Origin of the sequence: Marinobacterium alkalitolerans (genome assembly GCF_017776525.1) — a bacterium.
In the GTDB taxonomy this organism is placed as follows: Bacteria; Pseudomonadota; Gammaproteobacteria; order Pseudomonadales; family Balneatricaceae; genus Marinobacterium; species Marinobacterium alkalitolerans.
In genome coordinates, this window is record NZ_JACVEW010000009.1 from 57,672 (window position 1) to 114,676 (window position 57,005).

Sequence of the window (57,005 nt, forward strand, 5' to 3'; positions counted from 1 at the left end):
GCTAAGCTCCTGCCCCAGTACCGTCGGTGCCTGAATGGCCACACTGGTGCTCTTGTCGGTTTCCACTGAGGAGCTTTTCGACGACTGAGTACGCTCGGTCAGGACCACGGTAATGATATCCCCGATCCGGCTGGCCCGGCCATCACCGTACAGATCCATGCCAGCCCCTGCCTGATAGATGGCACCATCAACCGGCTTGGGCTGCTGCATCTGCGCCGGCTGTATGGGGGCATAGTAGGGATTATCCGGCTTGGGGGCCTTGTTCACGCACCCAACCAGTCCCAGTATGCTCATCAGTAATCCGACTTTCGCCAAGGCTCGCATGATCATCTTTCCACATTCATTCAATTAGAGCTGCTGGCTGACATAACCCAGCATTTCATCCGCTGTTGAGATCACTTTTGAGTTCATCTCATAGGCCCGCTGAGTGGTAATCATATCCACCAGCTCTTCAACCGCATTCACATTGGAGCCTTCCAGCATACCCTGTTTCAGAATGCCACGCCCTTCTTCACCCGGAACCCCCACCAGAGGCGCTCCACTGGCCGCGGTCTCGGTGAACAGATTCTGACCGATCGCCTGCAGCCCCTGAGGGTTCACGAAGTCCGCCAGTTCCAGCTGCCCGAGCTCGACCGGGTTGGGGTCACCGGCAACGGTCACGCTCACGGTTCCATCGCCCCCGACGGAGAAGTTGGTGACTTCACCGGGCAGCGTGATGGCCGGCTCAACCGGGTATCCTTCTGCAGTCACCAGGCGATTTTCGCCGTCCAGGTGCAACTCACCGTTACGGGTGTAACCGATCTCGCCATTGGGCATCTGAATCTGCAAGAAGCCCCGGCCGTTGATCGCCAGATCAAACGGCTGGTCGGTGATCTGCATGTCACCGGTAAAAAACAGCTTCTGCGTGCCGACCGTCCGTACCCCGCTGCCCAATTGAAGGCCTGATGGCAGCTGAGAGTCTTCTCCCGTGGCCGCGCCCGGCTGGCGACGCACCTGATACAGCAGGTCTTCAAATTCCAGTCGGTCTTTCTTGAACCCGACCGTACTCACGTTGGCCAGGTTGTTGGAAATAACCTTGAGCTGAGTATCCTGCGCACTCAGGCCTGTTTTCGCGACGTGCAATGCACCATGCATGGTTCAAACTCCTTAATGCCTATCAGCTCATTCTCAGAATTTCAGCAGCCTTGGATGAATTTTCTTCGGCGGTTTTCATCATCTTGACCTGCATCTCGAACTGCCGTGACAAACTGATCATGGAGGTCAGGTCGTCAATGGCGTTCACGTTACTGGCTTCCAGATAGCCTGCGCGCACCTGAACATCCAGTGCAGGCGGCAGCGGCACATCGTTGTCCGTGTGCATGAAACCATCCTGACCTTTGAACAGGGCGCCCTCTTCAGGCCGCACCAGCTTGATCTGGTCGACCAGCGCAATTTCCACCGCATTTTCACCCAGCGGTCGAATGGTAATCGTGCCATCGGTCGCAATGTCGATCTTCTCGGCCGGCGGAATTACAATCGGAATACCGCCGTTGCCCATCACCGGCAAACCGCTGCCTGTCACCAGCTGGTTGGCGGCATTGATCTGCAGCGAACCGTTACGGGTATAGACTTCGTTACCATCCGGCCCGGTTACGGCAATCCAGCCTTCACCATCAACGGCGATATCCAGATCGCGCCCTGTCTGCATCAGCGTGCCGCTTTCCAGGTTGGTACCCGGCCGCTCGCTCATGGAGTAGACACGTGACTCATATCCATCGCCCAGTACACGCATGGAGCGCGCCTGCTCGAGATCGCTCTTGAAGGCGGTCGTGGTCGCGTTGGCCAAATTGTTTGCATGTGCCTGCTGGGCCCGCATGTTCTCGCGGGCTCCGGTCATGGCAACGTAAAGAACCTTGTCCATTAGCTGCTCCGGTAAAGAGTTGCCGCTTTAATGGCGTTTCCTGTAACGAAGCAAAAAACGTGCCACAAACGAAAAAACCGGGCCAGGGCCCGGTTTTCGTCTACTGTTTGAGCAGCTGTTAGATCTGCAGGATTGCCTGAGTCACGGTGTTCAGGGTTTCCAGTGTCTTGGAGTTCGCCTGGAAGTTACGCTGACCTTCGATCAGCTTCACCAGCTCTGCCGACAGATCCACGTTGGACTGTTCCAGCGCCGCTGAGCGCAGAGTACCGTTAAGGCCGGTTCCCGGCGGGTTCAGAATCGCGTTACCGGAGGAGAGCGTAGATATCCACTCGGTATTACCGCTGGGCTGCAGCCCATCCTGGTTTTCAAAGGTTGCAATGGCAACCAGACCCAGGTTGGCACGCTGACCATTACTGTAACTGGCCACCATCTCACCGGTTTCAGCAAAACTTACACCGATCAAATCACCCTTGGTGTAACCATCCTGCTGCTGACCCTTCACGATAGACTCGGACGCGAACTGGCTGGAGCCCGTTATATCCAACTGTATCCCGCGCAAGGAGTCCGTATCGTTATCCAACAGGTTATCCTGCGGGTTGGCTGGGTCCGCACCAAAAATTGTCAGTTTAGGCGCTACTCCACTCGTTGGTACCGACCCTCCATTGACTGTTTCCAAAACACCGTTGGTCGGATCAAAGGTTACCATCACCGGCCCCACCTCTGTTTGGGTACCGGCCCCGGGATCTTGCAACTTGCCAATATCAAGCTGCGCAGTATCGTTCAAAAAAGCATACATTCGATAAGCGCCAAGGAAGCTGTTATCCCCCTCCTCGTCAATACTTAGAGTCACATCACCATTACTAGCATCGGTGTTACTCAATACAGACTCAGGCGCGGCAGGCGGGCCTGCGGAAAGGGTCACATCCGATATTGTAATCGGCAGTGGATTCACGTTACCCGCATCGGCTTTCCAACGCACTTGCAGCTCTGGAACCCCATCTGAGTTCAAGGGAACATAGGAAATGGACTCAACATCCGGATTTGCATCCAGAATATCCTGCTCTGCAGCAGAGATAGCGGCACCGACGTCATTACGAGTCATCGCCGTTGTCAAAGGAATTGACACCCCTCCAATCACAATATTTTGTGCATTCAAAAGCTCACCTGTTGTTGCATCAAACGCACTTGCCTGAAAGGTAGCAGACTGTATTTCGTTAGCATCTCTGACATCTACAGGCTCAGAAGAAAGCTCCTGAGTACCCAGTTCAACCGCCATATCCCCGTACTCGGTGAACTCAGACTTGAACTCAAAAGACAAATCCCAGCCGGTACCACCTGACGCCGTCGCATTGTCCACCACTCGAAAACTGTCTACATCTATTCTCGGATCAACATCCGCCAGCTTAGCTTTTTCCTCATCGGATAAAATGTAAACCCCTGTACCCACTCCTCCATCTAATATCTCAGTGAGACCGAGTTCACCATCAGGAGAAGGGACGGTGGTCGAAAGCGCTAGACCCGAAACTTTAATTGGATCAGAGCCACCAGCAGTGTCAAAATCACTTGTGCTGATATCATAGCGATAAACTTCTTTTACGGGTCGCTGCTCTGCAAAGTAAAAGCGAATACTGTTTTCGTTACCCAAGCTATCAAAGGTTCCCACAGTGGTTGACCAGCTGTATGAGTTAGGCTCATTTTTATCAAAAACCCCCTCTAACTGAGTCGCATCATTATTGGAGTTGATATTGAATGCCAAATCAACTTGTTCGGTCGCCTTGGGCGGGCTTTCCTTCTCTGTTACGGACAGATTCTGCACCGGCAGCTGGTTGCCTTGAGCATCCAGACCATACCCCTGCAGATACTTGCCGTTCTTGCTGACGATGTTGCCATCCTTATCCAGCTCAAAGGCACCTGCACGTGTATAGGTGACGTTGCCCTGACCGTCATCCAGCTGGAAGAAGCCGGAACCGTTGATCGCCAAATCCAGGTTGCTGTTGGTAAATTCGATGGTACCGCCACTGAAGTCCTGAGCGATATCACTGACGGTGACACCGGAGCCCGGAGTGTTGGACGAGCCCGCACCCACAACCGCAGTTGCATAGATATCAGCGAACTCGGTACGCGACGACTTGAAGCCAACCGTACTGGAGTTGGCGATGTTGTTACCCGCCACATCCAGCAGGCTCGTGGATGCCTTAAGGCCTGTTACGGCTGTATTGAAACCTGCCATGTCTGTTTACCTCACTTAACCCAGCTGCTTGACGTCACTCATGTCGATGGAACCGATATTGGTATTCACCTTCATGCCAATACCATTCTGTCCAAGCGTCACGCTGTTAATGTTAAAGCCCATGTAAGTGGCCACCTCTTCATAGCCGCCATCGGCGCCAGAAGCCGCTTCCGCCACTATGCGATAGTTGCCGGCCGGCAGGTTCTCGTTCGCCTGCCACACAAAGTTGTGATCTCCCGGCGGCATGGCGCCCATGCTGACCTGGTCGACCTTGTTACCCGCACCATCATAGATGGAGACACGGATATCACTTGCGCTGACGTCCGTTGACACAACACCGTCAACTGCGCCGCCTTGCTGTGTCAGCTGAGCAATATTGGTGTTCACATACGCCCGCTGGCCGACCATGGAAGATGCCTGCAGAGCCGCCTGACTGCTCACCAGCGTGTTGCTCATGGTCTCCATGGTGGTCGCCAGGTTCTGAATGCTTTCAACGTTACTCATGGTCGACATCTGTTGCATGAAGTCCGAGGTATCCGCCGGGCTGGTCGGATCCTGGTTCTGCAACTGAGCAATCAGCAGTTTCATGAACATCTGGCGGTCTTCTGACATGCCATCCGTCTGGGTAGACTGTTCACGGTTCTGCTGATTGATCTGCTCGAAAACGTTATTGCTGCCGACGCCGTTTACATTACTCATGGCGCTATCCTCTTACCGACCTTACTGCCCCAGCGTCAGCGTACGCTGAAGCATCTGTTTGGCCGTATTCATGATATCGGCGTTGATCTGAAAGGAGCGGGACGCCGATATCATGTCCGCCATCTCCTCTACCACGTTTACGTTGGGGTAATACACATAGCCGTTATCGTCGGCCATCGGGTGATTGGGCTCGTAAGCCATGCGCAGCGGCGCTTCACTTTCGACAATGTCATCTACCTGTACGCCCTGCCCCGGCACCAGAGACTGGTAGTCTTCCGGCATCTGCTCAGGCTCAATGGCCTTGAGGGCGAAAACCGGTTTGCGAGCACGATAGGTTTCCGCCTCGCTGGAACTGACGCTCTCGGCATTGGCCATGTTGCTGGCAGTGGTATTCAGGCGCACGGTCTGCGCCGTCATGGCAGAACCGGCAATATCGAACACATTACTCAGTGACATCGTTATTCACCCTTGATCGCGCTGGTCAGTCCTGTGAACTTGCTGTTCAGGAACTGGAAAGAAGCCTGGTAACGAATGGCGTTATCGGTATAACGCGACATTTCTTCCTGCAGCTCGACAGTATTACCGTCGACAGAAGGCTGGGTCGGCGTGCGGAACATCAGATCTGCCGCCGTATCGGGTGACAGAAACGCATCCTGGTGACCGGACGATGTCTGCTCCATGGGCAGCTCGAACGTGTCACTGACGCCGGCAAGCACCGATGCAAAATCAATATCCCGCGCCTTGTAGTTGGGGGTATCCGCATTGGCAATGTTGTTGGCCAATACTTCAGCACGCCGCGCACGCAGTGCCAGCGCGTCATCATGTATACCCAGAGCTGAATCAAAATTGATCGCCATGCAAACCCCACTGCAAGATTGCCGTTTTCGTTTCAAGCAATAATTAGCAATTGCCATGCCAACAAAGGTCAACTGGCTCTACTGGCGGCTTTGAGGGAAGTGGAAGGTCCGGGTATGACGAACAGAAGGGGAAAAAGCGGCAAGGCACTACCGGCAAGCGGCAAACACACTGCTGTATTTGCCGCCCGGCAATTTAAATGGCCTGGTAGATAATCCCGGGCCGGCAGTGGATCATTTTGTACAGATCCTGCAGGCCGGACAGGGACTCGGAAGCCCCCAGCAGCAGATAGCCGCCCGGGCGCAACTGCTTGTGCATCTTGCGCAGGATCTCAAGCTTCACGTCGGACGAGAAGTAGATCAGAACATTGCGGCAAAAGATCAGGTCAAACTGGCCCAATGTACTGTAGTTGCCCAGCAGATTAAGGCTTTGGAACCGGACCCGACTCTTGATATTGGGCTTGATGGTCCAGCTGCCCTGAGGTGAAGACTGGAAATACTTGTGCAGCCGGTCCTGAGACAGGCCGCGCCCCAGCGCCAGCATTTCATATTCGCCACGTCGCGCCTGCTCCAGCACGGTCGAGGAGATATCCGTTGCCAGAATCTCTTCACCGGAGGAAAAGGCGCCCGGATGCGCGTGCTTGAACTCATCAATCACCATACTGATTGAGTAGGGCTCCTGACCGGTCGAACACGCTGCCGACCAGACACGCAGCTTCTGGAAGCGCTTGGCCTCTTTCAGCTCAGGCAAAAGCTTGTTGCGCAATATTTCGTAGGGGTGAATATCACGAAACCAGAGGGTCTCGTTGGTGGTCATCGCATCGATGACCTGCTCCTTGAGCGTATTGCCTCCGGGGCGATTGAGGCGACCGACCAGATCAGTGAGGCTGGAACACCCCTGCTGCTGCATGATCTTGCTGAGGCGGCTTTGCACCAGGTACTGCTTGTGCTCAGCCAACAGAATTCCGCAGCTTTTCTCAAGAAAAGTGCTGAACTCCTTGAACTCTGTCGGCGTAATACTGAAGCCGCTGCTCACAGGGCATATTCCTTACTGTGCTGATTCGACCTGACGAATACGATTTACAACGACACCTGCCAGATCATTCGGGTTGAACTTGGCCAGGAAGCCATCTGCTCCGACCTTCTTCACCATGGATACGTTGAAACCACCGCTCAGGGAGGTATGCAATACAATATGTAACCCGGACATGCGTGCGTCTTCACGAATCATGGAAGTCAGCGTGTAGCCATCCATTTCCGGCATCTCGATGTCGGAAATGACCATTAGGAACAGTTTTTCCACATCAACATTGCGATCCAGCAATTCCTGTAGCATCTGCAGTGCCTGACGGCCATTATTGGCAGCTGAGACCTTCACGCCCAGATCTTCCAGGCTGCGCTGCATCTGGTTACGTGCAACAGCCGAGTCGTCCACGATCAGCACATGGTGTTCACGCGCACGCTGTCTGACATCATTGGTTGCCACATCTTCGCTGACATCTGTCGACATGGGGTACAGGTCCGCCAGTATCTGTTCCACGTCGAGAATTTCAACCAGCTTGCCTTCATATTCGAACACGGCCGTCAGGTAGTTTTCGTTTCCGATCTCCTTGGGCGGGGCCATGATCTGATCCCACTGGGTATTCAGAATACGGTCTACCTTGCGCACCATGAACGCCAGCGTGCGGCGGTTATACTCAGCAACAATCAAAAAGGTTTTGGTCAAATCCTCGGGAGGAATGGGCTGACGACCGATAGCCTCAGACAGGTCAAGAACCGGGATGGTTTCACCACGAATGTGGGCCATGCCTTTAATCGCCGATGTTTGGCGAGGGACTTCTGTCAGCTCCGGGCATTGCAGCACTTCACGCACTTTAAATACATTAATGCCGTATCTCTGACTGGTTTCCAGACCGAAGAGCAGCAGCTCCAGACGGTTCTGCCCCACCATCTGCGTGCGCAGGTTTACAGTATCCAGGATCCCTGACATGATCTATTCAACCCCGAGGTCGTTGACGATGAGTTTATGCCCGGCTTCGCAAAGCCAGGACACCCACGTGAATATATTCAATTTAACACCAGTTACCGCTACTTTGGCCATAGTCAGCTGTTTACTCTCGGCCTCAACTGCGTGTGCGAATACTATCTCAGAACAGATCGACGCACAGGTGTCTGAAGCCATTAAACAACACTTTCTTACCAAAGTACCAGACAGCAGACTGGAGATACGGCTCAACCCGGTTGATTCCCGGTTGAAACTTTCCCCTTGCAGCACCCCTTTACGTGTCAAACTGCCCTTTCAGAGCGGACAGCGTATCACCGCCAAGGTCAGCTGCCCACAGCCCCGGTGGAGCCTGTTTGTTACCGGGCAGGTACAACAGTATAAAACGATTGTGGTCGCCACAACGCCGATCGTCAAAGGCTCCCGAGTCTCCGCCCGCCACCTCGACCTGAGGGAGCGCGAGATTACCACCCTTTCAGGTGACTATTACCAGCGCCAGCATGACGTGGTCGGGCGCGTTGCCAGAATCAACATCAGCGCGGAAACCGCAATCACCCCTCGCATGCTGGCTGTGGCCAAGGCAGTCAAACGTGGCGATCCCGTTGTCATTGAGGCACGCCGCGGCAGTGTCAGCATCCGAACCGACGGAGTTGCACAGGAGGATGGCAAGGCTGGCGAGACCATCACGGTGATTAACTCACGCTCAGGCATGGAAATTCGCGCCCGGGTTATCGCGCCCGGCAAGGTTCAGGTTCCCTGAGACAGGTTCGCGTGAGCCAGGAGATTCCGCTACACTTGACCCTTATTACGTGTGTGTTGTCTTTCAAGGCAAACACTTGTTTGATCGAACACAAAAAAGATTAAAGTTTTCTACAGGGCGACCGATACCCTTGCACAGAACTGATTGCGAGGATTTATAAAATGGCTATCGATTTTCCCGGACTGTCCCCGACCCAGTCGGCTGGCAACCGCGGCAAAGTCAGCGACCAGCAGAACAATGCGCCCTCCGGGGCTGCAGGGCAGCCTGCGGCTTCTGCCGATCGCGCCGAGCGGCCCGACACTGTGAAGATCAGTGATACGGCGCAGGCTTTGCAGCGCTCCGTTGACAGCTCTGACAACAGCAGCGGTGTCGACAGTGATCGTGTTGCTCGCATCAAGGCAGCTATTGAAGACGGCTCGTACCAGATCAACAACGAGCGTATCGCTGACCGCATGCTGCAGCTCGACGATCTCATGAGTAACTGACACCATGTCTGTTGACGCACCCACGCCTGAATACAGTGCCCAGCTTGGCAGCTTGATCGACAAGAGCCGCCAGCTGCTGGAGCAACTGGTCCCGCTGTTGGACAAGGAACTGGATGCGCTCAAGACACGTGACATCGACGCTCTGACCGAAAACAACGAGCTCAAGCAGAAAATACTGCTTGAGCTTGATGGTGTCACTCGTGCTCTCAATGAACAACTTCAGCAGTTTTCCGTCGCCCCGGACACCGATTCCGTACTGGCATTTTTTGCTCGCCTCCCCGGCCCGGCAAACAAGCTGCTGACGCGCGCCTGGCAGTCTCTCGAATCCCAACTGGATCACGTGAAGCAACTGAACCTGCGCAACGAACAGGTGATTCTGCGCAGCAAGCAGAACACCGATCAGCTGCTGGCCATTCTTCAGGGCCATGCGCGCAGCAATACCGTTTATAACCCCCAAGGGGGTGAAGGGCGTTACGAAGGCCAGCGCAGTCTGGGCAAAGCCTAGAAAAAACATTCCCTTAGCGTTAGAATTCCGGCCGTGCCTCAGTAGCTCAGTTGTATAGAGCAGCCCCCTCCTAAGGGGCAGGTCGCAGGTTAGAGTCCTGCCTGGGGCGCCATTTCTTTCAAAGACTTACGTGACACACGTTCTCTCAGACAGCTCGAAATTCGCACAAATACCCAGCGGCCCACCATGTTGAAAGCGCCCATGAGAGCTCAGAGTCAGTACAGCGAGTGAAGCAGGCTCTGGCGTTGCGCCGAGAGTCATAGGCGTGAAAGAGGTTTAGTGAACCGGCCCAACCAGTGTGGTCAGCACTGTGGTGATAGCCAGGATGGAACCACCCACAACTTTTTCCATGAACAGCGAACGCTTAAGTTCATGCCCCCGGCAATTTTCGCTGGCCAAAGAGGGTACCAACCTCAGCTTATGATAGGCCGCCAGGCCCAGGATCACACAAACCAGTGCCAGTTTAACAAGCAGCCAGAGGCCATAATCCGTACCGAGCAGATTCTGCCAACCAGTTAACTGATAAACCAACAGACCACCGGCTGCCAGCAGTATTAGAACTGCAACGACGGCAATCTCACCAAAGCGGACCATCAATGTACGCGACTGAGCCGTCGTTAGGCGCCGCATGGCCAGCCACAACGGTACCAGTGACCCCATCCACCAGGCGGCCACTATGACATGGCCGACCAACAGTGCCGCCGCCCAGCTTTCCAGTGTGACGGCGTGGCCCGCGCTACTGAACGAAAGGCCAATCAACAGGCTACCCAGCAATGAGAGCGCTATCTCCAGAATATGCCGACCTGGCACCGGCGCAGGCAAAAGAGCAACGAATATGAGTCCAAAGCCCAGCACCCGCTCCCACAGCGCATCGCCCACCGGAGACTGCCAGAGAATCTGCAGTATGACCGGGTCGAACATGCCCGCCAGCCCCTGCTCAGCAAATGCACCAACCCGAACCAGAAAATGGATCCCAGCACCGGTCAGACCGATAACAACGCCAAGCAGGGCGTAGCGACGCAGGGTACGATGGATTTCAGGCAGACCGCCCGCCAACCAGTAGGACGCCATACCACCGATGGCCGCAGACATTCCGATATACAGCCACCACCGGGTTACAACGGTCAGCCACTCCCACTCGGTCACTACACTCTCCTCACTTGCTAAAACGCTCGGTAGGCACCGGGTATTACCATGCCCACCAAGATGCGTTCACTAAGCCAAAGCAACATGCTTGTGCACATGACTTAAATATCGAAAGACACTTACTTACGTGGCACCTTATTACAACAGTGCGGTTCATGGCTGGCGTTATCACGCATATTCTCGTCAACAAACCGGTAGTAGTTACGTTTGACCCGGTTCCACCAACCGTCAGCGAAGGCAGCGCCCTTCTCACGTACCAGTGCTTCGACAATATCAAGATTACAGTGGGTCGCATCATACGCAAAACGTAACACGGACTTGTCAGGCTCCCAAGATACGCTATCGACTCCATAGAGCTGGTCGATTTCATTCGCCAGACTCGCCATATCGGCGTTACCGGTTACCACCTTCAGGTTACGGTTTACCAGGTTGTTCTCTTTGACACCGGGCTTGTGATCCAGGTCGCTCATAATCTTCTCCTGTCTACTTAACCGATTAAATGGAACACGCTTCTACGATGAGCCCTTGCCGCTATCACCGCCATGACGCCCATGGGAACGGTGCATAAACAGGTGCATCAGCGGGCAAAGCAGAAAGATCATATAGGGTAGCCAGCCGGCCAGTTGATCACTGTAATTGCGCAGCGCGAAAAAAACGCCCATCACCAGGATACCCAACGTGAGCACCCCCTTAGGTGTGCAACAAAACGACAAAAAACGGGTTTTCATGATGCACTCCTTCAACTCTTTTCTTCGACAATCAGTTCACCCCGATACATCTGCATCTGGCAGGTAAAGGGGTAGCGGCCCGGCTTCATGGGCTCAAGCTCCAGTGTCTTGGATTTGCCCAGTGGAAGCTCCTCGCTGACGTCAAAGTCTTCGAACACCACCACACTGGCACAGGGCGAAGGATCCCTGCGGACAAAATTGAGCCTTGTACTCTGTCCCGCCGGCACGCGGATATGAGACGGCTGGTAAACGCCATCGTCCACGTTGATGGTGATTTCACCGGACTCGAGGTTGGCTGTCGGCCCCTTGTAGAGCCAGAACCACCAGACTATCAGGCCAATCAGGAGCAGCCCCAGCAGATTGATAATGATCATGACGAACTCCTCCCGATCAGTGTTCCTGCGGTTTAAACAGGCGCAGACGGTTGGCGTTAGTCACCACCGTCAGCGACGAGAACGCCATCGCGGCGCCAGCGATCACCGGGCTCAGCAGCATGCCGAAGAACGGATACAGCAAGCCAGCAGCCACCGGTACGCCTGCAGCGTTATAAATAAAGGCGCCAAACAGGTTCTGACGGATGTTTCTGAGCGTCGCCCGACTGATGGCGATCGCATCGGCCAGGCCGTGCAGCGAACCGCGCATCAACGTCACATCCGCGCTTTCGATCGCCACGTCGGTGCCGGTACCGATGGCAAACCCGACATTAGCTAACGCAAGTGCCGGCGCATCGTTGATGCCGTCGCCGGTCATGCCCACGGTTTCACCCTGCTGCTGAAGTTCGGCGACCTTGTCCGATTTCTGCTCCGGCAGCACCTCCGCGAAAAACTCTTTGATACCAACCTGCTCGGCCACGGCCTTCGCCGTATCGCGGTTATCCCCGGTGAGCATCACGACGCGAATGCCGTCTTTCTGTAACCGCTTGATGGCCGCCACAGAGTCCTGCTTGATTGGATCGGACACTGCAATCAGCGCAACCAACCGGCCATTCACGGCCAGGTACATGGGCGTCTGTGCCTTCGCGGCCATCGCCTGTGCCTGACCGATCTGAGCGTCAATCGTCACATCGCGATCGCGCATCAGCTTCTCGTTACCGAACAGTAGTGCCTGGCCATCAACATTTCCCTCGACACCGTGCCCGGCGATCGCGTTGAAGCCTTCCGCCTTGCCGAGCTCGAGCCCCTGTTTTTTCGCCGATTCGACGATCGACACCGCCAGCGGGTGTTCCGACCCCTGCTCCAGCGAGGCGGCCAGCGCGAGAACATCAGATTCACTGCGTTCACCGACGACCAGGATATCGGTCACCTGGGGCGCGCCCTCGGTAATGGTGCCGGTCTTGTCGAGAATCATCGCCGTGATCTTCGAGGCGCTCTGCAGTGCCTCGCCATTGCGGATCAAGACACCAGCTTCTGCTGCCTTACCAACACCAACCATCACTGACATCGGTGTCGCCAGCCCCAGCGCGCAGGGGCAGGCGATGATCAGTACGGTTGTGGCCGACACGATCGCAAAGGCGATAGCTGGTTCGGGACCAAAGTTGAGCCATGCCAGTGCACTGATCACGGCGATGATCATGATCGCCGGCACGAAGTACGCCGAGATCACATCCGCCAGACGACCGATCGGCGGCTTGGAGTTCTGCGCCTGCTTGACCATCGAAATAATCCGCGCCAGTGCCGTGTCCTTGCCCACTCGCGTGGCACGGAACAGCACCGAGCCAGACTTGTTGATAGTGCCACCGACCAAAGTATCCCCTTCAGCCTTTTCCACCGGCATTGGCTCACCAGTCAGCATCGATTCATCAACGGTGGAATGCCCCTCGACGACAACCCCGTCCACAGGGATCTTCTCGCCAGGCCGCACCCGTACCCGATCGCCCTCAAGTACCTCCTCGATCGGAATATCCACTTCCTGATCATCACGTTCGACCCGGGCCGTTTTCGCCTGCAGACCGATTAACCGTTTGATCGCCTCTGAAGTGCGGCCACGGGCCCGGATCTCGAGCGCCAACCCCAGGTTGATCAGACCGATAATCATCGCCGTCGCTTCAAAGTAGACATGGCGCGCCATCAGCGGCACCGCCTCGGGCGCCAACACAACCACCATCGAGTAGAGCCATGCGGTACCGGTCCCGAGTGCGATCAGCGTATCCATGTTTGCACTGTGGTTGATGAACGACTTCCAGGCGCCGATGTAAAAATGACGACCGGCAAACAACATCACCCCCAGCGTCAGCAGTCCGACCACAAGCCAGGCCACACGCTCGAAAGTCGTCGTTACCGTCATCTCACCGACCACCAGGCTGTATAGCATCAGTGGCACACCAAGTCCGAGCGCGACCATCATCTCTCGCATCAGGCGCTTGTAATACGCTTCGTCCGCTTTCTCTTTTTCACTGAGCAAATCACCGTTGTCCTTACTACTGGTGACTCTGGCGCCGTAACCAGCAGCCTCGACAGCTTCCACCAATGCCTGATCCGAGACCTCGCCGCTGACATTCACCGTGCGCTGAGCGAAGTTCATTGACGCTCGCTCCACACCCGGAACCTGCTGCAACGCCGTTTCAATCTTGCCAACGCAACTGGCACAGCCGGCACCCTCGATCAGTAACTCACGGCTAGCAATACGGCTCTCTTGTTTGTTCATGGCCTTTGTCTCCGCTGACGGAAAAACCCTTTTCTACCAACCAGTATGGCGCAACGACACCAACACGAACCTTACCCACCCATTACATTTTCGTAAGGAAAGCCCGCCCCACCGATTTGCTGGCAAACTAGAGATCGCAGGAGGGCTGTAACAATGCGGATACTAATAGTCGAAGACGAAGAAAAAACAGGCGTCTATCTACGCAAGGGATTGACTGAATCCGGCTACATCACCGATCTGGCAATGACCGGCTACGATGGCCTCCACCTGGCCATGACCGAAAGCTATGACCTGATTCTGCTCGATGTCATGCTGCCGGAGCTCAGTGGCTGGCAAGTATTGGAAAAACTGCGCGAGGAAAACCGCCATACTACAGTGATTTTTCTGACTGCCCGAGATCAGGTCGACGACCGGGTACGCGGCCTGGAGATGGGGGCGGATGATTATCTGGTCAAGCCTTTCGCATTTTCAGAGCTATTGGCACGAATCCGAACCCAACTCAGACGCGGCATGCAGGGTGCGGAACCGACCTCGCTGAGCCTGGCCGACCTGGAGATCGACCTGCTGCGCCGGCGTGTCACCCGAGGCAGCCAGCGCATCAGTTTGACTGCCAAGGAATATACTTTGCTGGAGTTCCTCATGCGACGTCGGGGCGAGGTGCTCTCGCGTTCGTTGATAGCCTCCCAAGTGTGGGACATGAACTTCGACAGTGATACCAATATCATCGAGGTAGCAATTCGCCGTTTGCGCAGTAAAGTGGACGACCCTTTCCAAATAAAACTGATCCACACCATTCGTGGAATGGGATATCTGATGGATGAAGCTGAATGCCCATAGTGTCATTGACCACCCGACTCACGCTGCTGTTTGCATTGGTCTCAGTTGCCGTTTTTGCATCACTTGGATTCTTGATCAAGCACTCGATGGAGGAGCATTTTGTAGCACAGGATTTTGCCGAGCTCGATGACAAGATACGCACAACGGCAAACCTGCTTAACAGTCTGAAAACGGGCGAAAGCCCACCGTCGATCCATGAAGTGATGAAAAATACGGTGGTGGACCATGACAGCATTATTATCAAGATAGATACCTCCAGCGGGGGGCAGCTCTTTGCTTCCGGTCCCATCGCCTTTCCGTTCGACAAAACTCAGTTGCTTAACAAACCGGGTCAGATACAACGTGCTGCCTGGAACGAGGGTGATATCCGATACCGCGGCGCCGCCATGGCCCTGGAAGGGAGGGACAGCTCCCGCCATCTGATTCTGTCGGCAGCCATCGAGACAACACGTCACCGCGTGTTCATGCAGCAGTTCGCCAAAGAGCTCAGTGGTCTGATGCTGACCGCCACCCTGTTCAGTGCACTGCTGGGTTGGCTGGTTGCTCGTCAAGGGCTAGCACCATTGCGGCTTATGCGCGCGAAGGCCAAGTCGGTTACTGCCACGCGCCTGGACCAACGCCTGCCAGTGGATACCATCCCTGTGGAGCTGGCTTCCCTGGCGCAGGAGCTCAACCGGATGTTTGACCGACTTGAAGAATCCTTTACACGATTAACCCATTTTTCCTCTGATATTGCACATGAGTTGCGCACACCTATCAGCAACTTGATGACCCAAACCCAGGTCTCACTATCGCGAGCACGCTCAGCCGAAGAATACCAGGACATACTCGCCTCCAACGTCGAGGAACTCGAGAAACTGTCCAGAATGATCTCTGACATGCTGTTTCTCGCAAAAGCCGAACATGGACTGCAACTGCCTTCGCGCCAACGCTTTCCACTTGAAGTTGAAGTCGCCAAGCTGCTCGAATTTTACGAAGCGCTCGCGGACGAAAAACAGGTTCACATGCAGCTGCAGGGGAGTGGTGAGCTGTCCGGCGATCGTCTTATGATTGACCGGGCAATCAGCAACCTGCTCTCTAACGCGCTCCGGCATACTCCAGAGGGCGGACTGGTTGACCTTTATATTGAGAGAGGAATCGATGCACTGACGCTAACCATCTGCAACGATGGCAATACCATCCCGGCTCAAGACTTGCCCTACCTGTTTGATCGTTTTTACCGGTGCGACCAGGCCCGTGGCCATAACGAATCCGAAGGAACCGGCCTGGGCCTGTCGATTACCCGCGCCATAGTACATGCTCATGGGGGGAAAGTTACGGTTAAATCAGCAAACAACCGTACCTGCTTCACGCTCTCATTCCCTCACTGACATGCACGGTAACTTGCTCCGTATTTACCAACGTGTTAACACAACGGCGAGAACCAACGACAGAGGCCGGGCCGTGAAATTACTGATCGTCGAGGATGAAGTAAAAACCGGGGATTATCTCAAGCAAGGACTGGGCGAAGCCGGTTTCAACACCGACTTGGCACGCACCGGACTGGACGGCTTGAATCTGGCCATAAACCAGCCATATGACCTGATCATACTGGACGTCATGCTGCCCGAACTCGACGGTTGGCAGCTTCTACAGACGCTCCGTAAACAGGGTTATGAAGTACCGGTGCTGTTTTTGACCGCCCGCGATGAGGTTGACGACCGGGTACGGGGCCTGGAGTTGGGTGCCGACGATTACCTTATCAAGCCTTTCGCCTTCTCCGAATTGCTGGCCCGCATTCGCAGCCTGCTCAGACGTGGTCGAAGCAGTCAGGAGCCAACCCTGTTACAGGTTTCCGATCTGGAGCTGGACCTGGTAAAACGACGGGCTGTACGAATGGGTGAAAGGATCAACTTGACCGCCAAGGAGTTCTCCCTGCTGGAACTGATGATACGCCGTGAAGGAGAGGTGCTGCCACGCTCCTTGATCGCCTCTCAGGTCTGGGATATGAATTTCGACAGTGACACGAATGTCATCGAAGTTGCCATGCGACGTCTCCGGGCCAAAATCGACGATCCCTATCCTCGCAAACTGATCCATACCGTTCGCGGCATGGGCTATGTGCTAGAGGAGCGTGACTGAACCGGAACCAACCCACGCCACCTACGCGGATTTAAAAAACCAACCCGGAAATCAGGCCGCGACATTATTCATGTCGCCACCCGGATCCAGGTCACCATTCCAGCCGCCTGATGTTCAATCATATGGCAGTGCAGCAACCAGCTCCCCGGATTGTCGGCCCGGAATCGGATCGTGGAGCGCTCGCCACCGGCCATCGCCAGGGTATCGTGCCAGATCCCCTTCGGATAGCGCGCCAAATCGGCTTTAAAGTGGTGGCCATGCAGGTGCATACCATGGGGCCAGCGGGTGTTGTTGAGGATTTCAATCTCAACCAGATCGCCGCGCTTAACATCCAGCATCGGCTGCTCCGGCATGTTGGCTACACCGTTGAAGGCCCAGATCTGATGCTTTTGGATCAACTCCTTAACCCCCAGGGTTTCACCCTGATAAACGGCCTGCCGCAAGTTGCCCATAGCCCCGCCGGTCATATCCAGTTGCAGCCGGTGATCCGGCTCACCACTGCCCGGCTCCGGCAGTGGGTTGGCCGCCAGTGCCTTGGGGGGCGAAAACCAGCGCTTCTCCGCCTTACCGGTCACCTGCAGCGATGCCAGCTCCACCGGCTCGTCCAGCCCCACATCCCGAATTGTATAGCGGTCTGCGTTCTGTGCCGGAATGTCGACTACCAGGTCGTAGCGTTCAGCCGGGGCCAGCACCAGCGGTTCTGACAAGGGCTGAGGCTCAGCCAGGGGCTGCCCATCCTTGGCAATAATCCAGGTCGGTATCGAGGGTAACTTCACCAGCATAATTCGTGCGTTAGCCGTATTAAGAAGGCGCAATCGCATTCGTTCACCGGCACGGACCTCAAACGCCGGCTTAAGCTGCCGGTTGGTGGTCAACAGATTGCCGGTTCGACCGCCGTGGGCCCATTCATGCATATCGCCGAAGGATTCGGTATGAAGCTGCCCGTTGTTACCGAGCCGCCAGTCATCAAGCGCCAACACCATATCCTGGTCCACCGGGTAGGCTGTCCGCTCCTCGACGATCAGCGGCAGGTAGAGCCCTCGGGCGAGCTGCTCATAGGTGCGATGATGTGAGTGCGCCCAGAAGGTTCCCGCATCCTGAGGGGTAAATCGATAGAGGAAACGCTCACCGGGCTCGATTGGTACCTGCGTAAGCCCGGTGACACCATCCATCGCATTCTCTACCCGCAAGCCATGCCAGTGCACGCTGGATGGCTGCGGTAAACGATTTTCCACCTCGATCTCCACCGGCTCACCTTGACGCAGGCGCAGCACATCCCGATCAAACCCCCAGAGTTTCACCGGCTCTCCCGAAGGGCCAAACCATTGCCGCTGCTCCTTCCCGAGCACCAGCTTAATTGTTTTTGTTTCATCAGCTAAGGCATGTCGCAAAAGTGGCGGGCCAGCCAGCAGACTCGCGGCTGACAGTGTCAGAAAGTTACGGCGGCTCAACTTCATTCCAGAGTATCCTTGGTTCCAACCGTTAGAAAGATGTTTATTTCAATATTAACGTATCGCAGCCCCTTCACACTTCGGGAGGCGTATTACTGGCAGGCAACATCCCTTTCACGCCTGCCGATCCGTTCAGGGTATGAAAAAAGGTGGCCTGGAACGAGAAAAGCCCTTCGCATAAGCGGAGGGCTGTTGTCCGGGATTGAAAGGGGCTCAGTAGTGCGGACCGTTTTTGAGGAACAGAATCTGCCCTACACGCGCCACCTCATTACCTTGCATTTCGATACGATCACCATCCGCTGTTTTCATTGATGCCCCCGACTCCATGGACGCAGCGCGACCATAACGGTCCACCATTCCCATCTTGCCATCAGCAAAGACATAGAGAGTTGCTCCGCTCTCCAACGCAACGGTCTCCACTGACTGCTGGTTGGCAAATGCGGAAACACTGATCAGAGTAAGGCCTGCCACCAGAACTGTTTTCTTGAACATTTCAAAATCTCCTTCTCAAACTGTTTGAGATTTCATGCTAACAAGTGGGCCCTTACCTATAACTGACACAAGCATTACAGGTCTGACAGGTTTAAACATCACCAGCCTTCTGCATGTTCGCAAGTGGCTAGTCTTTCAGCTGCGCACGATCCATTTCATGTATCTTGCAACCAGAGCAATCTGGCTACCGCTTGTTCAAAAGCTCATCCTTCATTTCACGGTAGGTATCCCGATCTATCTCACCACGTGCATAACGCTCATTGAGCACCTCCAGCGCATCGCGTGCAGGATCTGCACCCCTGCTGTCACTCCCCGAGAGCCATTTAACAAGTGCTGCAATGGCCAGAATCACCAGCAGCCAGAAAAACAGCATATGGATGCCACCAAACAGCACCCAACCCCAGCCATGTCCAGCCCAGTCACCCCACATCATCGTTACCTCCTGTCATTGAGATACTGTCATTAGCCTAGACAAAAACGGCCAACGTTAAACGTCGGCCGTTTTCTATCAAGTACGCTGTCGGATCAATGCTGCATGAACTGAAATGACCCTGTCATCTTATGTCCGTCGTCTCCCATTGCGGTCCACTGGACACGGTAGTTGTCCGGTGTCAATGTCGGCAAAGGCACGCTGAAGGACCTTGTGGGTTCCACGATTGGCTTAAAGCCAATACTCACCGGCTTGTCGCTTGAGTCGATCAAACGCAGCTTGACCAGGCGTACATCCATACCGAAGTTAAGCTCCAGCTTTTTTACGGGCTCCATCACCATTGCCCCATCCATCGGCTGGGAGCTCATCATATCGGTGTGTGCCAGCGCCGGAACAGACACCGCAATCAGACCAGCGGCTATCAGAGTTTTCAATTTATTCATGGTTTGCTTCCTCAGTTTCGTTTTTTAGTTATTCAATCTTCAGCGCTCTGGGGCTGATGAGTCGAATAATCGGTGTCCAGGCTATCCAGGGTCAGGTGCTTGAGCGACTGTCTCCGCCACAGGAAATAGACGGCCGGCAGTACCAGCAACGTCAGGATCACGGCGCTGACCATACCGCCTACCATTGGTGCAGCAATACGGCTCATCACCTCCGAGCCGGTCCCAGTGCCATAGAGGATAGGCAGCAGCCCGATAATGATTGCAGCTGCTGTCATCATCACCGGGCGTACACGCAGCCCCGCCCCATGCAGCACAGCATGGCGCAGAGTTTCCTCCCGCGGCAGCACCTTGTGTGACGCGCAACGACCGAGCATCTCACGCCAGGCCTGGTTCAGGTAAACCAGCATGATGACGCCGATTTCCACTGCCACACCGGCCAAGGCAATAAAACCTACACCCACGGCGATGGAGAAGTTGAAGCCCTGCAGGTACATCAACCAGACGCTGCCCACCATTGCCAGCGGCAACGTGCCCATGATGATCGCTACCTCGGTCAGGTTACGGAAATTGATATAGAGCAGTACGACAATGATCGCCAGCGTCAACGGGATCACGTAGGTCAGCTTCTCCTTGGCCCGCTGCATATACTCATATTGGCCGGACCAGGCGATCGAATAGCCAGCAGGCAGATCAAGCTGATCAGCTACGATCTGCTGGGCATTTTCCACATAGGAACCCAAGTCAACACCATCAATATCAACGAAGGTCCAGCCATTGAGGCGGGCATTCTCACTTTTGATCCCTGGCGGTCCTTCCTCAACGTAGACCTCTGCTACATCACCCAGTGCGATACGCTGCCCCGCCGGTGTCACGATCGGCAAAAGGGCCAGTTGCTCTGGCGAATCACGGTACTCCTGTGGATAGCGCACGTTGATCGGATAACGCTCAAGGCCCTCAATGGTCTGTGATACGTTCATGCCGCCAATGGCACTGGCCACGATCTGCTGAATATCAGCAATATTCAGCCCGTAACGGGCAGCACTTGCACGCTGAATATCCACCTTGATATACCGCCCGCCAGCGACCCGCTCAGAGTAGACCGACGCCGTGCCGGGTACATCTTGGAGGATGGTTTCAAGCTGCTGGCCAATTTTCTGAATTTCAGACAGCTCAGGACCTGCGATTTTGATACCTACCGGGGTCTTGATACCGGTGGCAAGCATGTCGATCCGCGTCTTGATCGGCATGACCCAGGCATTGGTCACGCCCGGCAGCTTCACCAGAGCATCAAGTTCCTGCTTAAGGCTTTCGGTGGTCACCCCCTCGCGCCACTCTTCACGCGGCTTGAGCTGGATAAAGGTTTCGATCATCGTCAGCGGTGCCGGGTCGGTAGCGGTGTCAGCACGCCCCACCTTGCCGAACACGGTTTCCACCTCCGGCAGCGAACGTATCAGCTTGTCAGTCTGCTGCAGCACTTGCCGCGCCTGCCCCACCGATATTCCAGGGTAGGTAGTCGGCATGTACATCAGGTCGCCTTCATCCAGCGTTGGGATAAACTCGCTGCCAATTTTGTCCAGTGGCCACAGCCCAACGGCCATTACCACTAGCGCACCAAGCAGAACCGTCTTCGGAAAGCGCAACACCCCTTTCAGGGTCGGCATGTAGACTGCTGTCAGCAGGCGGTTGATCGGGTTTTTATGTTCCGGCAGCACCTTGCCCCGGATGAAATACCCCATCAGTACCGGTACCAGCGTGATCGCCAGCGCCGCAGCGGCCGCCATGGCGTAGGTTTTGGTAAACGCCAGCGGCGCGAACATCCGCCCCTCCTGGGACTCCAGCGTAAACACCGGCACAAAGCTGACAGTGATGATCAGCAGACTGAAGAACAGTGCCGGCCCCACCTCACTGGCCGAATCCGCCACCACCTTCCAGCGGTTCTGCGGCGTCAACGGCGTGCGCTCCATATGCTTGTGCATGTTCTCGATCATGACGATGGCACCATCGATCATCGCCCCGATGGCAATTGCAATGCCGCCCAATGACATGATGTTGGCATTGATCCCCTGCAGGTGCATGATGCCAAACGCTGTCAGAATCCCCACCGGCAGACTGATGATCGCCACCAGCGATGAGCGGATATGAAACAGGAACAGCATGCACACCAGGGCGACGACAATGAACTCCTCCAGAAGCTTGTGCCAAAGGTTTTCCACCGCGCGACCGATCAGGCCGGAGCGGTCATAGACAGTGACCACTTCGACGCCTTCAGGTAAGCCCGCCTTGAGCGTTTCCAACTTGGCCTTGACGCCGTCGATGGTCTTCTGCGCGTTTTCACCGAACCGCATCACCACGACACCGCCGACCACTTCGCCCTCGCCGTTGAGCTCGGCGATGCCGCGTCTCATCTGCGGCCCGGTACCGATCTCGGCCACATCCTTGAGCAGCAGCGGTGTGCCGTTCTTGTTCACCCCCAGGGGGATGTTTTCCAGATCCGCCACGCCCTTGATATAACCGGTGGCACGCACCATGTACTCAGCCTCGGCCATCTCCACCACCGAAGCACCCACTTCCTGGTTGCCACGGCGAATCGCGTTCTGTACATGCGACAGCGGCATATCCAGCGCACGCAGCTTGTCCGGGTTGACCCGCACCTGGTACTGCTTGACCATGCCGCCAATAGCCGCTACCTCCGACACACCGGGCACAGTTTGCAACTCATACTTCAGGAACCAGTCCTGCAGCGAGCGCAGCTCACTGATATCGTGCTGGCCGGTTTTGTCCTGCAACGCATAGAGGTAGACCCAGCCCACACCGGTGGCATCCGGCCCCAGTTGCGGACGTGCGTTTTCCGGCAGCGACGGGGCCACCTGCGACAGGTACTCCAGCACCCGGCTGCGGGCCCAGTAGATATCGGTGCTTTCATCAAAGATCACATAGACGTAGGAGTCACCGAAAAAAGAGTAGCCACGCACGGTAACCGCCCCCGGTACCGACAGCATCGCCGTGGTCAGCGGGTAGGTGACCTGATCTTCAACTACCTGCGGTGCCTGGCCCGGATAACTGGTCTTGATGATCACCTGGACGTCGGACAGGTCAGGGATAGCATCAACCGGCGTGCTCTTTAGAGAAAACAGCCCCCAGCCCAGCAGTAACAGGGTTGCCAACAACACAAAGAAGCGGTTGCCAACTGACCAACGGATTATCGATTCGATCATGTCGGCTCCTTACTGCTCAGCGGTCGGATAAACGTCATTGATCCGGTAACCACCTTCGTCAAGACGCAGAATTTCAATCTGCACCTCACGCCCTGGCTCAAGCTGCTCCAGATCGACCCATTCATACACGGTGAAATCCATCTGCATCTGCGGCCAACCCCATTCCGGAATAGCGGCATGGTTAACGTTGAGCTTCAGTTCATCGGGCATGACTGTATTGACGGTTGCCTTGGCCCAGACGCTGGCCGGCTTCTCTGCCGGTTGTGCAGCTTCAGGGCTCTGTGCCGACTCACTGGACGCATCGTCCATGTGCATCCGCTTGAAATCAGAGGTCTTGCTGGACTCGGAGTCGAGCAGGAACTGGGCCGAGGTGACAACCGCTTCGCCAGCCTTAAGCCCTTCCAGTATTTCCATATGGGCGCTGTCAGCTCTGCCGGTGGTAACCGCCACCGACTTGAACCGCCCCTCGCCCAGTGCCAGTACTACGCGATCACTCTGCCCCCCTCGAATCACTGCCTCGCGGGGAATCGCCAGCACCGCCTCATTGCTTTCATTGTGTATGCTCACTTCGGCAAACATGTTCGGCTTCAGGGCATGATCCTGGTTGGGAAAGCGCATACGTACGCGCAGCGTGCGGGTTTGCTCATCCAGAGTCGGATAGACATAATCGACTCGACCTTCCCATTCCCGTCCCGGCAGGTAATCCAGCCGCATCGTTACCGGCAGCCCTTCCTCTATCATGCTGGCCTGACGCTCAAACACCTCGGCCTCCACCCATACCTCATCCAGCGCACCGATCGACATCAGTGTCATTCCTGGCTTGATGAAAAAACCTTCACGCACGGCAAAGTCATCTACTACCCCGTTTGCAGGCGCATAAAAGGTGACCGTTTGCATCGGCTTACGCTCACGTTTGAGCCGCTCGATGGTCCCGCCTGAGACATTCAACGAGCGCAGTCGAGCCTCAGCGGCCGCGGTCAACCGGGCGTCCCCTCGATTGAGCCCGAACAACAGTTCCTCCTGAGCGTTCACCAATGCCGGCGAGTAGAGTTCGTAGAGCGGCTGCCCGCGCGTCACCTTCTCACCAGCTGCCTGAACATGCAGACGTTCGATCCAGCCCTCCACGCGGGGATGGATATGCACGATCTCGTCCTGGTTGTACTGCACGTAACCGACCGTACTGACCGCAAAGTTCAAAGGTTTGAGCTGGGCCTGTGCGGTACGCACACCCAGGTTGTTAACCACCTCTGGTGAAATACTGATCGTCCCCGGGCCCGCATCCGGTCCAGTGCTGCTGCCCTCTTCATAAACCGGAATCAGATCCATCCCCATGGGCGATTTGCCCGGCTGATCGCGCCGGTAGTTCGGGTCCATCGGAGCCACCCAGTAGAGCGGTGTCGGCTCATCGCTGGCCGCTGTGTCAGGGCCGGAAGACATACCAGGCTGAATCAGATAAATGGCACCGCCACCGATCACCGCTCCGACCAGCAACACCGATGCTTTTTTAAATACTTCATTCATACTCATTTCTCTCCGGTTTCAGCACGGGTCAACAGGTAATTGATCTGCGCAACCTGCCTCTGCTGTTCGGCTTTGAGTTCAATCACTGCGAGTTCGGCATTCAACTCAGCGATACGAGCCCGGACCACCTCGGCGAAATTGCCATCGTCACTGGTATAGGCATTAAGCGCCGCCTCGGCAGCTTCGTGGCTCTGCGGTATCAGCCGTGTTTCATACAAGGACAGCCGTTGACTGACCCGTTCGTAGGCAGCTCGCGCCGTGTCGTAACCAGCCAGCATCTTTCTCAGTTGCAGCAAACGCTCGGTTTTCACCGCTTCCACACGGGAGCCGGCTGCAGCGACTTCGCTGTCCTGACGGCGGGTTGAAAACAGGGGCATATCAAGGCTGATACCAACTGTTACCAAATCGGCCCGATCACGCCCCATAGGGTCTTCGCTGCGGTAGCCGTAACTGGCGCTAATACCCCACTCTGGCTCGTATTTCTGCTCGACCAGCTCTACATCAGTCCGGGCCAGGTCTATTTGGCGGTCAATCAACAACACCGAAGGATGATGGATAAATACCCGGGCACGCTCATCATCCCCCTCTCCTGGGCCCACAGGCGGAGTTTGCGCTGGAAGGTCAGCAGACAGCTGCAATAAATCCGGCTGCATCAAACGTTGCCGGGCAACATCTCCAGCTGTCAGCCACTCGGACAGACGGGAGAGATTGCTGTCACGCTGCAGCTGCAGCCGAGCGAGCCGATCGTCCAATTGGGTCAATTCCAGCTGCGCTCGTACCAGATCCTGTTGACGAGTGCGGCCCATTGCCGAGACATAACTCGAGGTCGCCACATCAACCAACTGTTCAAACAGCACCCGGTTATCGTTGATCAGCGCCAGGCTCTGCTGCGCCTGCCAGGCATCAAGCCAGAGCTGGCTGACCTGCAGCCGTACCCGAGCTCTTCGTTCTGCCCGCATGAGAGGCTGCAATTCCGCTTGTTGCGCGAAACGTGCCTCTTTTAATGACAGGGTGTTGCCCCGCGGTATCATCTGGGAGACCCCCATCACCAGCTGGGTCATCCCTTCCTGACCGAAGTCGAAGGTATCGGTCGGCATATTCGCCAACGCCAGATTGAATTTCGGGTCAGGTAGACGCCCCGCCGCATCCCCTAGTGCATACTGTGCGGCCTCGTTATAACGACTGTTTTCGATCCACACATCAGACGTCTGTGCCAAAGTGATGGCCTCTTCAAGCATCAACGTTTTCGCCTGAGCCAGGGGAGCCATCAAAAGGCCAACAGTGGCCAGCACCTTGGGCCATCGCTTGGATGAGTTCGGTTTCATGTGCATTACGCATCCGTGATAACCCCCGGACATGATCAAGGACCATGTCGAGGTTTATGAACATGTATTATCGGAAGGCCCTGAAGGGCCATGAAATAACGGGAAGTAAATGCTAGGCGTGCCTGGGTGGCGGACCTGGAGGTGCTATAAATACATGGCGAAGAAGGAAGGTTTGCATGGGCCAAAGCGAAGCAACAGTTTTATCAATCGTGGTCGGGCCGCTTTCAAGAGCCTGATTCGCATTACAATGCTCAAGTTGGCATTCAGATTGACCATTGCAGCTATCGCTGTATCCCGTTAGCGCAAGTGACTGACAGTCACTACTGTCACTGACATGGTGAAAGGCGGAACCTTGCTCGCTATAACCCATCTGTGCGCTACCGCTCTTGTGACCGGAGGAGAAAGCCGCATTTGCAACCGCTTTAAACGGTTGCCCGGATGCCAAAATGGCCATCACCAAAATCGATAATAGTAGTGAGTGCCGCATCTGTTAAAAGCTCTCTCCTTCAGTCGTCGAGCTAATGTACAGTTTTGCTTCACGCGGCTCTACACATTTTGCCAACCTTACAGAAATGTAATCCAGCCGAAAGCTATCCGGTAACTGAAGGTTGCCTGGTACCTCACTTGACCTTACCATCATTGGAAGGCCTATCCTGTAACGCGTAACAAGGATCCAACACAGGAGTATCACCATGCACCATTTCAAGGTTACCGGTATGTCCTGCGGGCACTGCGTGTCTGCCATCGAGAAGGCCGTAAAGGGGCTGGACCCTCAGGCCGAAGTATCAGCTGATGTGGCAACAGGCGAGGTCAGTGTGAACAGTAACACTGATGCAGCAGCCATCAGCGATGTGATTCGGGAAGCGGGCTACGAAAACCAGACGGTAAACGCCTGAGCATCACATGTTCAAGGCTGCATCGGGCAACCTGTCCGGGCAGCCTTCGCGCCATTGGTTGTTATCTCATACCGCTGGCAGCTCCCTGCCCATTACTCTTGTCTATCCGCCTGGTTACTGTCGGCTTTATCGCCTTCTGACTGAACGGCCTCTTCACACCCGCACGGCTTGGAGAGTTGGTTGATGATCGGACAGTCCGGCCGTGAATCCCCCTGGCAGTTGCTGGCCAGATGAGACAGCGTTTCGCTCATCTCCATCAGCTCCCGGGCCTTGCGCTCCAGCTCCGCCACATGCGCCAGCGCAATCCGTTTGACATCGGCACTTGCTCGGCCGCGATCCTGCCATAGCGCCAGCAACTCGGACATCTGATCCACGGAAAAACCCAGGTCTCGCGCACGCCAGATAAAGCGCAGACGGTGCACATCCTTGTCCGTGTATTCCCGGTAACCGGCGGCCGTGCGTGAGACTTCCGGGATCAGACCGATGGACTCATAATAGCGAATCATTTTGGCCGAGATGCCTGATGCCGCCGCCGCTTTGCCAATATTCATACGTCCTCCTGGCGGCTGCCGCCGTTTAGCGGCACCGCGTCAAGCATCACTAAACGGATGTCACCTCATGTGGAGCCTTGAAGCGGCGCAACCTGAGTGCGTTGGTCAGTACGAACACCGAGGAGAGCGCCATCGCCGCAGCCGCAAAGATGGGTGACAACAGCAGCCCAAAGGCCGGATAGAGCACGCCTGCGGCCAGCGGAATCAATGCGGTATTGTAGGCAAATGCCCAGAACAGGTTCTGCTTGATATTGCGAATGGTCTCCCTGGACAGCGCGATCGCGTTCGGAATGCCTCCCAGGCTACCGGACATCAACACCACGTCTGCCGCTTCGATGGCAACATCCGTACCGGTGCCAATTGCCATGCCCACATCTGCTGCCGCCAGTGCCGGCGCATCGTTGATGCCATCACCCACAAAGGCCAGCTTGCCATGCTCGGCTTTCAGCTTGTTCACCGCCTCGACCTTGCCTTCCGGCAGCACTTCAGACACCACATTGTCGATTCCAAGCTGTCGGGCGATCGCTTCGGCCGTGCGGCGGTTGTCACCGGTGATCATCGCCACTTTCAGCCCCAGGTCGTGCAGTGCCCTGATTGCCTCGGGTGTGGACTCCTTGATCGGGTCGGCGACAGCCACAATGGCAGCCAGCTTACCGTCAATCGCTGCATACAGCGGCGATTTGCCCTCATCACCCAGCCGCTCTGCCACGCTGGAAAACGGGGCCACATCCAGCCCGAGCTTTTCCATGTAACGATCAGCGCCAATATCGACTGACACGCCGTCAGCCTGTGCCTTGACCCCGAAACCGGTCACGGACTCAAAGCTGCCGACGTTGGGCAAAGACAGCCCTTCGCTTTCAGCGGCCTCGGTAATGGCGCGGCCGATGGGGTGTTCCGAGCGAGATTCCACAGCCGCAATCTTCGCCAGTACAGCCTCGCGCTCAAACCCTTCAGCCACTTCCAGATCCGTGAGCGCGGGCTTGCCTTCCGTGAGCGTGCCGGTCTTGTCGAGCGCCACTACCCTGGCATCCTTGAGCAACTGGAGCGCTTCTCCCTTGCGGAACAGTACCCCCATTTCGGCACCACGTCCGGTGCCCACCATAATGGAGGTCGGGGTTGCCAACCCCATGGCACAGGGGCAGGCGATAATCAGTACGGCAACGGCATTCACCAGTGCCAGACTAAGTGCAGGCTCCGGCCCCGCGAAGAACCAGACCAGAAAGGTGAGCAGCGCTGCGGTCATCACGGCCGGCACAAACCACAGCGTCACCTTGTCGACCATTCCCTGAATGGGCAATTTTGAGCCCTGCGCTTCTTCGACCATGCGGATGATCTGCGACAGCACGGTCTTGCCACCGACCGCTGTCGCCTGAAATGTCAGCGAGCCTTTCTGGTTCACGGTACCACCCACTACCGTACTGCCAGACGCTTTCGCAACCGGTACCGGCTCCCCGGTAATCATCGACTCATCTACATAGCTATCGCCATCGACCACTTCGCCGTCTACCGGGATGCGCTCACCGGGACGCACTTCGAGCGTATCGCCGGGCTGGACGTCACCAATGGCAATCTCCACGGCTTTCCCGTCACGGATCACCCGCGCGGTCTTCGCCTGCAAGCCGATCAGGCGTTTGATCGCCTGAGAGGTGCGTCCTTTTGCCCGCGCTTCAAAGAAGCGTCCCAACAGAATCAGGGTTACGATGACAGCCGCCGCCTCAAAGTAGACATTGGCTGTCCCCTCAGGCAACAACCCGGAGAAAAAGGTCGCGATGACCGAATACCCCCACGCAGCCGAGGTACCCAGAACGACCAGCGAGTTCATGTCCGGGGCTCCTCTGAGCAGGACCGGCACCCCTTTGGTGAAGAAGCGCAGGCCCGGCCCGAACAGCACCAGCGTTGCCAGTACAAACTGGATATACCAGCTCACCTGCAGGCCAATGGTGTTGGTCACCAGATGATGGATACCGGGAATGAAGTGAGACCCCATTTCCACCAGAAACACGGGCAGAGACAGCACCGCGGCAATGGTCAGGTCCCGTTTGAGCCCGGCCAGCTCAGCGTCTTTTTTATCCGCACTCTCGTCCGCATCAGCGCCGCTGCGGTCCACTTCACTGGCGCTGTAGCCGGCTTCCGCGACCGCTGCAATCAGCGTCTCAACCGGCAGATTGCTTCGGATACTGGCACGCTCCGTGGCCAGATTGACGTTGGCTTCCTCGACGCCCGGCAGTCCCTGCAGGGCACGTTCAACCCGCCCCACGCAGGAGGCACAGCTCATGCCTTCGACCGACAGTTCGGTTGTGGTGGCAGGAACGGTATAGCCGGTTTTTTCCACCGCTTCGACCAGCTGCTGCGGATCGAGCTGAGCGTCGCCACGGATATCGGCACGCTCGGTCGCCAGATTGACGGCCACCTCTTCCACATGCTCGACCTTTTTCAACGCGGCTTCCACGCGTCCTACACATGACGCACAGCTCATGCCCTCTATCGGCAGGCTTATCGACGTGCGGTCCTGTTGTGTCTGAGTATCCATCAGCTGCCTCCTTAAAAGCATCTCATGATGATAATGGGGCAATATAGACCTTGCCATCATTGGAAGGTCAAGCAGCCTTCATCACTCAGTCAGCAGATACGTCGCGATGGCCTGGCGGTCTTCGGCACTGAGAAATGCGGTTCCCTCTCGGATAACCTCCCCCATGGATGCCCCCAGCACATCGCCATCCGGCGTGATGCCGGAGTTCAAGGCATATGCCAGCGACTGGACATCCCAGCCCCGTTCTTTGAGTGCCTGCGCATGGATGGGCGGAGAGCTGCCGCCGCCCGGCAATCCGTCAGCACCGGTAAAAGGCGTGTCCTCTTTCAGCGCCCCCAGCAGGTTTCGCTCGGTATGGCAGGCCGCACAATGCCCGGCCGCCTCCACCAGGAAAGCGCCACGGTTGTAGGCTTGACTGCGATTCGGCACGGGCTCAAACCGCTCAGGTTCAAAGTAGAGCGCTTGCCAAAGATGCAGCCCCGTACGGATATTGAACGGAAACTCCAGATCCTGCTCTTTGGAAGCCCGGGCAACGGCAGGCACCGTCTGAAACGCCGCCCACAGATCCGCGATATCCTGATCACTGAAACGGGTATAAAAGCGATAGGGAAACGCCGGATAATAGACATCCCCTTGTGGAGACTGGCCCTGGCGCACAGCACGAGCAAAGTCATCAATTGACCAGTCACCAATCCCCTTGTCTGCATGCGTTGTCAGGTTAGGGGCATAAAAGGTGCCAAAGGGCGTTTCCAGCGGTGCGCCACCGGCCAGTGCCTGCCCACCATTTTCGGTATCCGTATGGCAGGCGATACAGCCGGATGCGCGGGCCAGATAGGCACCGCGCCTGACATCACCTTCCAGCCCGACCAGAGACCTGGATGGCGGGGACGTGTCGGTCAGCATGACAGCCCCCAGCAAGACCGAGAGACCTGCGGACAGCAGTAAAAACCGCATCAGGTAAGGTTTCATACGGTCTGTTACTCCTCCACGCGATAGCGCGTGTGGCAGGAGGAACAGGTATCCGTCACCATCTTGAATACACGGTCTGCCGGCATCTGCGACAGGTGTTCTTCGGACGGCCCATCAGCCCCCATCATGTTGCCCATGCCGCCGTTACCCATCATGGAGCTGGTACCCATCATGCCGGTTGCCGACCGGCCCGGAGACACGGCTTCATTATCGGCCGCATTTGCCAGGGCCGCACTGTAGCGCTGGAGCCGGTCGGACAGGTCTTCAAACCGTTCCCACTCTTGCCAGATTTCCGGCCGGGCTTCACTTGGACCGTGAATACTGCCTTCAGGGAACAGCTCTGTCATGGCAGAACCGGCATTGCGTTCTATTGTCTGCGCAGCATCCTTGATGGTATTTGCGTTGTACTCGGACTTGCCACTGAAGATATCCGCAACGGACTTCATGGCGTCTTTCATCTCTTTCATCAGTTCCATGCGCTCTTTCACAATCCCGGTGGCATTGCCATGGGCCATTACCACAACAGAATTGAAAGAAAGCGACAGTGCAACGGCCACACCCATAGCCTGTAAAGATTTCATACGTATCTCCTGAAAATTGAAAAAACCTTTCCGCAGCAACGCCACGGAATATCAGACGGTCAAACAATCAGGCGATCGGAGGGGGTGTATCAGTGCCCAGATGTGGAGAGGTATGGGAGGGAGGGGGCAGCACGACAAGCTGTGAAGAGGCCTTGAAAGACTCGGTTGTGACCGGCGCAACCACCAGCCCTGCGGCACCTGTCTGGCTGATATCAACATGCAGCAGGTTTTCAGACACCGCATGGTCCGCCAGCTGAGTATCATGACTGTGCTCGCCGTGCTCAAGATGGAATTGCCAATGCTGCCAGGCCGCGGATTCTGACGACAGCGACTGGCCTGCAACCGACAGCACCTGCAGGTTGAACAGCAAGACGACCAGCAAAGCAACCGATGTGCGCGTCATTCCTGTCATCGTACCCCAAACAAGACATTGTTCCGTCGATCTTAGGTGGAGGGTCCCGTGAATGCAAATATCACGCACCCTCCACCGGCTGACCGGTCGGCTTCATCCATTACTCTCCAGATCCAGCAACTCGATCCAGTGCTGTACGGGGACGGGGGATCGGGAGCCCAGATGAAGCTGACAGCCGATATTGGCGGTCACGATACGCTCCGGGTTATCACCGGTGAGCGCATTTAGCTTGTTCTCCAGCAAGCGCTGGCTCATGTCCGGCTGGAGGATGGAGTATGTGCCTGCCGACCCGCAGCACAGATGCCCGTCACGGGTTTTCGCCAGCTCGAAACCGGCCTGCGCCAGAATCTGCTCCACCACACCGCCCTGCTTCATGGCATGCTGCAGCGTACAGGGGCAATGCACCGCCACCTTGCCACTGCCTGCAGCAGGCACGAGCGGTGACAGGTCTTCCTGCATCAGCACGTCGCCCAGGTCGCGGGCAAGCTCACTCACACGGCGGGCCTTGTCGGCGTATTCGGCATCATGTCTGAGCAGGTGACCATACTCCTGCACCATGGCGCCGCAGCCTGAAGCCGTCATCACCAGCGCTTCGCAACCGGCTTCAATCGCTGGCCACCAGGCATCAATGTTGCGCCGCATGAAGTCCAGCCCTTCCTCGTGTGCGGACAGGTGATAGCTGACCGCCCCACAGCAGCTGGCTTCGGGCGCCTCCACCAGGGTAATGCCCAGCCGGTCCAGCACCCGTGCCGCGGCCGCGTTGGTATTGGGTGTCGAGACCGACTGGGCACATCCGGCCAGCGCCATCATCACCCGGGGGTGTCGTTGTGCCGGCCAGGGCGATGCCGGCTGCGGATCAGGCACCTTCCGCTTCAGTGCCTCCGGCAATACCGGTCGGGCCCACTGCCCCAGCTTGAGCAGGGGCGCAAACCGATTGGGATAGGGCAGGAGCTTTCGGATCGCCCAGCGCTGCCATTTTTCCACAGCCGGACGCTCCAGCTTTTCCTCCACCAGGCCGCGACCGATATCGATCAAACGCCCATACTGGACCCCCGAGGGGCAGGTGGTTTCGCAACTGCGGCAGGTCAGGCAGCGATCCAGATGGGTGCGGGTCTTGTCCGTCACCTCACCGGTTTCCAGCAGCTGCTTGATCAGATAAATTCGACCCCTGGGGCCGTCACGTTCATCACTCAATTCCTGATAAGTCGGACAGGTTGCAGTGCAGAAGCCACAATGGACACAGGTACGCAGTATGGCTTCAGCTTCCTGGCCCTCGGGTCGAATGCGATAGTGTTCGATCAGATCTGTCTTCATGTTGGGCCTGCTTACATCCAGCTATAGACACGTCCGGGGTTGAATAGATGGTCCGGGTCAAACGCCTCCTTCAGCCGCAGCTGAAGCTGCTGCAGGGCAGGCGGTAGCGCATGCATCACCTCCTGCTGCCGGTCCCCGCCTCGATAAAGGCTGACCTGACCGCCCGCCGCCGCAGCTATGGCTTCCATGCGTGCCTTGTCCGCCTCGCCTCGATACCAGCGTTGAGCCCCGCCCCAGTCCAGCACCCACTCCCCCTCAAGGTCCGCCAGTGGAGCAGACGGGCTGACCGAAAACCGCCAGAGTGGTGCTTCGCCATCAAACAGGCTCAGCTGCTGGTCGCGCAGTTGTTGCCAGAAGGCGTCCCCGGCGTCATCGACCTCGCCCTCCCAACGGGCAAGGGTCGCCTCGACGGCCGAGAGAGCACCGCTGAGCCGCAGGTACAGATGCCCCTGATACCAGCAGGCTGCTGTCAAAGGCCGTGACTCCAGCGCCCTTCGGTTCATGATGCCGATCGCCTCGTCCGCGCTGACCGCCAGCTTGAGCGTGCGGCTGGCGGCCGGTTTTGGCAGCACCTTGAGGCTCACTTCTGTCATGACGCCCAGAGTGCCCATGGCACCTGCCTGTAACCGGGAAACATCATAGCCGGCTACGTTTTTCATCACCTGACCGCCAAAGTGCAGATGCTCCCCACGGCCATTGATCATGCGGATACCCAGTACCTGGTCCCGTATGGAGCTCCACCAGGGACGCCCCGGACCCGATTGGTTGCACGCCAGAGTACCGCCAATGGTGGCTTCAGGACCGAACCTGGGCGGCTCGAACGAGAGCATCTGGTTTTGCTCGGCCAGCGCCGCTTCCAGCTCTGTCAGTCGGGTCCCGGCCCGGGCCGTCAGGACCAGTTCAACCGGGTGGTAGGTCAGAATCCCGGTATGGCCGGACAGATCCAGCCGTGTATGCTCTTCAACGGGGCTGCGCCCCATAAAGGCCTTGGTGTTACCGCCCACGATCGTCAGTGGACGACGATCGGTACGAGCGGCAATCACCTGATGCTGCAACTGTGCACTCAAATCAGCCATGTCCTGCCTCCTGATGCGAGTGGGCCTGAGCCGCCACCGGGCTATTGGGTTCCAGCCGCGGATTGAGCGAGCGATATTCCTGGCACTGGCGCAGGGTCGGGATCCCCTTGCCCGGATTCAGCGTGCCCTGTGGATCAAAGGCATCCTTGATGCGATGAAACTGGGCGACCTCCTGATCATTGAACTGCACGGGCATCTGCCGAATCTTCTCGATGCCCACCCCGTGCTCGCCCGTAATACAGCCGCCAACCTCAACACAGAGCTCAAGGATACGGCCGCCAAACGCCTCGGTTTTCTCAAACTCTCCCGGGGTATTGGCATCGAACAGAATCAGCGGATGCAGATTGCCGTCACCGGCGTGAAACACGTTGGCCACCCGCAGCCCATATTCATCTGACATCTTCTGCATCTCGGTCAGGACATGCGCCAGCTGTCCGCGGGGGATGGTGCCATCCATGCAGTAGTAATCAGGCGAGATCCGTCCCACCGCCGGAAATGCCGATTTGCGGCCTTTCCACAGTCGTGCCCGCTCTTCCTCGGAATGGGAGGTTCTGACCGAGGTGGCTCCGAGGTGGCGGAACAGGGTTTCCACCGCGTCGATATGCTCATGCACTTCCTCTTCGGTGCCATCCACCTCACACAGCAACAGCGCCTGGGCGTCCACCGGGTATCCCGCCTGCGCAAAGGCCTCGGCCGCCACAATGGCATGGCTGTCCATCATTTCCAGACCACCGGGAATGATGCCCTCGGCAATGATGCGGCCGACCGCGTCACCCGCTGCCTGCACCGAGTCGAAACCCGCCATCACCACCTGAGCTACCTCCGGTTTTGGCAGCAGCTTGACCCGCACTTCGGTCACGATGCCCAGCAAGCCTTCGGAGCCGGTCATCAATGCCATCAGGTCCATGCCGCAGGCGTCGAGGCCCTGACTGCCCAGCGTCAGCCGGTCACCTTCAACCGTCAGCAGCTCGATGCTGAGCAGGTTATGAACGGTCAGACCGTACTTGAGACAATGCACGCCGCCGGAGTTCTCCGCCACGTTGCCGCCAATGGTGCAGGCGATCTGTGAGGAAGGGTCGGGCCCGTAGTAGAGGCCCTGTTCAGCCGCCGCCTCACTGATCGCCAGATTGCGAACACCTGGCTGGACGCGGGCCGAACGTGACGGGGCATCAATCTCGAGAATCCGGTCAAAGCGCGCCATGGACAGCACCACCCCTTCAGCGTGCGGCATGGCCCCGGCGCACAGGCCGGTGCCGGCCCCGCGCGCCACCACCGGAATCGACTGCTGGTGACAGAGTTTCAGCACCTGCTGTGCCTGCTCGACGGTACCCGGCAGTACCACCAGCAAGGGCATTTCGCAGTACATCGAAAGACCGTCGCATTCATAGGGCCGCAGCGTTTCGTCATCACTGATCACGTACTCGGGCTCGATGAAGGTCCGAAAACGTGCGGCCAGCGTCTGCCGCAGCGCCTCACGTCCGGCCGTGTTTTGCTGAGTCATCATTCTTCTCCCTGCCGGGTGGGGCTAGGCTCTGGTCTTGAGGAAATGGTCAATGCCGGCCTGAGCACAGGCCATGTCCTGATCCGGCGTACCGGAACTCAGGCCGATACCGCCGACCACCTCGCCATCGACACTGACCGGCAGGCCGCCTCCGACTACGCAAAGCCGCCCTCCCAGTGCCGTATGGATCCCGAACACCAGACTGCCGGGCACACATTTTTCGTTATATTCGTGGGTTGCCTTGCGAGCCGCTGCCGCCGTGAACGCCTTGTCCTGCGCGATGGTGACACTGGTAATCTTGCCGCCATCCATACGTTCAAATGCGACTAGGCTGCCGGACTCATCCACAATGGCGATGCACATGGGCACCCCGATCTCTTCTGCTTTCTGTCGCGCGCCGTCGATCAACAGGCGCGCATCCTGCTGGTCCAGTCGAGTGATGGTTAACATGCTCTGGATACCTCTCAAAACGGATTTGCAGACCTGCGGGGCTCAGTGCCCCGCCGCCTGTTTCTGTACACGACGGTGGTGGTGCAACAACGGCTCGGTGTAGCCGTTGGGCTGTTCACACCCCTTGAAGACCAGGTCACAAGCGGCCTTGAACGGGATACTGGCCGCAAAATCCGGTGCCATATTGGTATAGGCGGCATCCCCCGCATTTTGCTGATCCACCACTTCCGCCATCCGTTTCAGCGTGTCCATCACCTGGTCATCGGTACAAATACCGTGTTGCAGCCAGTTGGCCAGATGCTGACTGGAAATGCGCAGTGTAGCCCTGTCCTCCATCAGCCCAATGTTGTGAATATCAGGGACTTTCGAGCAGCCCACCCCCTGGCCGACCCAGCGCACCACATACCCCAGAATCCCCTGGGCATTGTTATCCAGCTCACGCTGTATCTGTTCAGGGGTCAATTGAACATCCCCCAGCAGCGGCGGCGTCAGCAGGGACTCCAGTGGTGCCAGCGGACGTGTCATCAGCTCCTCCTGCCGTGCCTGAACGCTGATGTGATGATAGTGGGTGGCGTGCAAGGTGGCCGCTGTCGGCGAGGGCACCCAGGCACAGTTGGCGCCTGCCCGTGGATGCGCCAGCTTGGCATCCATCATCTTTTTCATCTCGTCCGGCATCGGCCACATGCCCTTCCCGATCTGGGCGACGCCCTCCAAACCACACGCCAGACCGATATCCACGTTGCGGTCCTCATAGGCCTGGATCCAGGGTTCGGCCTTGATCGCTTCCTTGGGCAGCACGGGACCAGCCTCCATGCAGGTATGAATTTCGTCGCCGGTGCGGTCGAGAAAGCCCGTATTGATGAACATCAGGCGGTTACGGACCGAGCGGATGGTTTCCTTGAGGTTGGCCGAGGTACGGCGCTCTTCATCCATCACCCCGACTTTCAGGGTATTGGCGGGCAAGCCCAGCGCCTGCTCGACCCGGCTGAACAGCTTCTCGGTCAGCGCCGACTCCTCCGGTCCGTGCATCTTCGGCTTGACGATGTAGACACTGCCGGTCCGGCTGTTGCGATGGCGCCCCAGCCCCTTGAGATCATGCAGGGCACAGAGCGTCGTCACCATGGCATCGAGAAACCCTTCCGGCACTTCGTTGCCGTGCGCATCCAGCACCGCATCGGTGGTCATCAGGTGGCCCACATTGCGCACCAGCAGGAGGCTGCGGCCATGCAGAGTCAGGCTGCTGCCATCGGGTGCCGTGTAGGTGCGGTCTGCATGCAGACGGCGAGTCACCTCACGCCCGCCCTTGACGAAGGTGTCCTCCAGCGAGCCCCGCATCAGACCGAGCCAGTTGCGGTATACGCCCACCTTGTCTTCAGCGTCGACCGCCGCGACCGAGTCTTCGCAGTCGATAATGGTGCTCATTGCCGACTCCATCAGCACATCGCGCACTCCGGCCGGTGACAGCTGTCCAATCGGGTGCTCGGGGTCGATCTGCAACTCCACGTGCAAGCCGTTATTGCGCAGCAGAATCCCGCCGGTGGCCCCCTCCTCGTGGAAGCCCGCAAAGCGTTCCGGATGCTGCAGGGTCGTGACCTCGCCGCCTTGCAGCTGAATACTCAGGCTGATCCCCGTACCTTGGCCTTTCTGTACCCGATACTCCGTTACATCGGCATGGGAGCCCTGCTCCAGCGGCGCCACCGTATCCAGGAATTCGGATGCCCAGGCAATGACTCGCCGCCCCCGCTTCGGGTTGAACTGGCTGCCCTTCTCGCAGCCATCAGCCTCATCGATCACATCGGTCCCGTACAGGGCATCATAGAGGCTGCCCCAGCGCGCATTGGCGGCATTAAGGGCAAAACGCGCATTACTGCAGGGCACCACCAATTGAGGGCCGGCAATGTGAGCGATTTCATCATCCACGTTTTGGGTGCCGATCCGGAACGGTTCCCCTTCGGGCAACAGGTAGCCGATCTCCGTCAGGAACTGCATGTAGGCCTGTACATCGAAAGCGCTGTTCTTGTGTGCCTTGTGCCAGCGGTCGATCTCTGCCTGTAGCTGGTCGCGCTTCTGTAACAGCGCCCTGTTTTCAGGTCCCAGCTCATCCAGGATCTGTTCAAACGCACGCCAGAAGTCAGCGGATTCGATACCGGTTCCGGGTGCTATTTCATCATTAACGAGGGCGTGCAGGGCTGCATCGATCTGCAGACCACCCTCCTGGACTCGATTGTTCATATCCGGATCTCTTTTCTGATTATTGTGTTGAGTCTGGCGGGGCCGCGGCCCCGCTGCGGAACAGTCAGTACATCAGCCGTATACCAGGTTGGGCAGCCAGGTAATCAGCCCCGGGAACAGGATGCAGAGGCTTAGCCCGACCGCCTGCAGGGCCAGGAACACCAGCGAGGAGCGGAAAATGGTGCCCATGGAAATTTCCGGCGGACAGACGCCGCGGATGTAGAAAAGTGCGTAGCCGAAGGGCGGACTCAGGAAGGACATCTGCATGTTGACCAGATAGAGCACACCGAACCAGAGCACCACATCTTCGCCCGGCACGGCCGGCAGCCCGAACAGCCCCTCGAACTCCAGTGCCTGTACGATCGGGATAAAGATCGGCACCGCCAGCAGCAGAATGCCCACCCAGTCGAGGAACATCCCCAGAATGACCAGCAGCACCATCAGCAGGAACAGGATGCCGTAGGCAGACAGGCCGGTCCCCAGAATGGTTTCGGTAATGAAGTTCTGACCACCCTGCAGAATGTAGAAGCCGACGAACACCGATGCACCGAACATGATCCACAACACCATGGCAGACGCCTTGGCCGTGGTAATCGATGCCTCACGCAGGGTCTGCACCGAGAATGCCCCATGCTTCCAGGCAACCATGATGGCACCGAAGGAACCGATACCGGCCGCCTCCACCGGCGTGGCGACCCCGCCGAACAGCAACCCGAGCACCAGCATCACCAGGATGATCGGCGCCACCAGGTCCTTCAGCAGCAACAGCTTGTCTTTCAGCGAGATACGTTCTTCCATCGGCACCGGCGGACCGAGCTTCGGATTCAGCATGGTGCGAATCAGTACATAGGCGATATACATGCCGGACAACAGCAGGCCCGGCACAACAGCGCCCAGATAGAGTTCACCCACGGATTGCTGTGCCACCACCGCGTAGAGGATGGCCAGAATGGAGGGCGGAATCAGAATGCCCAGGGTGCCCCCGGCCATGATGGAGCCCAGTGCGATCTGATGATCATAGTTGCGCTTGAGCATTGCCGGCAGCGCGATAATGCCCATGGTAACTACCGCAGCGCCGATTACGCCCACCATGGCGGCCAGAATGGTGGATGCAATGATGGTGGCCGTTGCCAGACCGCCACTGAGTCCCCCCATCCACTTGTACACAACATTGAACATCTCTTCGATCAGACCGGCCCGTTCCAGCATCGAGGCCATGAAGATGAACAGCGGAATGGCCGCCAGATCCGAGTTGGTCATCATCGGGAAAATACGTCCCGGAATGATATTGAGCATCAGCCCATCACCCACCAGGTAGATGAATGTGACACCCAGACCACCGGTAACGAACGCCAGTGGCAACCCCATCATCAGCGCCACCAGCAGGGACCCGAACATCAGATAGGTCAGGGGTCCGATCGATACACTGGACAGAGAGCCCGCCAGGCGAAACAGGAAATAGTCATCACCGTAAGGATCGTAGAAAACGGTGTTGATCGTTTCCACCAGAATGATGAACCCCAGGCTCACCGTGGCGATGATCATCAGCCAGGTGCCAAGCTTGCCAACCAGCGAGCCCTGGCCATTGCGCACCACAGGCGCATTGGTCGTGTGAGTGGTCATTGCGTGTCCTCCCGTCCCATGCGCACGAACAGCGCAATATCCTTGATCAGCTTCGACAGCCCGGCGAGCAGAATCAGCACGGCGCCCAGCAGCATCATGCCTTTCACCGGCCAGTACTGAATGCCCCAGGTTTCCACGGTGGTTTCACCCATCCGGTAGGCGTCAAAGAAGAAGGTCCAGGAAGTGCCGGCCAGCGCCAGCGTGAAGATGAAAAAGAACATGGAGGTGAAGATGTCCATGCCAACCCTACCCCGCTCAGGCAGCAGGTTGTACATCACATCAACCCGTACATGGGCCCCGTGCAGCATGGCGTAAGCCCCGGCCAGCAGGTACTGCATGCCCAGCAGCAGGAAGCTGGATTCATGCACCCAGATGGTCGGCATGTTGAAGAAGTAGCGCATGATCACTTCATAGAAGTAAAAGCAGACCGCGTTCACCGTCCAGAAGGCGACAAACACCCCGGACTTTTCACTGATCCAGTCAATTGCGCGCGTGAAGGAGTTCCCTTCGAAATGCTGGTGGATGATCGGATCCTCATCCGCCTGAACCTCACCCATAATGGGGTGCGATTCTTCCACCTTGGCCTGTTTGCGAACCGCGCGCCGGTTCAGGGCCATCATGATCAGCGGCATGACTGCCAGCCAGCCCCAGTAGAGCCAGTGCGGCAGCACAAAGCCAAAGCCTTCAAGATCAGACATGATCGGTTACCTCGTGCAGAGACAGGTCACAACTGCGGGGGAGATCAGGCGTGAGCCCAGACGCTCCCCCTGTGGATAAAAACGGGCCGGAGGCTACTCCATGCCCTCGATGTCCTCTTCCGAGATGTAACCGACGGTTTCGTTCATCATGTACTTCAGCTGCAGGTCGAAGATGGCACGGGCATCCTCATCCTTGTTGGCCCACTTGTACCAGATCGGGATGGCAGCCTTACGGAAGCGCATCAGATCGTCCTGGCTAAGCCGCGACACGGTGTCGCCTGCTTCCTTGAACTTCTCCATCGCTTCGATGTTGCGCTGCTGGATTGTCAGATAGTGACGCTGGGAGTAGTTGCGCACCTGTTCCTCGACAATCTTCTGCAGCTTGGGATCCAGGTTGTTCCAGGCCCGCATGTTGACGGTCAGGTCCATCAGGTCCACCGGCTGGTAGATCGACATCACCCCCGGCGGTCCGAACAGGATGTAATCGGTCACCTGAGAAAAACCAAGCTCCCAGTTCACCGCAGGACCTACGTAGTCCGCCGCGTCGATGGTGCCTTTCTCCAGCGCCGGGAAGATATCGGACCCCGGCAGACTCACCGTTGACACGCCAAACTGCTGGAACACCTCTGCCACCATGCCGCCGGGCACGCGGATCTTCATGCCGTTCAGGTCATCAAGGCTGTTGACCGGCTTTTTGGAGTGGATGATGTTGGCATCGTGCTGGATCGGGCCGACATAGAACAAACCGAACTTCTTGTAGATCTCACGGGTTTTTTCCAGCATGCCCATGGAGTAGAACATGGTGTCCCACTGGTGCGGCTGGTCGGGGCCGGCCGGATAGGAGGACAGGAACACTGATGCCGGAATTTTACCGGACCAGTACAGCGTGAACGGATTCATCCCCTGGAGGACGCCATTACGCACCGCATCAAACAGCGCGTTGTTATCGGCAGCGACCGATTTGGCCGGGAAGGGCTTGAAGATCAACTCGCCGTTGGTCTTCTCTTCCATTTCATTGCACCACTCTTCAAACAGGCGGTAGCCCACGGTGCCCGCATCCCAGACCGACTGGATCTTCCAGGTCTGGGCCGCTTGTGCCGGTGTCGCAGCCAGCATCGACGTGCCGGCAACCAGTGCGCCAGCCAGCGCGACAGACTTCATGAATCCGCGTCTGGGCTTAAAGCCCTCCACGGAAGCATTCTCATCGTGTTTGCTCATGTTGGTTCTCCATGATTTTTATTGTTCGGGCGGAAAACAGAATGTGGCGGCATATCCGCAGCGCCAGAGCGACGGTCCGTGACTGCCGGGCAAGCGCGAGGGGAAGCATTGGCGAGGGCTTGAGAAGCGTCCAGCAAAAGCGTAACTGGTCGGACCAGTTTTTTGCGCACAGGCGTGGACGCTGGCAGCTGAATGGTCGATATTTACTTGAGCAAAGCCCGCCCCCACCGGTTTTCCACAAACAATAACAACAACTGGTTGAACCAGTGGACAAGATGCCTAACAAACAACCCTGTTCGACGGCCCAGTCGATTGCACATCATCTGGAAAAGATGATTCTCGACGGCACCCTTGCACCGGAGCACAAGATCCCTTCCGAACGTCAGCTTTCCAGCCGGCTCGGCGTCTCGCGTGCCATCGTGCGTGAAGCCCTGCATGAGCTGCATGGGCGGGGCATGATCGAAACCAGCCATGGCAAGGGATCTTTTGTCACCTGCGCACTGCCTCAGCTGGAAGATACCAGCCCGCTGATGCAGGCCTTCAGCGGTGACTCCCGCACCCTCTACGACCTGTTCGAGGTGCGGGAGCAGCTGGAAGGTCAGGCCGCGGCACTGGCGGCCGAGCGCGCGACCGAGATGGATCAGGTCCGCATCACCCGTGCATTTGAAGCGATGGAATCGTCCGACCCGCTCAGGAACGCCAACCTGGACCACGCCTTTCACAGCGCCATTGTGGAAGCATCCCACAACCCGATTCTGTTACACATTCTGAGCAGCCTGAAAGAGTTGATGCTGGGCTCGGTGCAGGCATCTGTCATGAACCTCAACCACCGGCAGGCCTTCAAAAAGCAGATCGACAAGCACCATCGCCAGATTTACCACGCCGTCATCAGCCGCCAGGCGCGCTGGGCACGCAAGGCAGCCATGGCCCATGTGCGGCATGTCTGCGAAGCCCTGCGCCAGATTGAGGAAGATGAGCACCACTTGATTCGTCACGCCCTGAATGCAGCCAATGAGGAGGAGCCAGCCCTTACCCGGGAAGTGCAGTAGCACATCCATGTCCAGATAAAGGAAGCGCTCTAGAGGCGTTCCCCATGAGCGACAAAAACACCTCTTTTTTGAGCCTTATCAGGGGTTCCCTGATTGGCAGCTCCATGATTTAGCTGCTAGTATGAGCTCAAGTTTATCGGCATCCGTTGTCGTAACTTTGCTTTCCAGCGAACGAATCTCTCCCGAAAAGGCAACTGCCCGCGTGGCAGGCGCAAAGCCAAGGGCCGAACGGAACGGCTGCCTGGCTACCGAAAGAGAGATTCTCCCTAACAGGCCCCTGTATCTGTGGGCATTCCCTGTTCAGTTGTGTACCAGGTTTGAGCGTTTTCGCGCCCTTCCCTGCATTCGCACGCCCAATTCAGCCCCATGCCGTTGAACACTCTGCTGCCCTGACGGTGGGGACGTCCTTTTGCTATTCTCGCGCCCCTTTCCCGGCCTGACTCGCCAGACTTGGCTTCAGCAAGCTTTGCAATAGTGTCTCTTTTTGAATACATTATAGTTATTCATGGTACGACATCTGCCTTGCAGATACCTCGCCCCATGGACTCTCCAGCGCGGTGCCCGGGATGGGCACCTTTCTCCCCTCGCCTTCATACACCATTCAGCCGTCTCATCGCAGACTTCGCACCGCCCTGATATGAGCACTTGATGCAACTGCGAACCTTCGTGACTTCGAGAGACCCGAATGCGCTTTATCCACACCCCAAAACATCGCTCTGCCGTACTCATTGTGCTTGCTGTTCTGACCAGTGCCTGCAGTCATGACCGCTACCTGTTCATGGAAAAGGCCCAACTGACTCAGCTCCAGCAGCAGGTCGATCAACACCAGCACCAGCTTGATCGCCTGATGGCCGAGAACCAGCGTCAGATCGAACAACTCGAGCATGCTCAGGCCCTGCGTCATCAATCAGTGATGCACTCCCTCGAGCAGCAAACCGAGTCAATACAGGCACTTGAAGGCTCAGACAAGCGCTATACCTCGCCTTACCGGTCGGACTTCACCGCATCCGGCGAGCAGACCCGACTACATCAAGGCAAGCAGATAGTGGGTGAAGTCGAACCGGTGTTCCTGGCCATACCCGGCGTGATCTATTCAGCCCGCATCGACAGCGGCGCTACTACCTCTTCTTTGGATGCCGCCAACATCACTCGATTCGAGCGCGATGGCGAAACCTGGGTCCGCTTCGATATCCGCCACCCCGAGAGCGAGGCGCTGATCACCGTGGAACGCGCGCTGGTGCGTACCGCACGCATCCTGCAGGCCGATAGCCAAACGCCGGAGGAGCGCCCCGTTGTCAGGTTGCCTTTCGTGCTGGGCAACCATCGCCAAAGTGCCGAGTTCACCCTGAATGACCGCGAGCATCTGACCTACCCCCTCCTGATCGGGCGCAATGTGCTGAAAGACGTCATGTTGATCGACGTGGGACAAACGCACATGACCCGCCTCCCGGACGCCCTCACCCAACAGGAGGCACCATGAGACAGTATTCCAGAACCCCCTTCAGAATCGGTATTGGCCTGTTGATTCTGGCGGGCGTTTCGCTGGCCACCATCCGCCATCTGGAACTGGGCGTGCCCTGGTGGCCCGGTGAGCAGCGACCGGTCTGGCGGGTGGAAGCCCGGGTTGATTTCCAGGCCTCAGGTGAGCCTGTCAGTGTTCGCCTGAATATTCCGGATCAGCCTCCGGGCTTTCGGATACTCACCGAACAGGCGACTTCGCCCGGCTACGGTTTTACCCTGCAGGAACAGCAGGGCGAGCGCTTTGCCCAGTGGGATATTCGGCAGGCGGAGGGCCCTCAGACCCTGTTCTTCAAAACCCGGCTGCTGCCCGAACCGCAAGCAGCACAGGACAGGGAGTCCGAGCTGCCGACGGCGTCTCAAGTGTTTCTTGAGGAGCCATCCGCCACGGCCGCCCGCGCCCTGCTGACACAGGCTCAGGCACAGTCCAGCGGGCCTGCCAGTCTGGCGCGCGCACTGATTCGACAACTCACGCGGGCCACACCCGACCAAAACGCACAGCTTTTGCTGGACCATGCCGCTCTTGCGGAGACGCTGGCGCAACTGCTGAACCATGCCGGTATTCCGGCACGCCTGGTCGACGGCCTGGTACTGGAAGATGCCCGCCGCCAACAGCGCCTGCTCCCCTGGCTGCAGATCCATGATGGCAATCACTGGATCACCTTTAACCCGCGCACGGGCGAGCAGGGTGTTCCTGAACAGGTGCTGCTGTGGCGTCAGGCGCGGGGGCCTGTGCTTGAAGTGGTCGGTGGGCAGGATTCACAGGTGCGTTTTTCCATGCTGCGCCAGACCCTCCCGGCCACCCAGGTTGGGCAGGCCACGGCAACCGGGAGTGTCATGACTGCCTTGAGCCTCTACCAGCTGCCGGTGGAACAACAGGGCATGTTCAGGCTGCTTCTGCTGATGCCCTTCGGGGCGCTGGTGGTGTGCGTTTTACGTATTCTGATCGGCATTCGCACTGCCGGCACCTTCATGCCGGTTCTGATCGCCGTGGCCTTTGTACAAACCTCGCTGCTGCCGGGGCTGGCGGCATTTCTCAGCCTGATTACGCTGGGACTGCTGCTGCGGGGTTACCTGTCCAGCCTGAACCTGCTGCTGGTCTCACGCATCTCCGCCATGATTGTGCTGGTCCTGTTCCTGACCGCCGCGCTCAGCCTGATCGGCTATCACATGGGCTTCAGCACCGGCATGACGCTGACCTTCTTCCCGATGGTCATTCTGGCCTGGACCATCGAGCGCATGTCGATTCTATGGGACGAGGAAGGGCCGCACGAAGTCTTTATTCAGGGCGGTGGCAGCCTGCTGGTCGCAATACTGGCCTACCTGATCATGAGTGCCCCTCTGGCCGAGCACCTGAGCTTCAATTTCCCCGAACTTCACCTGGTGGTGCTGGGGCTCATTCTGTTGCTGGGACAGTACACCGGCTACAAACTGACGGAACTGCGCCGTTTTGCGCCGATGCGGAGGTATTCCACATGATGCGATGGATCCGGCCCCGAGCGCTGCAGCAGCAGGGCATGCTCAGCATGAACCAACGCAATATCGACTATATCGGGCGCTACAACGACCGCCGCGCCTACCCACTGGTGGATAACAAGCTCAAGACCAAAACGCTGGCTGACACCTGGGACGTGCCCAGCCCGGCCCTGCTTCAGGTTGTAAAAGCCCAGCATGAGATTCACCAGTTTCTGGACTATGTGGCAGCACTGGACGGTTTTGCCATCAAGCCGGCCAAGGGCTCCGGCGGCAAGGGAATTCTGGTGATTGCCGGTCGAGAGGGTAACGACTTCATCAAGCCCTCCGGCAGCCGCGTCAGCCTGATCGATATCGAACGTCACCTGTCCAATATTCTCGCCGGCCTCTATTCGTTGGGCGGCTCACCGGATGTGGCCATTATCGAAGCTCTGGTCAGAGCAGATCCCCTTCTGTCGCGCTACTCCCATCAGGGCGTACCGGATATTCGGGTACTGGTGTTCAAGGGCTACCCGGTGATGGCCATGCTGCGTTTGGCCACCGCCGCGTCCGATGGCAAGGCCAATCTGCACCAGGGAGCCGTGGGGGTCGGGCTCAACCTTGCCAACGGCCACGCACTGAACGCGGTCCAGTTTGACCAGCCCATCGAGCAACACCCGGACACGGGGCTTCCGTTAAAGGATATTCACATCACCCAGTGGGCGTATCTGCTGACAATGGCCAGCCGCTGCTACGAAGCAACCGGCCTGGGCTACATGGGGGTCGATCTGGTGGTGGATGCATTTCAGGGCCCGCTGCTGCTGGAGCTCAATGCCCGGCCGGGGCTGGCCATTCAGATCGCCAACGGTGAAGGCCTGCTGCCACGGCTCAACGCCGTTGAAGCGCTTCCACGTCCACACCTGACACCCGAAGCACGCGTGGCCTGGGCCAGAGAGCAGGCGGCCCCCTCAGCAAGCGGTGTTCTGTGCAGCCGGCCGAGCACCAGACGTGACGGGGTGCCGGCCTGATGCCGCTAGAGCAACCGCGCCACGCGACTGACCAGAACAGCCCCAAGTACCGAGAGCAGACCGGTCGCCAGCCAGGTGAGCTGCCAGCCCCCGGCCCAAACCGCCAGCGCCCCAATGGCCGGAGGCGCAATGAACTGTCCCAGTGCCGACAGCTGCAGCATCCAGCCCACGCAGGTAGACACCACCGAGCTGTCGGGGGCCAGCCGAACGGCCAGTGAAAACAGTACGCCCGGAATCACCCCGCTGACGGATGAAAACACCAGCACCGCGGCATACCGCACCCAGGGCCACTGGGCGGTCATATCCGAGAATGCGACCCAGGTGGTCAGGCTCATCACCGCAAAACCGCCGTACAGCAGCGCGCGTGAACTCATGCCCGCCTGCAGCAGACGCCCGGACGCCGCATTGCCGACCACGTTGGCGGCCGCGGCCATCGCGGTCAGTACGCCCACCAGTGCCCCTTCAATTCCGGCCTGTGTATAAATCGAAGGCAGGAACCCGATCACCGACAGCCACTGGCCGGAGTACATGGGGAAAATCAGGGCAACCAGCCAGGGACCGGGACTGCTCAGAGTCAGACGCAGGCGCGCCAACAGAGTACGCAGGCCGGACAGCGGGGCACCTGCATGAGGGTTGTGCTCTGAGGGGTCCGGCGGTACTTTCAGGAACAGCCAGCCCCACATCAGCAGCGTGATACCGGCAATGAGCCACCACCAGCCCTGCCAGCCCAGCTGTGCCAGCATCCAGGGCCCGACCAGCAGGCCGGTACCGGTACCAAAACCCATGTAGCAGCCCCACCAGCCCAGACGCACACTCAGCTTTTCGGGCACCACCAGACGCCGAATCAGTCCGGGCCCGGTCAGCGTCACCAGCAAGAAGCCGGTGCCTTCCAGCCCTCTCAAGATCAGCAGCTCGGCTGCAGAACCCGCAAAACCACCCAGCGTACTGCACAGCACCAGCACCATCAGGCCAGTCAACATGCTGCGACGCAGGCCGGCACTGTCGGCCAGCACACCGATCAAGGCTCCGGCCAGCATGCCGGCAAGCTGAACCAGCGAGAGCAGAAAACCGGCCTGTACCAGGCTGACGCCCAGCTCTTGCTGGAGTACGGGAATGGCGGGCGGAAGTTTGCCGATATGGAGTGCAGCCGTGATGCCCGCCAGCATCACGATCATTTCAGGCGCAAAACGGCGCGGGGCCTCAGAGGGTGTGTTCAAAAGCATGCCTGCGGGTAAAAGCCTTCATTGTACGCCCGCGCCGGTATTGAACCAAAGCCCGCGCACTGCGTATGAGGGCAAAAAGGAGCCCGATATGAAACGCTTACTGACCTCTTTGTGTGGATTGTTGATCAGCCAGCAGGCCCTGGCCGTCGAACCCGATACCGATGCCCTGTTCAATCATCAGCTCAAACGGCTGCACGCCAGCGAGCAGGTTGACTTGAGAGCGGCCTTTGCCGGCAAGCCGATGCTGGTGGTGAATACGGCCAGCTTCTGCGGGTTTACCGGCCAGTTCGAGGGCCTTGAAGCCCTGCACCAGCAATACCGGGACAGAGGGTTGAAGGTGGTCGGATTCCCCTCCAACGACTTCTTCCAGGAGTCCGGCAACGAAGCCAAGACCGCGGAGGTCTGCTTCGTCAATTATGGCGTCAGTTTCGACATGTTCAGCCCGATCAAGGTGCGAGGCAGTGATGCACACCCGATTTTCAAGGAGATCGCCCGCCAAAGCGATACTCCGCCGCGCTGGAACTTCTACAAATACGTGATTGATCGTGACGGCAAGGTAACCGCAGCATTCTCCAGCATGACCGCGCCCGATGACCCGGAACTGCTGAAAGCAATCGAGCAGGTGCTTTGATCAGGGTGCCCTGAGGTCAACGCGCCCCTCACGGCTAATCGTGTACGTCTCCAGATCCTCTGCCAGATAGAGCTGCCCCGCGTAACCGGCAGCCGCCTCACGGCGAACATCTTCGATCGAAAGGTCAGACGGCTTGCGAGACGCCTTGCGATAGCGCGGGCTGAAGTGGGTCAGGATCAGGGCCGGCACACCCGCTTCACGGGCAAACTCGGCCACCTTCAATGCACTGCTGTGCTGCGGTTCCGGCCCCACTTTTTGCAATACTGCCTCGGTATAAGTGGCTTCGTGTACCAGCGCGTTTGCGCCTCTGCATAAACCAGCCAGCAGCTCGGGCCGGTCGTTGTCACCGCCCACTACAACCGCCCTTGCCGGATAGGCAGGTACACGGTAATCCCGGCTGTTGAGCACACGCCCGCCAGCCAATTGAACCTGCTCCTTTTTTAACAGTTCACCATAGAGAGGCGAAGGGGGGATGCCCTCCGACTGCAGACGTGCCGTATCCAGCTTGACGGGCACATGCGCCTCTTCAAGACGATACCCCCAGCACTCCACACGGTGACTCAAGGGAGCGGCCCTGACATGAAAGCCGCCACGACTCATCTGCAGCGACGCTGTCACGGCCACAAACTCAAGCGGGTATTCGATCCGCATTTCGGTGTGCTTGATCACGGCTTGCAGATACGCCCACACCGCCTGCGGTCCCACCAGCGTCAGCGGCTCGGTACGGCCATTCAACTGGCAGGACGCCAGCAGCCCCGGCAGCCCGTAGCAGTGATCACCATGCACATGGGTAATCAGAATGGCACGCAGCTTCAACGGCGACAGCCCGGTGCGCAGCAACTGGTGCTGCGTAGCCTCGCCACAGTCCACCAGCACCCAGTCCCGCCCCTGCTCAGGCTGTATGGCCAGTGCAGACACATTGCGCTGTCGTGTTGGCGCACCGGAAGAGGTGCCGAGGAAGGTCAGGTTCATGGCTCTATTCTATCTATTCCTGTCAGGAGTGGAGGATTATGGCAAAGTTGAACGACCTCGTTACCCTTTCCTCCGCCTTTGCTTCCCCACCCAGGCCACATGCCGCTGCACCGCCGGGTCATCCTGCAGCTTTGCCAGCGTATTGAAGTCACGTGCCAGCGTCATCTCGTCATACAGCTTGTGAATGCCCCGGTGGCAGGCCTGGCAAACCCAGATGCCGGCATTGAGCTGCTCGCGCGTAAAATGTTTTTGAAAGCGAGGTCGACGATGCATTTTGCGTGGAATCAGGTGGTGGAAAGTCAGTGGCACCTGGCGGCCGCAGAGTTCACAGTGTTCGAAGGGCGCTCGTTGGCGCATGGGAGGGCTCCTGTTGACGCTGACTGCCTTATTACGCCTGCTTGCACTAAAATGATCAATGCCGCCAAACAGGTGTTTAATGGATTCAAGTTTGCGGCTCATTGGCCGATAATGCTGCCTATGCCAACCAGATTTCGAGGCCACCATGAAAGTGCTTGTTTCCACTCCGCAGCTGTATAACGCTCGCCCTCAGCAATCTGCCGAGGCTGCGAACACCCCCAAGGGCTCGGACAAGGATGCCAACCAGGTATTGCTGGGCAAGCTGGCAGACAGGATTCCCGGCATGAGTGCCGAGAAACTGTCCGGGCTGGACGCTGAAGACTTTACACCGGACAAGGTGGCCGGGCGTATCAGTGATTTCGTGGCCCAGGGGCTGGAAGCCGCCCGTTCCCGCGGCGCTTCTGAAGAGCGCCTGACGGAGATGTACAACGCCGCGGTCAAGGGCGTTGAAAAAGGCTTTGCCGAGGCCCGCGAAATTCTGGACGAGTTGAGCATGCTGAGCGAGCCGGTGGCCGCGCGCATCGATGACACTGAAAAGCTGACCTTCGACGCGCTGGCCGCCATTGCACCCGGCAACCAGACCTCATCGCCCCTGTCTCAAGTCGCCATGGGAGGCGCCGAGCGGTTCCGTAACGCGGAAGACATGTCGCTGACCGTCAAAACCCGTGACGGTGACGAAGTCACCATCAATTTCAGCCGCAACCAGAGCTACGATGCCACCTATGGTGCGGGTGCCGACAGTGAAGGCAACGCAACGGCCTGGATGGACGTGAGCCGCAGTGAGAGCAGCCAGTACCAGTTCAGCGTTCGTGGCGATCTGGACGAAGGTGAGCTTGAGGCGCTGGAGCAGATGGTGCGGGATATTTCCGGTGTGGCCGACGAGTTCTTCAACGGTGATGTGCAGAAGGCATTTGAGCAAAGTGCCGACATCAGCTTTGATGCCAGCGAGCTGCAATCCATGCAGCTGGATATGAGTTACAGCCGCAGCTGGTCTCAGGCCAGCACCTACGAGCAGGTCGGCAATCTGGAACAGCCGGTGGACAAGCCGGGACTGCGACTGGGTCAGCTGATGAAGGATCTGGCAGAAAGTGCCGGCGCGCCGTCTCTCGGGTTCCTGCAGTCACCGGCACAGGCTGGCCGTGATCTGCTGACCGGCATGGTCGAACAGGATAACCGCTTCCAGAGTGCGCTTGAGGAGCTTCAGAACAGTTACCGCAATAACCTGAAGCAGCTGGTCGATGCCGTACTGCCACTTGAGCCCACTGAAACAGAGGTGGAGGCTGAAGCCGAAACTCAGCCCGGTAACGAGTAACGCAAACGGATTTTCCGAACGCACAATGGCAATGCCCGGCCTCTGGCCGGGCATTGTCGTTTACAGGCTGGCGTAGTAGCTGTCCAGCGCGCTGCGAATGCTCTGCACGGCCTTCACCGATTCGGCGTTATCCCCATGCACACACAGGGTATCAGCCTGTAGCGGGATCTCGGCCCCGTCCAGCGTGACCACAACCCCTTCCTGCGCCAGTCGCAGCGACTGCTCGATAATGCGCGCTTCTTCGTGATAGACCGAGCCTTCCACACTGCGCGGCACCAGGTAGCCATGATTGTCGTAGGCCCGGTCCGCAAACGCTTCAAACAGCAGACGGGCGTCGAACTCATCAGCCACTGACTGGGCAGCCGTGTTGTTGGCGGTCGCCATCAGCATCAGCGGCAGCGACTCGTCGTACTCGCAGACCCCTTCCAGCACCGCTCGCAGGATGTCATGATTTTTCATCATGTCGTTATAGAGGGCACCGTGCGGTTTGACGTATTCCAGCGTCTTGCCGTGTGCCTTGGCAATCCCGGCCAGCGCGCCAACCTGATACTGGATCATGGAGACCACTTCCTGCGGGTGGCACTGCATGCTGCGGCGACCGAAACCAACCAGATCCGGATAGCTGGGGTGCGCACCAATCCGGGTGCCGGCATGCTTGGCCAGCATGACGGTTTTGGTCATGGTCACCGGATCAGAGGCATGGAACCCGCAGGCAATGTTGGCCATATCGACCAGCGGCATCACCTGCTCGTCCAGCCCCATTCGCCAGGAGCCGAAACTCTCGCCCATGTCACAGTTAAGCAGTATTCGTGTTGGCATCTGTCTATCCATCAATTAATCCGTCATCAGGTCAAAGTGGTCTGCGTCCTGCCAGGCCGGGAATGTCTGGCGGAACTGCTGCAGCGCTTCGCCACTGAGCAGACCCGTTTTGATAAAGGGTTCACCCGGCGGGCCATCCAGCAGGGCCTGCCCCTTGAAGTCGACCAGCAGGCTGTCGCCACTGTACTCCAGCCCCTTGCCGTCTTCCCCGATACGGTTGACACCAATGACATAGCACTGGTTCTCAATGGCACGCGCCTGGAGCAGGGTGCGCCAGGCATGGCGGCGCGGCGATGGCCAGTTGGCCACACAGATCATCAGGTCGTAATCGTCGCGGTTACGGCACCACACCGGGAAACGCAGGTCGTAACATACCTGCGGCAAAATGCGCCAACCCTTGTACTCAAATACCGTGCGCTCGGTACCGGCACTATAGTGATTCTGTTCGTTGGCCATACGGAACAGGTGGCGCTTGTCATAGTGCTGAATCTCGCCATCAGGCGTCACCAGCAGCATGCGGTTGCGAAAGCCTTCGTCGTCAATCGCCAGACTGCCGCAAATGGCGGCCCCCAGCGACCGAGCCTGATCCTGCAGCCAGCGTACGCTCGGCCCACTCATCGGCTCGGCCACCTCTTCAGGCGCCATGGTAAAACCGGTGGCAAACATCTCCGGCAGCACAATCAGGTCTGTCTGCTCTGCCAGCGGCGCCATCAGCTCCGTCAGTCGTTCCCGGTTCACACTGGGCTTATGCCAGTCCAGACGTGTCTGGACCAGGCTGGTTCTTAAATTTTGCATAGTCTTTCCGCGGCCTGATCAAGCGTGGTTTCATTTTTGGCAAAGCAAAACCGAATCAGTTTCATCTCGGGTGCCTGACGACAGAACACGGACAGCGGGATGGCAGCCACCCCCGCGTGCTCGATCAGCCAGAGCACGAACTCCGTATCCGGCAGGTCACTGATGGCACTGTAGTCCATCACCTGAAAATAGGTGCCGGCGGCCGGGGTAAAACTGAAACGACTTTCGACCATACGGCTGTTAAAGCGATCACGCTTGGCCTGATAGAACGCCGGCAGCGCTTCGTCATGTTCGGGATTAGCCGAGAGATAATCCGCCAGGGCGAGCTGCAACGGAGTGCTGGTACTGAAGGTCAGGTACTGGTGCACCTTGCGCAGTTCAGCACTCAGTGGCGCCGGGGCGATGCAGTAACCGATCTTCCATCCCGTTGTGTGGTAGGTCTTGCCAAATGATGACACCACGAAGCTCCGCTCCGCCAAGCCCGGGAAGCGGTGAACACTCTGATGGCGGTGACCGTCAAAGAGAATGTGTTCATACACCTCATCGGCCAGCACGAGAATATCCGTTCCCTTGACCAGGTCCGACAACGCCTGCAGGTCGTCGGCAGTCATCACCTGACCGGTCGGGTTGTGCGGGGTATTCAGGATAATCATGCGGGTTCTGGGGGAAATGGCCTGCGCCACCTCATCCCAATTCACCGCAAACCCGAGCGGCTGCAACTGCAGATGTACCGGTTGTCCGCCGTTGAGTGTGATCGCCGGGTCGTAGCTGTCATATGCCGGATCAAACAGAATGACTTCATCACCCGGTCGCACTACTGCAGCAATAGCAGCAAAGAGCGCTTCGGTTGCACCGGCCGTAACCGTCACTTCATCGGCCACTTCCACCCTGCGACCGTAGCAGCGTTCAACCTTGACCCCTATCGCCTCGCACAGAGCCGGTACTCCGTTCATGGGCGCATACTGGTTGGCGCCGGCACGAATATGATGGTCTACACGGGACAGCAGCGCCTCGGGCCCATCAAAGTCAGGGAAGCCCTGAGACAGGTTGATCGCCTGGTGCGCTTGCGCAAGCGCAGACATCTGCGCAAAGATCGTTGTGCCTACACCCGGCAGTTTGGTTTCAGGGTATTGCATGTAACACTCGGCTGATAAACGAAACCTCGATAGTAACGGACAGGCGCCAGCCGGCTCAATAAAGGCAGTGGATTAGAGGCCCTTCAGGGGTAAAATGGCACCATGTTTGACTGGATTCTGACGCATAACGGCTTCATTATTGAAGCTTTCATCCTTGGCCTCATTGTGTTGTACGTGGGCCTGAAAATTAAATAATGCTGACTCTGGAATGAAAATGTTCACCTACCCTGCCCGGCAAGCGCGATGGCTGTCTCTACTGACACTGGGGCTCATGAGCACTGCCGTGGTCGCAGACGAAAGCCTGTACCTGAACGAGCAGGACTTCTTTACCGATATTCCCGAAATCACGTCTGCTACTCGCCTGAACCAGAAATTGACCGAATCTCCGGCGTCGATCAGCATCATCACGCGGGAGATGATCGAAGCCTCGGGCGCCCTGCATATCCCTGACCTGTTGCGACTGGTGCCCGGCTTCCAGAGCACCCACGTCAGCGCCAACAAGTTTGCAGCCACCTACCACGGCGCCAGCGACAACTTTCCGCGCCGACTGGAGGTGATGATCGACGGCCGCTCCGTTTACCTGCCTCTGCTGGCCACCGTTGACTGGACCTCACTGGGCATCAATCTGCGCGATATCGAACGGATCGAAGTGGTACGCGGGTCCAATGTGCCCTCGCAGGGTTCCAACGCCTTTCTGGGTTCGATCAATATCATCACGCGCGAGCCGGCCCTTGAGCAGGGTGGCTATGTCGACATGACGGCCGGCAGCCTGAACACCCGGAACCTGCATGCCTCTCACTCAGGCGTACTGGCCAACTGGAGTTACCGCCTCTCGGGCGGACACGAACAGAATGACGACTTCGACATTCACGAAAACAAGCTGAAGCGGAATTACCTGAGCTTCAGTGGCAGCTACACCCCCAGCCTGAGTGAAACCTGGCGTTTTCAGGCCGGTATCGACCGGGGCTACAGCTACGTTGGCGGTGCGGATAAATCCGACGAGCCTTATGTCCGCCGTGACCACGACGCCAACTATCAGTCAGCGACCTACGAAAACATCTATTCCGATACCGGCAGCCTGAAACTTCAGGCCTTTCATAACTATCTGGATCTGGAAACGCCGCTGAGCTCGCGGGACTACCTGATCAACGAGGAAGGCATTCCCGAAGCGCTGGTCGACGAGTTCATGCAACTGAACACGCTGAGACGCGATAACGAGCACGGGACCACTGAGGTATACGATATCGAGGCGCAGATTCAGGAGCGTCTGGCCAATATCAAAAGCGTAGCCGGGCTGGGGTATCGCTACCAGACCGCGGAAAGTGACATTCTGCTGCAGGACGGCAAGGTCTCCGAGCAGCGCTGGCGACTGTTCGGGCACCTGGACTGGTCACTGCATCCGCAATGGCTGTTCAACACCGGCGCCATGTACGAATACAGCTCCGCGGAGTCGGATGCACTGTCGTACCGCCACGCACTGATTTACCAGCCTGATACACACAGCAGTGTGCGTCTTGGCTACTCGCTGACCGAGCGCATCGGCTCACTGCTGGAGCGCTACCAGAACAGTACCATTTATGCGCCGGCCGCCTTTGCAGCCCCCTTTGATGAACCCACGGTGTATGATTTCAACCGCCGGGCCAATCCGGAGCTGGGCACCGAGCGCAATGAAACCTGGGAGCTTGGCTACTATCTGAACATGCCGAAACAGGCGGCCTATCTGGATGCACGGCTGTTTCACGAGAAGCTGAGCGCCATGATCGACACCTTCTATGTGGGCTTGCCGGCCGACTCGCCCGATACGGATAACCCCAAGCGAGTGGGCATTGGCGATAACCGCTACGGCTGGACCAACGAAGGGGTGGAGTTCCAGTTCAAGCAGCAGCCCAGTGCCGAGTTCTGGTATCTGCTCAACTATGCTTATACCAATACGCGCGTCGATACCTGGTACCGAGGCGCGCGGGGTGGCTCCAGCATCTTGACCTTTCAGGGTGCCGTCACCCCGGAGCACACCGCCTCTTTAATGATGAACTGGTCCCCCCTGCCGGACTTGAACCTGAGCCTGATGCACTACTATTTGGGCAAGACAGACTGGTTTGAGGGCGGTTATCGGGCCAGCTACAACCGCACCGACCTGCGCGCCGCACATACCTGGCAGCTCGATGCCAGCAGCGAGCTGGAGGCAGCGGTGACCGTGCAGAACGCATTCGGACCGGAATATGCCGAATTTTACGAACACAACCTGTTTGACCGCCGCTACTGGCTGCAACTGACACTCAGGTACCATTAATTCGACAACTGGATGATTGCAGGGATGGCAGTACTCAGAGGCAGGATAAACGATTATTGGACGCGGGGCCGGCGCCTGCTACAGGCCATGTGCCTGTTGCTGCTGGCGCCTCTGGCACAGGCTGAAGAGATTCTGCTGGTATTAAGTGACATCAGTCCCAGCTATGAGCGCGTTCAGCACGCCGTGATGGATACCGCGCGCGTGCCGGCCCGCGTGTCCACGCTGGACCAGGTCGAGCCTCTGGACAGCCAGAACAGTCTTATCGTGGCCATCGGCAGTCGCGCCTGTGAACAGATGCTGCGGCGCTACCACCCCGGCACTCGCCTGATCTGCAGTTTTCTGCCGTCCAGCACCTTTGAACAGCTCACCAGCACCCTGCTGCCCGGCCAGAAGAGCGACCTGATCAGTGCCGTTTTTATCGACCAGCCACTGGCTCGCCAAATCCGCCTGGCCCGCATGATACGGCCGGAAGCCCAAGTACTGGGGACGGCGCTGGGTCAAAGCAGCCAAAGCATCAAGCCGGCATTGCAGGACTACGCCGCCAGCGAGGTCTTTTCACTGGCCCTGGCCGAGATCAGCGCCAGC

55 protein-coding genes, 1 tRNA gene and 1 riboswitch (2 of these 57 cut by a window edge) are annotated in these 57,005 nt (G+C 57.8%); of the genes, 16 read left to right on the plus strand and 40 right to left on the minus strand.

Annotated elements, in window-relative coordinates; all coding sequences use genetic code 11:
* The 9 genes from flgH to H9C73_RS07415 all read right to left on the minus strand — a co-directional run.
* A protein-coding gene (gene flgH / locus H9C73_RS07375; RefSeq protein WP_236014142.1) for a flagellar basal body L-ring protein FlgH crosses the window boundary here: on the minus strand, positions 1–294 show its 5' end (the start). 354 nt of this gene lie to the left of the window's left edge; 294 of the gene's 648 nt are visible here — the first part of the coding sequence; the start codon lies at positions 292–294; its stop codon lies off the left edge, out of view.
* 54 nt (positions 295–348) lie between these two features.
* Complete coding sequence (gene flgG / locus H9C73_RS07380; RefSeq protein ID WP_209287173.1) at positions 349–1,134, minus strand: flagellar basal-body rod protein FlgG; 786 nt, start codon at positions 1,132–1,134, stop codon at positions 349–351.
* A gap of 22 nt (positions 1,135–1,156) precedes the next feature.
* The gene (gene flgF, locus H9C73_RS07385) at positions 1,157–1,900 is read right to left on the minus strand and encodes a flagellar basal-body rod protein FlgF (protein WP_209287174.1); all 744 of its coding nucleotides are present in this window, start codon (positions 1,898–1,900) and stop codon (positions 1,157–1,159) included.
* 118 nt (positions 1,901–2,018) lie between these two features.
* Positions 2,019–4,130 (minus strand): flagellar hook-basal body complex protein, encoded by a 2,112-nt coding sequence (locus H9C73_RS07390; protein WP_209287175.1) that lies wholly within the window; start codon positions 4,128–4,130, stop codon positions 2,019–2,021.
* 15 nt (positions 4,131–4,145) lie between these two features.
* Complete coding sequence (locus H9C73_RS07395; RefSeq protein WP_209287176.1) at positions 4,146–4,829, minus strand: flagellar hook capping FlgD N-terminal domain-containing protein; 684 nt, start codon at positions 4,827–4,829, stop codon at positions 4,146–4,148.
* A gap of 21 nt (positions 4,830–4,850) precedes the next feature.
* Positions 4,851–5,285, minus strand: coding sequence for a flagellar basal body rod protein FlgC (gene flgC / locus H9C73_RS07400; RefSeq protein WP_209287177.1), 435 nt, complete (start codon positions 5,283–5,285; stop codon positions 4,851–4,853).
* A gap of 2 nt (positions 5,286–5,287) precedes the next feature.
* On the minus strand, positions 5,288–5,686 hold the full coding sequence (flgB, locus tag H9C73_RS07405; RefSeq protein ID WP_209287178.1) for a flagellar basal body rod protein FlgB: 399 nt from the start codon (positions 5,684–5,686) through the stop codon (positions 5,288–5,290).
* Positions 5,687–5,879: 193 nt separating this feature from the next.
* On the minus strand, positions 5,880–6,719 hold the full coding sequence (locus H9C73_RS07410; RefSeq protein ID WP_328797950.1) for a CheR family methyltransferase: 840 nt from the start codon (positions 6,717–6,719) through the stop codon (positions 5,880–5,882).
* A 12-nt stretch (positions 6,720–6,731) separates the two neighbouring features.
* Positions 6,732–7,673, minus strand: coding sequence for a chemotaxis protein CheV (locus H9C73_RS07415; protein ID WP_209287179.1), 942 nt, complete (start codon positions 7,671–7,673; stop codon positions 6,732–6,734).
* Between the two features lie 28 nt (positions 7,674–7,701).
* On the opposite strand from H9C73_RS07415, the gene flgA reads away from it, so the two are divergent.
* From flgA to H9C73_RS07435, 4 genes are all read left to right on the plus strand, one after another.
* Complete coding sequence (flgA, locus tag H9C73_RS07420; RefSeq protein WP_236014150.1) at positions 7,702–8,445, plus strand: flagellar basal body P-ring formation chaperone FlgA; 744 nt, start codon at positions 7,702–7,704, stop codon at positions 8,443–8,445.
* 161 nt (positions 8,446–8,606) lie between these two features.
* Positions 8,607–8,930, plus strand: coding sequence for a flagellar biosynthesis anti-sigma factor FlgM (gene flgM / locus H9C73_RS07425; protein WP_209287181.1), 324 nt, complete (start codon positions 8,607–8,609; stop codon positions 8,928–8,930).
* A gap of 4 nt (positions 8,931–8,934) precedes the next feature.
* Complete coding sequence (locus tag H9C73_RS07430) at positions 8,935–9,435, plus strand: flagella synthesis protein FlgN (protein ID WP_209287182.1); 501 nt, start codon at positions 8,935–8,937, stop codon at positions 9,433–9,435.
* 35 nt (positions 9,436–9,470) lie between these two features.
* Positions 9,471–9,547 (plus strand) — tRNA-Arg (locus H9C73_RS07435).
* Positions 9,548–9,711: 164 nt separating this feature from the next.
* Here the strand turns inward: H9C73_RS07435 and H9C73_RS16350 are convergent.
* The 5 genes from H9C73_RS16350 to H9C73_RS07460 form a co-directional block, all read right to left on the minus strand.
* Entirely contained in the window at positions 9,712–10,581 is an 870-nt protein-coding gene (locus H9C73_RS16350; RefSeq protein WP_209287183.1) for a copper resistance D family protein, read from the minus strand.
* 119 nt (positions 10,582–10,700) lie between these two features.
* A complete protein-coding gene (locus H9C73_RS07445) occupies positions 10,701–11,051 on the minus strand; it encodes a cation transporter (RefSeq protein WP_209287184.1) in 351 nt (116 codons plus the stop codon).
* Between the two features lie 42 nt (positions 11,052–11,093).
* Positions 11,094–11,309 (minus strand): DUF2933 domain-containing protein, encoded by a 216-nt coding sequence (locus H9C73_RS07450; protein WP_209287185.1) that lies wholly within the window; start codon positions 11,307–11,309, stop codon positions 11,094–11,096.
* Between the two features lie 11 nt (positions 11,310–11,320).
* A complete protein-coding gene (locus H9C73_RS07455) occupies positions 11,321–11,683 on the minus strand; it encodes a cupredoxin domain-containing protein (RefSeq protein ID WP_209287186.1) in 363 nt (120 codons plus the stop codon).
* A gap of 16 nt (positions 11,684–11,699) precedes the next feature.
* Positions 11,700–13,952: a heavy metal translocating P-type ATPase gene (locus H9C73_RS07460; RefSeq protein ID WP_209287187.1), complete on the minus strand. Its 2,253-nt coding sequence runs from the start codon at positions 13,950–13,952 to the stop codon at positions 11,700–11,702.
* A gap of 153 nt (positions 13,953–14,105) precedes the next feature.
* Here H9C73_RS07460 and H9C73_RS07465 point away from each other — a divergent pair, with 153 nt between their 5' ends.
* From H9C73_RS07465 to H9C73_RS07475, 3 genes are all read left to right on the plus strand, one after another.
* On the plus strand, positions 14,106–14,789 hold the full coding sequence (locus tag H9C73_RS07465) for a heavy metal response regulator transcription factor (protein ID WP_209287188.1): 684 nt from the start codon (positions 14,106–14,108) through the stop codon (positions 14,787–14,789).
* Positions 14,789–16,159 carry a heavy metal sensor histidine kinase gene (locus H9C73_RS07470; RefSeq protein ID WP_209287189.1) on the plus strand — a complete coding sequence of 457 codons (1,371 nt, stop codon included), beginning with the start codon at positions 14,789–14,791 and terminating at the stop codon, positions 16,157–16,159. Before H9C73_RS07465 ends, H9C73_RS07470 begins: the two co-directional genes overlap by 1 nt.
* 73 nt (positions 16,160–16,232) lie before the next feature.
* Complete coding sequence (locus H9C73_RS07475) at positions 16,233–16,910, plus strand: heavy metal response regulator transcription factor (RefSeq protein ID WP_209287190.1); 678 nt, start codon at positions 16,233–16,235, stop codon at positions 16,908–16,910.
* Positions 16,911–16,978: 68 nt separating this feature from the next.
* Here H9C73_RS07475 and H9C73_RS07480 read toward each other — a convergent pair whose 3' ends face one another.
* The 7 genes from H9C73_RS07480 to H9C73_RS07510 form a co-directional block, all read right to left on the minus strand.
* Positions 16,979–18,367 carry a multicopper oxidase family protein gene (locus tag H9C73_RS07480; RefSeq protein WP_209287191.1) on the minus strand — a complete coding sequence of 463 codons (1,389 nt, stop codon included), beginning with the start codon at positions 18,365–18,367 and terminating at the stop codon, positions 16,979–16,981.
* Positions 18,368–18,574: 207 nt separating this feature from the next.
* On the minus strand, positions 18,575–18,853 hold the full coding sequence (locus tag H9C73_RS07485; protein ID WP_209287192.1) for a CopK family periplasmic copper-binding protein: 279 nt from the start codon (positions 18,851–18,853) through the stop codon (positions 18,575–18,577).
* Between the two features lie 184 nt (positions 18,854–19,037).
* Positions 19,038–19,286 carry an SHOCT domain-containing protein gene (locus H9C73_RS07490; protein WP_209287193.1) on the minus strand — a complete coding sequence of 83 codons (249 nt, stop codon included), beginning with the start codon at positions 19,284–19,286 and terminating at the stop codon, positions 19,038–19,040.
* Positions 19,287–19,378: 92 nt separating this feature from the next.
* Entirely contained in the window at positions 19,379–19,726 is a 348-nt protein-coding gene (locus H9C73_RS07495) for a copper resistance CopC family protein (RefSeq protein ID WP_209287194.1), read from the minus strand.
* Between the two features lie 32 nt (positions 19,727–19,758).
* The gene (locus H9C73_RS07500) at positions 19,759–22,941 is read right to left on the minus strand and encodes an efflux RND transporter permease subunit (RefSeq protein WP_209287195.1); all 3,183 of its coding nucleotides are present in this window, start codon (positions 22,939–22,941) and stop codon (positions 19,759–19,761) included.
* Between the two features lie 9 nt (positions 22,942–22,950).
* Positions 22,951–24,462: an efflux RND transporter periplasmic adaptor subunit gene (locus H9C73_RS07505; RefSeq protein ID WP_236014143.1), complete on the minus strand. Its 1,512-nt coding sequence runs from the start codon at positions 24,460–24,462 to the stop codon at positions 22,951–22,953.
* 2 nt (positions 24,463–24,464) lie between these two features.
* Entirely contained in the window at positions 24,465–25,787 is a 1,323-nt protein-coding gene (locus H9C73_RS07510; protein WP_209287197.1) for a TolC family protein, read from the minus strand.
* A gap of 692 nt (positions 25,788–26,479) precedes the next feature.
* On the opposite strand from H9C73_RS07510, the gene H9C73_RS07515 reads away from it, so the two are divergent.
* Positions 26,480–26,683: a heavy-metal-associated domain-containing protein gene (locus tag H9C73_RS07515; protein WP_209287198.1), complete on the plus strand. Its 204-nt coding sequence runs from the start codon at positions 26,480–26,482 to the stop codon at positions 26,681–26,683.
* Positions 26,684–26,775: 92 nt separating this feature from the next.
* Here the strand turns inward: H9C73_RS07515 and cueR are convergent, their stop codons facing one another.
* The 13 genes from cueR to dctP form a co-directional block, all read right to left on the minus strand.
* Positions 26,776–27,234 (minus strand): Cu(I)-responsive transcriptional regulator, encoded by a 459-nt coding sequence (gene cueR / locus H9C73_RS07520; protein ID WP_209287199.1) that lies wholly within the window; start codon positions 27,232–27,234, stop codon positions 26,776–26,778.
* 49 nt (positions 27,235–27,283) lie between these two features.
* Positions 27,284–29,764, minus strand: coding sequence for a heavy metal translocating P-type ATPase (locus tag H9C73_RS07525; protein ID WP_209287200.1), 2,481 nt, complete (start codon positions 29,762–29,764; stop codon positions 27,284–27,286).
* 81 nt (positions 29,765–29,845) lie between these two features.
* The gene (locus H9C73_RS07530) at positions 29,846–30,733 is read right to left on the minus strand and encodes a c-type cytochrome (RefSeq protein WP_236014144.1); all 888 of its coding nucleotides are present in this window, start codon (positions 30,731–30,733) and stop codon (positions 29,846–29,848) included.
* Between the two features lie 8 nt (positions 30,734–30,741).
* The gene (locus tag H9C73_RS07535) at positions 30,742–31,314 is read right to left on the minus strand and encodes a c-type cytochrome (protein WP_209287201.1); all 573 of its coding nucleotides are present in this window, start codon (positions 31,312–31,314) and stop codon (positions 30,742–30,744) included.
* Between the two features lie 67 nt (positions 31,315–31,381).
* On the minus strand, positions 31,382–31,717 hold the full coding sequence (locus H9C73_RS07540; RefSeq protein ID WP_209287202.1) for a hypothetical protein: 336 nt from the start codon (positions 31,715–31,717) through the stop codon (positions 31,382–31,384).
* 102 nt (positions 31,718–31,819) lie between these two features.
* Entirely contained in the window at positions 31,820–33,040 is a 1,221-nt protein-coding gene (gene glcF, locus H9C73_RS07545) for a glycolate oxidase subunit GlcF (RefSeq protein ID WP_209287203.1), read from the minus strand.
* 11 nt (positions 33,041–33,051) lie between these two features.
* Positions 33,052–34,116, minus strand: a complete 1,065-nt coding sequence (gene glcE, locus H9C73_RS07550; RefSeq protein WP_209287204.1) for a glycolate oxidase subunit GlcE — start codon at positions 34,114–34,116, stop codon at positions 33,052–33,054.
* Positions 34,109–35,617, minus strand: a complete 1,509-nt coding sequence (locus H9C73_RS07555) for an FAD-linked oxidase C-terminal domain-containing protein (RefSeq protein ID WP_209287205.1) — start codon at positions 35,615–35,617, stop codon at positions 34,109–34,111. The genes glcE and H9C73_RS07555 overlap by 8 nt, the downstream gene beginning before the upstream one ends.
* Positions 35,618–35,641: 24 nt before the next feature.
* On the minus strand, positions 35,642–36,067 hold the full coding sequence (locus H9C73_RS07560; protein ID WP_209287206.1) for a GlcG/HbpS family heme-binding protein: 426 nt from the start codon (positions 36,065–36,067) through the stop codon (positions 35,642–35,644).
* 42 nt (positions 36,068–36,109) lie between these two features.
* On the minus strand, positions 36,110–38,299 hold the full coding sequence (locus H9C73_RS07565) for a malate synthase G (RefSeq protein ID WP_209287207.1): 2,190 nt from the start codon (positions 38,297–38,299) through the stop codon (positions 36,110–36,112).
* A gap of 72 nt (positions 38,300–38,371) precedes the next feature.
* A complete protein-coding gene (locus tag H9C73_RS07570; protein ID WP_209287208.1) occupies positions 38,372–39,922 on the minus strand; it encodes a TRAP transporter large permease in 1,551 nt (516 codons plus the stop codon).
* Entirely contained in the window at positions 39,919–40,620 is a 702-nt protein-coding gene (locus H9C73_RS07575) for a TRAP transporter small permease subunit (RefSeq protein WP_209287209.1), read from the minus strand. The genes H9C73_RS07570 and H9C73_RS07575 overlap by 4 nt, the downstream gene beginning before the upstream one ends.
* 93 nt (positions 40,621–40,713) lie before the next feature.
* A complete protein-coding gene (dctP, locus tag H9C73_RS07580; RefSeq protein ID WP_209287210.1) occupies positions 40,714–41,838 on the minus strand; it encodes a TRAP transporter substrate-binding protein DctP in 1,125 nt (374 codons plus the stop codon).
* A 275-nt stretch (positions 41,839–42,113) separates the two neighbouring features.
* Between dctP and H9C73_RS07585 the strand changes: the two genes are divergently transcribed.
* The 4 genes from H9C73_RS07585 (at position 42,114) to H9C73_RS07600 (ending at position 46,885) form a co-directional block, all read left to right on the plus strand.
* Positions 42,114–42,887 carry an FCD domain-containing protein gene (locus H9C73_RS07585; protein ID WP_209287211.1) on the plus strand — a complete coding sequence of 258 codons (774 nt, stop codon included), beginning with the start codon at positions 42,114–42,116 and terminating at the stop codon, positions 42,885–42,887.
* A gap of 179 nt (positions 42,888–43,066) precedes the next feature.
* Positions 43,067–43,140, plus strand: a riboswitch (cyclic di-GMP riboswitch).
* A 432-nt stretch (positions 43,141–43,572) separates the two neighbouring features.
* Entirely contained in the window at positions 43,573–44,367 is a 795-nt protein-coding gene (locus H9C73_RS07590) for an ATP-dependent zinc protease family protein (protein WP_209287212.1), read from the plus strand.
* Positions 44,364–45,884 (plus strand): inactive transglutaminase family protein, encoded by a 1,521-nt coding sequence (locus H9C73_RS07595; RefSeq protein WP_209287213.1) that lies wholly within the window; start codon positions 44,364–44,366, stop codon positions 45,882–45,884. The genes H9C73_RS07590 and H9C73_RS07595 overlap by 4 nt, the downstream gene beginning before the upstream one ends.
* Positions 45,881–46,885, plus strand: a complete 1,005-nt coding sequence (locus H9C73_RS07600) for an alpha-L-glutamate ligase-like protein (RefSeq protein ID WP_209287214.1) — start codon at positions 45,881–45,883, stop codon at positions 46,883–46,885. The genes H9C73_RS07595 and H9C73_RS07600 overlap by 4 nt, the downstream gene beginning before the upstream one ends.
* A gap of 5 nt (positions 46,886–46,890) precedes the next feature.
* Here H9C73_RS07600 and H9C73_RS07605 read toward each other — a convergent pair whose 3' ends face one another.
* Positions 46,891–48,102: an MFS transporter gene (locus tag H9C73_RS07605; protein ID WP_236014145.1), complete on the minus strand. Its 1,212-nt coding sequence runs from the start codon at positions 48,100–48,102 to the stop codon at positions 46,891–46,893.
* A 94-nt stretch (positions 48,103–48,196) separates the two neighbouring features.
* Between H9C73_RS07605 and H9C73_RS07610 the strand changes: the two genes are divergently transcribed.
* Positions 48,197–48,739 (plus strand): glutathione peroxidase, encoded by a 543-nt coding sequence (locus H9C73_RS07610; protein ID WP_209287215.1) that lies wholly within the window; start codon positions 48,197–48,199, stop codon positions 48,737–48,739.
* Here H9C73_RS07610 and H9C73_RS07615 read toward each other — a convergent pair whose 3' ends face one another.
* Positions 48,740–49,711, minus strand: a complete 972-nt coding sequence (locus H9C73_RS07615; protein ID WP_209287216.1) for a ribonuclease Z — start codon at positions 49,709–49,711, stop codon at positions 48,740–48,742. It abuts the gene before it with no gap.
* A gap of 60 nt (positions 49,712–49,771) precedes the next feature.
* On the minus strand, positions 49,772–50,068 hold the full coding sequence (locus tag H9C73_RS07620; protein WP_209287217.1) for a hypothetical protein: 297 nt from the start codon (positions 50,066–50,068) through the stop codon (positions 49,772–49,774).
* Positions 50,069–50,213: 145 nt separating this feature from the next.
* On the opposite strand from H9C73_RS07620, the gene H9C73_RS07625 reads away from it, so the two are divergent.
* Positions 50,214–51,380 (plus strand): DUF5610 domain-containing protein, encoded by a 1,167-nt coding sequence (locus H9C73_RS07625; RefSeq protein ID WP_209287218.1) that lies wholly within the window; start codon positions 50,214–50,216, stop codon positions 51,378–51,380.
* A gap of 60 nt (positions 51,381–51,440) precedes the next feature.
* Here the strand turns inward: H9C73_RS07625 and H9C73_RS07630 are convergent, their stop codons facing one another.
* Genes H9C73_RS07630 through H9C73_RS07640 form a run of 3 tightly spaced genes read right to left on the minus strand, consistent with a single transcriptional unit; the run spans position 51,441 to position 54,130 of the window.
* Complete coding sequence (locus tag H9C73_RS07630; RefSeq protein ID WP_209287219.1) at positions 51,441–52,199, minus strand: 5-oxoprolinase subunit PxpA; 759 nt, start codon at positions 52,197–52,199, stop codon at positions 51,441–51,443.
* Positions 52,200–52,214: 15 nt separating this feature from the next.
* Positions 52,215–52,994, minus strand: a complete 780-nt coding sequence (locus tag H9C73_RS07635; RefSeq protein WP_209287220.1) for an amidohydrolase — start codon at positions 52,992–52,994, stop codon at positions 52,215–52,217.
* Positions 52,982–54,130, minus strand: coding sequence for a pyridoxal phosphate-dependent aminotransferase (locus H9C73_RS07640; protein ID WP_209287221.1), 1,149 nt, complete (start codon positions 54,128–54,130; stop codon positions 52,982–52,984). The genes H9C73_RS07635 and H9C73_RS07640 overlap by 13 nt, the downstream gene beginning before the upstream one ends.
* A 214-nt stretch (positions 54,131–54,344) precedes the next feature.
* Between H9C73_RS07640 and H9C73_RS07645 the strand changes: the two genes are divergently transcribed.
* Entirely contained in the window at positions 54,345–56,420 is a 2,076-nt protein-coding gene (locus H9C73_RS07645; protein WP_209287222.1) for a TonB-dependent receptor plug domain-containing protein, read from the plus strand.
* Positions 56,421–56,444: 24 nt separating this feature from the next.
* Positions 56,445–57,005: the 5' portion of an ABC transporter substrate-binding protein gene (locus H9C73_RS07650; RefSeq protein WP_209287223.1), read on the plus strand. The gene runs 384 nt beyond the window's last position; 561 of the gene's 945 nt are visible here — the first part of the coding sequence; it begins with the start codon at positions 56,445–56,447; its stop codon lies beyond the right edge, outside the window.

What these genes read in the sequence shown, in the direction of transcription:
- flgG (WP_209287173.1), bottom strand. Translation starts at nt 1,134, where the DNA reads ATGCATGGTGCATTGCACGTCGCGAAAACAGGCCTGAGTGCGCAGGAT.
- flgF (WP_209287174.1), bottom strand. Translation starts at nt 1,900, where the DNA reads ATGGACAAGGTTCTTTACGTTGCCATGACCGGAGCCCGCGAGAACATG.
- H9C73_RS07390 (WP_209287175.1), bottom strand. Translation starts at nt 4,130, where the DNA reads ATGGCAGGTTTCAATACAGCCGTAACAGGCCTTAAGGCATCCACGAGC.
- H9C73_RS07395 (WP_209287176.1), bottom strand. Translation starts at nt 4,829, where the DNA reads ATGAGTAATGTAAACGGCGTCGGCAGCAATAACGTTTTCGAGCAGATC.
- flgC (WP_209287177.1), bottom strand. Translation starts at nt 5,285, where the DNA reads ATGTCACTGAGTAATGTGTTCGATATTGCCGGTTCTGCCATGACGGCG.
- flgB (WP_209287178.1), bottom strand. Translation starts at nt 5,686, where the DNA reads ATGGCGATCAATTTTGATTCAGCTCTGGGTATACATGATGACGCGCTG.
- H9C73_RS07415 (WP_209287179.1), bottom strand. Translation starts at nt 7,673, where the DNA reads ATGTCAGGGATCCTGGATACTGTAAACCTGCGCACGCAGATGGTGGGG.
- flgA (WP_236014150.1), top strand. Translation starts at nt 7,702, where the DNA reads ATGAGTTTATGCCCGGCTTCGCAAAGCCAGGACACCCACGTGAATATA.
- flgM (WP_209287181.1), top strand. Translation starts at nt 8,607, where the DNA reads ATGGCTATCGATTTTCCCGGACTGTCCCCGACCCAGTCGGCTGGCAAC.
- H9C73_RS07430 (WP_209287182.1), top strand. Translation starts at nt 8,935, where the DNA reads ATGTCTGTTGACGCACCCACGCCTGAATACAGTGCCCAGCTTGGCAGC.
- H9C73_RS07445 (WP_209287184.1), bottom strand. Translation starts at nt 11,051, where the DNA reads ATGAGCGACCTGGATCACAAGCCCGGTGTCAAAGAGAACAACCTGGTA.
- H9C73_RS07450 (WP_209287185.1), bottom strand. Translation starts at nt 11,309, where the DNA reads ATGAAAACCCGTTTTTTGTCGTTTTGTTGCACACCTAAGGGGGTGCTC.
- H9C73_RS07455 (WP_209287186.1), bottom strand. Translation starts at nt 11,683, where the DNA reads ATGATCATTATCAATCTGCTGGGGCTGCTCCTGATTGGCCTGATAGTC.
- H9C73_RS07460 (WP_209287187.1), bottom strand. Translation starts at nt 13,952, where the DNA reads ATGAACAAACAAGAGAGCCGTATTGCTAGCCGTGAGTTACTGATCGAG.
- H9C73_RS07465 (WP_209287188.1), top strand. Translation starts at nt 14,106, where the DNA reads ATGCGGATACTAATAGTCGAAGACGAAGAAAAAACAGGCGTCTATCTA.
- H9C73_RS07480 (WP_209287191.1), bottom strand. Translation starts at nt 18,367, where the DNA reads ATGAAGTTGAGCCGCCGTAACTTTCTGACACTGTCAGCCGCGAGTCTG.
- H9C73_RS07485 (WP_209287192.1), bottom strand. Translation starts at nt 18,853, where the DNA reads ATGTTCAAGAAAACAGTTCTGGTGGCAGGCCTTACTCTGATCAGTGTT.
- H9C73_RS07490 (WP_209287193.1), bottom strand. Translation starts at nt 19,286, where the DNA reads ATGATGTGGGGTGACTGGGCTGGACATGGCTGGGGTTGGGTGCTGTTT.
- H9C73_RS07495 (WP_209287194.1), bottom strand. Translation starts at nt 19,726, where the DNA reads ATGAATAAATTGAAAACTCTGATAGCCGCTGGTCTGATTGCGGTGTCT.
- H9C73_RS07500 (WP_209287195.1), bottom strand. Translation starts at nt 22,941, where the DNA reads ATGATCGAATCGATAATCCGTTGGTCAGTTGGCAACCGCTTCTTTGTG.
- H9C73_RS07505 (WP_236014143.1), bottom strand. Translation starts at nt 24,462, where the DNA reads ATGAATGAAGTATTTAAAAAAGCATCGGTGTTGCTGGTCGGAGCGGTG.
- H9C73_RS07510 (WP_209287197.1), bottom strand. Translation starts at nt 25,787, where the DNA reads ATGAAACCGAACTCATCCAAGCGATGGCCCAAGGTGCTGGCCACTGTT.
- H9C73_RS07515 (WP_209287198.1), top strand. Translation starts at nt 26,480, where the DNA reads ATGCACCATTTCAAGGTTACCGGTATGTCCTGCGGGCACTGCGTGTCT.
- cueR (WP_209287199.1), bottom strand. Translation starts at nt 27,234, where the DNA reads ATGAATATTGGCAAAGCGGCGGCGGCATCAGGCATCTCGGCCAAAATG.
- H9C73_RS07525 (WP_209287200.1), bottom strand. Translation starts at nt 29,764, where the DNA reads ATGGATACTCAGACACAACAGGACCGCACGTCGATAAGCCTGCCGATA.
- H9C73_RS07530 (WP_236014144.1), bottom strand. Translation starts at nt 30,733, where the DNA reads ATGAAACCTTACCTGATGCGGTTTTTACTGCTGTCCGCAGGTCTCTCG.
- H9C73_RS07535 (WP_209287201.1), bottom strand. Translation starts at nt 31,314, where the DNA reads ATGAAATCTTTACAGGCTATGGGTGTGGCCGTTGCACTGTCGCTTTCT.
- H9C73_RS07540 (WP_209287202.1), bottom strand. Translation starts at nt 31,717, where the DNA reads ATGACGCGCACATCGGTTGCTTTGCTGGTCGTCTTGCTGTTCAACCTG.
- glcF (WP_209287203.1), bottom strand. Translation starts at nt 33,040, where the DNA reads ATGAAGACAGATCTGATCGAACACTATCGCATTCGACCCGAGGGCCAG.
- glcE (WP_209287204.1), bottom strand. Translation starts at nt 34,116, where the DNA reads ATGGCTGATTTGAGTGCACAGTTGCAGCATCAGGTGATTGCCGCTCGT.
- H9C73_RS07555 (WP_209287205.1), bottom strand. Translation starts at nt 35,617, where the DNA reads ATGACTCAGCAAAACACGGCCGGACGTGAGGCGCTGCGGCAGACGCTG.
- H9C73_RS07560 (WP_209287206.1), bottom strand. Translation starts at nt 36,067, where the DNA reads ATGTTAACCATCACTCGACTGGACCAGCAGGATGCGCGCCTGTTGATC.
- H9C73_RS07565 (WP_209287207.1), bottom strand. Translation starts at nt 38,299, where the DNA reads ATGAACAATCGAGTCCAGGAGGGTGGTCTGCAGATCGATGCAGCCCTG.
- H9C73_RS07570 (WP_209287208.1), bottom strand. Translation starts at nt 39,922, where the DNA reads ATGACCACTCACACGACCAATGCGCCTGTGGTGCGCAATGGCCAGGGC.
- H9C73_RS07575 (WP_209287209.1), bottom strand. Translation starts at nt 40,620, where the DNA reads ATGTCTGATCTTGAAGGCTTTGGCTTTGTGCTGCCGCACTGGCTCTAC.
- dctP (WP_209287210.1), bottom strand. Translation starts at nt 41,838, where the DNA reads ATGAGCAAACACGATGAGAATGCTTCCGTGGAGGGCTTTAAGCCCAGA.
- H9C73_RS07585 (WP_209287211.1), top strand. Translation starts at nt 42,114, where the DNA reads ATGCCTAACAAACAACCCTGTTCGACGGCCCAGTCGATTGCACATCAT.
- H9C73_RS07590 (WP_209287212.1), top strand. Translation starts at nt 43,573, where the DNA reads ATGCGCTTTATCCACACCCCAAAACATCGCTCTGCCGTACTCATTGTG.
- H9C73_RS07595 (WP_209287213.1), top strand. Translation starts at nt 44,364, where the DNA reads ATGAGACAGTATTCCAGAACCCCCTTCAGAATCGGTATTGGCCTGTTG.
- H9C73_RS07600 (WP_209287214.1), top strand. Translation starts at nt 45,881, where the DNA reads ATGATGCGATGGATCCGGCCCCGAGCGCTGCAGCAGCAGGGCATGCTC.
- H9C73_RS07610 (WP_209287215.1), top strand. Translation starts at nt 48,197, where the DNA reads ATGAAACGCTTACTGACCTCTTTGTGTGGATTGTTGATCAGCCAGCAG.
- H9C73_RS07615 (WP_209287216.1), bottom strand. Translation starts at nt 49,711, where the DNA reads ATGAACCTGACCTTCCTCGGCACCTCTTCCGGTGCGCCAACACGACAG.
- H9C73_RS07620 (WP_209287217.1), bottom strand. Translation starts at nt 50,068, where the DNA reads ATGCGCCAACGAGCGCCCTTCGAACACTGTGAACTCTGCGGCCGCCAG.
- H9C73_RS07625 (WP_209287218.1), top strand. Translation starts at nt 50,214, where the DNA reads ATGAAAGTGCTTGTTTCCACTCCGCAGCTGTATAACGCTCGCCCTCAG.
- H9C73_RS07630 (WP_209287219.1), bottom strand. Translation starts at nt 52,199, where the DNA reads ATGCCAACACGAATACTGCTTAACTGTGACATGGGCGAGAGTTTCGGC.
- H9C73_RS07635 (WP_209287220.1), bottom strand. Translation starts at nt 52,994, where the DNA reads ATGCAAAATTTAAGAACCAGCCTGGTCCAGACACGTCTGGACTGGCAT.
- H9C73_RS07640 (WP_209287221.1), bottom strand. Translation starts at nt 54,130, where the DNA reads ATGCAATACCCTGAAACCAAACTGCCGGGTGTAGGCACAACGATCTTT.
- H9C73_RS07645 (WP_209287222.1), top strand. Translation starts at nt 54,345, where the DNA reads ATGTTCACCTACCCTGCCCGGCAAGCGCGATGGCTGTCTCTACTGACA.